The organism is Deltaproteobacteria bacterium (assembly GCA_016875225.1).
Taxonomy (GTDB): Bacteria; Myxococcota_A; UBA9160; order SZUA-336; family SZUA-336; genus VGRW01.
The window spans coordinates 1-56428 of sequence record VGRW01000011.1 but is presented as its reverse complement, the minus strand read 5'-3'; the positions used below and the strand labels follow the sequence as shown (position 1 = coordinate 56428).

The following is a 56428-nucleotide window of genomic DNA, read 5'->3' as shown; positions in this document are numbered from 1 at the left end:
CCGACCAGGAACAGGTCGCCCTCGGCGTCGAACCAGCCCTGATCGCCGGTGCGGAAGCCGTCGGGCTCGAGCACGAGGCGCGCGGGCGTCCACGGATCGAGATACGCGTCGAAGCAGCCGGGCCCGCGGATGCAGATCTCGCCGGTTTTGTCGGGCGAAGTGGGCGGTGAGACCGGAAGCCCGTCCTCGCCGCGCAGCCAGACCTCGTAGTCGGGAAGGGGCCGGCCGAGCGAGCCGGGCTTGTGGGCCGCGCTCGCGGCGTTCAGAACCGGCAGGCCGACCTCGATGATGCCGAGCGCCTGCGCGACCGGCCTTCCGAAACGCGACGCGAAGGCGCGCGCGATCTCGGGGCGCAGGCCTTCCGCGGTCGAGATCGCGAGCCGCACGTCCGCGAGCTGCAGCTCGGAGGCATCCTTCGCGAGCAGGTTCATGTGGTACGGAGAGGCGTAGAGAATCGTCGCGCGCTCGCGCGAGGCGAGCTCGAGGATCGGCCGGGCGAGCGAAGCCGCGGGAAGCAGGATCGACGCTCCGTAGCGCAGGTAGAGCAGGATCGACACCACGAAGTGATGCGCCATCGGCAGCAGCCAGAGGATCCGGTCGCCCGGTCCGACGCCGAGCCCGCGATTGGCCGCGGCGAGTCGCGCGAGGATCGCCGCGTGACCGAGGATCACGCCCTTGCGCCGGCTGGTGGTGCCGGACGTGAAGCGCAGGTACGCGGGATCGAGCGCGGCGAAGTCGCGATCCGCGTTTGCGTCGACGGCGCGCGCCTGCGGGCGGACGACGAGCTCGAAGCCCGGCGCGCTCTCGCGCTCGATCGCGATCGCGTGCAGCTGTGCGCGCTCCGCGAAGGCCTCGAGCACCGCGCCCTTGTGGTCGTCGGCGATCGGCACCAGGCACGCGCGGCAGGAGAGGATCGCGAGCGCCAGCTCGATGAAGCCGCGACCCTGGCGCGCGACCAGGCCGACGCGCTGCGCGCTTCCGACTCCCGCCGAGCGCAGCTCCGCCTCGAGCGCGTCGACGCGCGACACGAGCTCTCGGTACGAGACGCGCTCGGGCGCGGCGCCCGCGCCGCCCGACACGACCAGCGCTGCCCTCTCGGGCGCGCGCAGCGCGTGCGCGCGGATCAGGTCGACGACGGTCTCGCTCACGTCGCGCGAGTTTGCTCGCGGACCCGCGCCGGCGCAATCGCGCCGAGCGCGACGCCCGCGTCCACCGCGAGCGCGGCCGCGCGACCGATCGCCTCGCCGGTCGCGAGCGACGTGCCGATCACTCGCAGCGCGCCGAGCGCCTCGTGCGTGGCCGACACGCAGCGCCCGGCCACGCCGAGCCGGGGATGCGTGCGCGAGACCAGCGCGCCGAGCGGAACCGAGCACGCGCCACGCGGGTATTCCAGGCTGGCGCGCGCGTGCGATTGCCACAGCTCGGGGGGCCAGGTCGAGACGGCGACCTCGTCGTCGCGCCGGACGCCATCGAGCACGTCGTCGGCCCCGAGCACGACCGGGCCGAGCGCGCGGCGCGTCTCGCGGATGCCGAGCCGCAGCGGGTGCTCGGCGATCCGACTCGCCGCGAAGCCGGGGCGCGAATCGCGCAGGAAAACCGCGATCGCCTCTGCGCCGGCACGCGCGCTCGCCTCGAGCGCGGCCACGCAGTCGGGGTCCAGCGGTCGCCACGCCTCGCCCTCGGGCCGCGCCAGGTTCAGCGTCACGAAGACCTGCCCCGGCTCGCCGCAGCTGCGCAGCACCACCGACTCCGCGAGCTGCGGAAGCGCGCCCGCGCGCGTGGCCGCCGCGAGCGCTGCGGTGAGGCGCACGCGCTCGAAGCCGGAGGTCGCTCCGGCCGCGACGCCCTCGATCCGGAAGACGTACGACGGGCACTGCAGCCGCGCCGGAGGCTCGATCTCCCAGTCGGCATGGCCGAGGAAGGCCACTGCCGCGTCGCCGCTGGCGTCGATCACCGCGCGTGCGCCAAGCTCGATCTCCCCGTCGGGACCGCGGAGCCGCAGCGCGCTCTCGCGCCGCGCGTCGGTCGCGAGCTCGACCGCGACCAGCTCCGCGTGCAGGCGCAGCGCGAGCGCGGGCTCCGCCCGACACCGATCGCCGTAGAGCGCGGAGAGCGCGGCGGGCGGCGCCGGCAGGACCCAGACCTTCCCCGCGCGCTCGGCCACGCCGCCGAGCGCGAGCGCGATCTCGCGCGGGACGCCGCCGTTGGCGAGGACCGGCTCGCCCGCATCCGCGGGCAGGTACAGGCCGCAGATCGTGTGGACCAGCGCGTGCGCGGCGTTTCCCCCGAGCCTCGCCTCGCGCTCGACCAGAAGCGTGCGCGCGCCGCAGCGCGAAGCAGCGAGCGCCGCCGCGACCCCGGCGCTTCCGCCGCCGATCACGGCCACGTCGAAGCGCGAGGCGTTCGCGGCCACCTTCACCCGCCGAGCAGGTCGGCGCGCAGCGCGCGCCGGAACAGCGCCGCCTCCGCGTCGGAGAACACGCCCTGCTGGCGCACGTGCGTGGTGTTCAGCCGCCCCGCGCGCAGCGAGAAGACCACGCCGCTTCCGGGCGAGGGCGGGACCGACGGCGCGTGGAAGGCGTTGCGGATCTCGCAGTCCAGGAAGCGCGTCATTCCGGGCAGGAACTCGTCGGTGTAGGCGAAGAAGAACGAGCAGAGCTCGCCCGCGAACGTGTGCCGCGCCATTCCGGTGTAGAAGCGGCGCGGCAGCCAGCGCGCGAAGTCCATCGCCGCGCTGCCGGCCTCGACGAGCTCCTCCTTGATCGCCGCGAGCCGCTGCGCCTTCAGCTGCGCGATCAGGCCCTCGAGGCTCTCGGCCTGCTCGGGAAACACCTGGAACCAGATCAGCGAGATGCGCGTGCCGAAGATCTCGCCCTGCCCGCCCTTCGCGCGCAGGTTCACCGGCAGCGGCACCACGAAGCTTCCCGGGTCGACGCCGCGCGCGCGAAACACCGCGTGGTGAGCGCGCACGCCCGCGGCCAGGTAGAAGAGCATCGGCGTGAGGAAACCCGCGCTCTGCTTCGCGCGCGCGACGATCCGCGCGGTCTCGTCGGGGGCGAAGCTCTCGACGTCGTAGCCGAGGTTCTGCGCGCGGCGCGCGAGCGGCCCCGCGAGCGACCTCGGCGCCCTCGCGGCGAACGAGCGCATCCGCGCCTGCCAGCGCAGCGCGTCGTCGCCGCGCGCCTTCGCGGTCTGCGCGGCCCGGGCCGTTCGCGCCTCGGCCTCCTCGGGCAGCTGGTCGGCCCGCCGCGCGCCGCGTCCGACCTCGTCGAGCCAGCGCACGAAGCGCTCGCTGCCGGAGCCGTCGAGCAGCATGTGCAGCCAGGTGAAGGCCACGTCGCTTCCGGCCGCGCCGCTGTTCCAGCGCACGACGTCGCAGCGCAGCAGATCGCCGCTCCGGCCGTCGAGGCGATCGTTCAGGCGCATCTGGATCGGCTCCGGAACCGCGCAATCCGGGCCGTCGGGGCCGGCTTCGCGCTCGTGCACCTCGATCCGCGGCGGGGTCGCGCGCGCCGCGAGATCCGTGCGGTACACCGGCGGCAGCAGGCCGAACGGCCGGCGGATCGGCGCGCGAAGCAGCGGCTGCGCGCGCGCGACCTCGGCCAGCAGCGCGCGCAGGCGCTGGAGATCGAGACCCGGCCCGAGTCGCAGCACCAGCTGCGACAGGTGGCTCGAGCCCGCGGTCCGGCGCACCTCGGCGTCGAAGGCGCGCAGGAAGCAGTCCGCGCCGGTGAGCGGAACCGGGCTAGCGGCCAGGGAGCTGGTCATGCACGCAGGCCGCCAGGGTCTCCGCGCTCGCGAGCGTCTTCTCGGTGAGCAGGCTCTCGTCGACCCAGACGCCCGTGCTCTCCTCGATCGCGAGCAGGAGCTGCGTCACCGCCAGCGAGTCGAGCCCCGCCGCGACGAGGTCGGACTGGGGCGTGAACTCGTCCCCCACCGAAAGCAGCTCGTCGCGGAGGATCTGGTGGATTCGGGTCGTCAGCGCTTCGCGGCTCCAGCTCATCGCGCCACCGTGTTTCGCACCGCGCCGCTCGGCTTGTCAAGGCGCGTTGAAACGCCGGATGCGCTCGTCTAGATTGCGGCGAGAATGCGACGCTTCGATTGGCGGCCGGCTCGCGATCCGGTGCAGCGGGCGCGATGAGGTTCCGCCGCGAGGCGCGACGCGACCGCTACGACGCGATCGTCGTGGGCAGCGGGCTGGGGGGCCTGAGCTGCGCAGCTCTGCTCGCGCGCGCCGGCCGGTCGGTGCTCGTGGTCGAGCGCCACGATCGCCCCGGCGGCTACGCGCACTCGTTCCGCCGCAACGGCTGCGTCTTCGACTCGGCGGTGCATCTGGTCGGCGGCTGCGAGCCGACGCCGTTCGAGGGCGGCGGGCTGCTGCACCGCGTGCTCGAGGCGGTCGGCGCCCGCGCGGAGCTGCGCTTCGAGCGGATCGATCCGCTCTACACCGCGGTCTACCCGGGCCTGGAGCTGCGGCCCAGGCTCGGCCTCGACGAGTTCGAGCGCTCGCACGCGCAGGTATTCCCCGCCGAGCGCAAGGGGCTTCACGACCTGCTCCAGGAGTGCCTTTCCATCCAGAGCGAGGCGCGGCGCGCGGCGGAGCTCGCCTCGCCGTTCGAGGTCATGCAGCGACCGGGGCGCTTTCCGACGCTGCTGCGCTACCGGCGCGCGACGCTTTCGCGAGTCATGGACGAGCATCTGGACGACGCGCGCGCGAAGGCGGCGTTCGCGACTTTCTGGCCGTATCTCGGCCTGCCGCCGCAGCGCGTCTCGTTCCTCTACTTCGCGACCATGCTGCTCTCGTACGTCGCCGAGGGCGCGTACTACTGCCGGGGCAGCTTCCAGCGGCTCGCGCGCGCTCTCGCGCGATCGGTCGAGCGCGACGGCGGCGAGGTGCTGCTGCGCAGCTCGGTGCGGCGCATCAGCGTCGAGGGCGGCCGGGCGACCGGCATCGTGCTCGAGAACGGGCAGCGCGTCGCGGCGCCCGTGGTGGTCTCGAACGCCGATCTGCGCCAGACGGTCTTCGAGCTCGTGGGGCCCGAGCACTTCTCCGCGCGCTTCCGACGGCCGCTGGCGCGGCTCACGCCGTCGATCTCGGCGTTCGTCACCTATCTCGCGACCGATCTCGACCTGGCCCGGCTCGGCGCGTCGCACGAGACGTTCGTGTACCCGGACTTCGACCACGAGGCCGCCTTCGGAGCGACGCTCGCGGGCCGGCCGGGCTGGTGGACCGCGACCGTGCCGACGCTCGCGGATCCTACGCTCGCGCCCGAGGGCACGCACCTGATGACGCTCACGACGCTGCTTCCCTACGGGGCGCAGCGCGACTGGCGCGCAGAGAAATCGGCGCGCGTGGACGCGATGATCCAGGTCGCGGATTCGCGCTTTCCCGGCCTGGCCGGATCGGTCCGCTTCGCCGAGGGCGGCACGCCGCGCACGCTGGAGCGCTATACACGGAACAGCGACGGAGCGATGTACGGCTGGGCGCTCTCCCCGGACCAGATCGGGCCGGGCCGGCCCGGGAACGAGACGCCGCTTCCCGGGCTCTGGCTCGCGGGTCACTGGGCGCAGCCGGGCGGCGGCGTCTACGGCGTGGTGACGTCGGGCGTGAACGCGGCGCGCGGGATCCTGGGGGTCTCGAGCGACGCCGAGCTCTTCGCAGCGCTCGCTGCGCGGGAGTGACGCGCGGCTACGAGATCGCGCCCCCGGCTCGCGAGAGCTCGCTGATCACCTGCGCGAGCGCGACGTCGCGTTCGGTGATTCCGCCGGACTCGTGCGTGACCAGGTCGATCGAGACGCGGCTCCAGACGTTGGACCACTCCGGGTGGTGATCGCGCTTCTCGGCCTCGAGCGCGACCCGCGTCATGAACCCGAACGCCGCGCTGAAGTCGGCGAAGCGCAGCTCCCGGTGCAGCTTGCCAGCGCGGATCGACCAGCCCGGCAGCGCCCGCAGGGCGCTCTCGATCTGCTTCTCGCCGAGCTTCGTGGGTGCGGCCATCCGCGGAGCCTCCCACCGGTTCGGGCGGGCGTCAAACCACGGACGAGTTCGCTAGCGTAGCCGCGTGGCGAAGAGTCGACGCAAGCTCGAACGGACGGAGGCTCGTCCCGGCGCGCTGTGGCTGGCGGCACTGCTCGGCGCGGCGTCGGCCGGCTGGGCCGCGTTCCAGTGGTGGCAGCTCGTGGTCGGACGGCGTGGCGGCGAGATCTTCTGCTCGCCGGTCGGCGGCGGTCACTGCGCCGAGGTCTGGGACTCCCCGTTCGCGGCCGCCGTGCACGCGTGGACGGGGCTGCCGGTCGCGGGCTGGGGCGTCGCCTGGGGTCTGGTCGCGTTCGCGCTTCCGCTCGTCGCGCGCGCGCGGCTCTCGCGCCGGCGAGCGGCCGAGATCTGGATCGCCGCGACGCTCTGCACCGGCGTCGCGGGCGCGCTCGGCGTGGCGGCGCTGATCGGCATCTCGCTGCGCTTCGGCGCGCTCTGCACCACCTGCGGGCTCACCTACCTGCTCATGCTCGGCTACGCGGCGCTGTGCTTCTACGGCGTGAGCAAGACGCTGCGCGCCGATCTGGCACACGGAGCGGGGCTGGCCGCCGGTGCGCTGGTCGTCGCGTTCGCGGTCCTGCTCGTGCCCGGACTGGGCACGCCGCAGAACCCGATGGGTGCGGGGGCGCGAGCCGTCTCCGAGGTCGCGCGGCTTCCCGCGGGGGGCAGCGACGACGCGGAGCTCGCTCGCTTCATCCGCGAGGCGTCCCCGGAGCTGCGCCAGATGCTTTCCGACACGCTGGCCGACTACGCGGCGAGCCCGGTCCTGACGCCGCCGCCCACGCGAACCGTGATCGGCCCGCCGAACGCGCGCCTGGCCCTGACCGAGTGGTCCGACACACTCTGCAGTCACTGCGCCCAGCTGCACCAGACACTCGAGCAGCTCCGGCAGCGCTTCGGCCACGACGCCTTCTCGCTCGCTCCCCACTACTACCCGCTCGATCCGGCCTGCAACGCGAGCGTCCAGCGCGAAAAGAGCAACCCCGTGCCCTGCACGAGCGCGCGCGCGCAGATCTGCGCCGAGGGCCGGCCCGGGGCGTTCGAGATGAGCGGCGAGCTGTTCCGGCGCCAGCGCGAGCTCTCCGAGCCGATCGTGCTCGAGATCGCCTCGCGGGTGTTGCCGCGCGCGGAGCTCGACGCCTGTCTGCGCGCGCCCGAGACCGAGCGCAAGCTCCAGGACGACATCGCCTGGGCGGTCGCGAACGACATCCACGGCACGCCCATGCTTCTGGTCGGAGGGCGCAAGACGCTGCCCTTCCCGCCGCTGCTCTACGCGCTCGCGCTCACGCGCGGCTCGCCCACGCACCCGGAGTTCGCCGCGCTCCCGCCGCCCAAGCCGCTGCCGAAGCACGAGCACTAGGCGCGGGAGCTCAGCCCCTCGGCCCGGTCGCGGGCGTCGGGTCGCGCTCCTCGAGGATGTTCTCCACGCGGTGGCGGATCATCGACTTCCACTGCGGGTGGGTGAGGATCCAGAAGCGCTCGGCGCGAATCGCCTCGAGCACCAGATCGCCGACGCGGCGCGGGTCGAGGCCGCTGGCGAGCATCGACTCGACCATCTTTCGGCGAATCTCGCCCTCGGGGCTGGTGCGGTCCTGCGGCAGGTGGTGGCGCACGGCCTCGGGCTGGTTGCGCTCGGACGACTCGAGGATCTTGGTGTTGATCCAGCCCGGGCAGAGCACCGACACGCGCACGCCCGGCTTCCCCTGCGCGGCGAGCTCGTTGAAGAGCGCCTCCGAGAGCGCGACGACCGCGTGCTTGGTCACGCCGTAGAGCGCGTTACCCGCGCCGCTGATCAGCCCGGCCATCGACGCGGTGTTCACGATCTGGCCCTCGCCCTGCTCGAGCAGGATCGGCGTGAACGTGCGCACGCCGTGGACCACGCCCATCAGGTTCACTCCGACGATCCATTCCCAGTCGTGGAGCGTGCTCTCCCAGGTCGGCACGCCGCCGTGTGCGACGCCCGCGTTGTTGCAGACCACGTGTACGGCGCCGAACGCGTCGAGCGCGCGCCGCGCGAGCGCGTCGACCTCGTCCTGACGCGAGACGTCGGTCGCGACCGGCAGCACCTCGGCGCCGGTCTCTTCGAGCTCGCGGGCGACGGAGCGCAGCCGATCCGCGTCGACGTCGGCCAGGACCAGCTTCATTCCCGCGAAGGCGAAGCTCTCCGCCATGCCGCGGCCGATTCCGCTCGCGGCGCCGGTGATCACGGCGACCTTGCCCAGGACTTCCTTCATCGCGCCCTCCCCTCGGTTTCGATCAGCGAAGCGTCGGAGTCAGCGCGTGCCGTGCCGGTGACAGTGCAGGCACGCGCCCGAGACTTCTCTCGTCAGGGTGTAGCTCGGCGGCTCCGCGGATACGCCGCGCCGCGCGGCTGCGAGGTCCGCGCGGAACTGATCGCGGTGCTCGTCGACCAGCGGGTGGTTCGTGCGGATGCCTTCGCGACCGAGCCGCCCGGTCGCGTCCTCCATGATCACGAGCAGGCGCGCGATCTCGTCGCGCTGCGCCGGGCCGACGCCCGCCGGATCGTTCACCAGCGCGTCGATGCGATTCACGTCGCGCGCCAGCTGCCACATCACCGACTTCAGCTGCTCCTTGGTGATGTAGTCGAAGTTCGGCCCGTAGGTCAGCGGCCGCATGAAGCTGCCGATCTTCGCGCAGCCGAGCATTCCCGCGCCGAGCGCGAGAGCCGTGACCAGGCCGAGAACCCTGCGCCGCATCCGTCCCCCTTTCCCGCGGACAGTACAATGCCGCGATGTCTTTCGTCGCTCGGCTTGGCTGGGTCGCTGTGGCGCTCGCGGGCGCCGGTTCGCTCGGGGTCGTCGCGCTCTCCCGCGGAGAGACGATCTCGAGCACCTGGTTCCTGGTCGCGGCGCTGTGCACGTACGCGCTGGGCTACCGCTTCTACTCGGCGTTCCTGGCCGCGCGCGCGCTCGCGCTCGACGACGCGCGAATCACGCCCGCGCACCGGCTCGCCGACGGCAAGGACTTCGTGCCGACCAACCGCTGGGTGGTCTTCGGCCACCACTTCGCGGCGATCGCCGGTCCGGGGCCGCTGGTCGGGCCGATCCTCGCGGCGCAGTTCGGCTACCTGCCCGGCACGCTCTACATCCTGATCGGGGTCGTGCTCGGCGGCGCGGTGCAGGACTTCACGATCCTGGTCGGCTCGCTGCGCCGCAACGGCAAGAGCCTGGGGCAGATGGTCCGCGAGGAGATCGGACCCGTCGGCGGCACCGCGGCCCTGCTCGGCGTGCTCGCGATCATGGTCATCCTGATCGGCGTGCTGGGGCTCGTGGTCGTGAACGCGATGTTCGGCAGCCCCTGGGCGACCTCGACCGTCGCGGCGACGATCCCGATCGCGCTGTTCATGGGCGTGTACATGGTCCGGATCCGCCCCGGGCAGGTGCTCGAGGCCAGCCTGATCGGCGTCGCGCTCGTGCTCCTGGCCGTGGTCGGCGGGCGCTGGATCGACGAGCACCAGGCGCTGCGCGCGTACTTCGACCTCGACAAGAGGTCGCTTGCGATCGCGATCATCGGCTACGGCTTCGTGGCGAGCGTACTTCCGGTCTGGCTCCTGCTCGCGCCGCGCGACTACCTGTCGGCGTTCGTGAAGATCGGCACGGTCGCGCTGCTCGCGGCTGGCCTGCTCTGGGTGCGCCCGGACGTGCAGCTCCCCGCGCTCACGAAGTTCATCGACGGGACGGGCCCGGTCTTCGCCGGAAAGGTCTTCCCGTTCTGCTTCATCACGATCGCCTGCGGCGCGATCTCGGGCTTCCACGCGCTGATCTCGAGCGGCACCACGCCCAAGCTTCTCGACCGCGAGAGCGACGCGCGCTTCATCGGCTACGGCGCGATGCTGATGGAGAGCTTCGTCGCGATCATGGCGCTGCTCTCCGCGGGCGTGATGCACCCGGGCGTGTACTTCGCGATCAACTCGCCGCCGTCGCTGATCGGGACCGACGTCGCGAGCGCCGCGCAGGTGATCAGCGGCTGGGGCTTCGCTCTCGACCCGGTCGCGTTCGAGGCGCTCACCCGAAGCGTGGGCGAGACCACGCTGCTCTCGCGCACCGGCGGCGCGCCGAGCCTGGCGGTGGGAATGGCCGAGATCTTCTCGCGCGCGCTCGGCGGCGATGCCATGAAGGCGCTCTGGTACCACTTCGCGATCATGTTCGAGGCGCTCTTCATCCTGACCACGCTCGACGCCGGAACGCGCGTCGGGCGCTTCATGATCCAGGACATGCTCGGCAATCTCTGGGCTCCGCTCGGGCGCACGTCGTCGCTTCCGGCCAACCTGCTCGCGTCGGGCCTGATCGTCGCGGGCTGGGGCTATTTCCTGTACCAGGGCGTGATCGATCCGCTGGGCGGGATCAACTCGCTCTGGCCGCTCTTCGGCATTGCCAATCAGCTGCTCGCGGCCACGGCGCTCGCGCTCGCGACGACGGTCTTCGTGAAATCGGCGCGGCCGCGCTTCGCGTTCGCGACCGGGATTCCGCTGGCCTGGCTGCTCTCGGTGACGATGACGGCGGGCTGGCAGAAGATCGTCGATCCCGACCGAAGGCTCGGCTTCCTCGCGCAGGCCGAGTACCTGTCGGGCCAGCTCGCGCAGGGCCTGGTCGCGCCCGAGAAGGTGCTCCAGACGCAGACCCTGATCTTCAATGCGCGACTCGACGCGGTGATCACGGGCCTGTTCATGCTCCTGGTCGCGATCGTGGTGCTGGACGCCGCGCGGGTGTGGTGGACGACCCTTCGGGGTGCGTCGTGAGCCGACTGCGACGCGCGCTCGCGGCCGTTCGCGACTTCCTGCGCGGCTACGTCGGGGCGACCGAGCTCGGCGCCGATCCGCGCCGCGCGCTCTGCGAGCACGGAGAGAAGCGCGGTCGCTGCTGCTAGCGACCCGGGTTCGCCTGGCGCACTTCCGCCCAGGCCCAGTCGAGCCAGGGCAGCAGCTCCTCGACGTCGTCGCGCTCGATCGTGGCGCCGCACCAGATGCGCAGGCCCGCCGGCGCGTCTCGGTAGCTCGCGATGTCGAGCGCCACGCCCTCCTTCTCGAGCAGCGCGACCAGCTTCTTCACCACGTCGGCGCGCGCGGCCTCGGCCTGCGCCTCGAACCAGGGGTCGACGATCTTCAGGCAGACGGAGGTGCAGGAGCGGGTCGTGCGCTCGCTAGCTAAGAACTCGATCCAGGGCGTGCGCGCGACCCAGGCCGCCACCACCGCGAGGTTGCCCTCGCTGCGCACGACCAGCGCGTCGAGCCCGCCGACGCGCTCGGCCCAGGCGAGGCCGTCGAGCGCGTCCTCGACGCAGAGCATGGACGGCGTGTTGATGGTCGCGCCGGAGAAGAGCTCGGAGTCGAGCTTGCCCTTCTTCGTCAGCCGGAAGATCTTCGGGAGCGGCCGCGGCGGGGTGTAGCTCTCCAGGCGCGCGACCGCGCGCGGCGAAAGCGCGAGCATGCCGTGCGCGGCCTCGCCGCCGAGCACCTTCTGCCAGCTCCAGGTCACCACGTCGAGCTTGCGCCAGGGAAGCTTCATCGCGAACACGGCCGAGGTCGCGTCGCAGAGCACGAGCCCGGAGTGCGTCTCCGGGATCCAGCCGTCGTCGGGCACGCGCACGCCCGAGGTCGTGCCGTTCCAGGGGAAGACCACGTCGCGGTCGAAGTCGACCTGCGACAGGTCGGGAAGCTCTCCGTACGGCGCCGAGAGCACGCGCGCGTCGAGCCGGAGCTGCTTCGTCAGGTCCGTGACCCACTCCTGGCCGAAGCTCTCCCAGGCGAGCACGTCGACCGGGCGCTCGCCGAGCAGTGACCACATCGCCATCTCGAACGCGCCGGTGTCGGAGGCCGGCACGATCGCGAGCTTGTAGTCGGCGGGCATGCCGAGCAGGCGGTGACTGCGCTCGATCACCGCCGCGAGCCGCTCCTTGGGCTGCTTCGCGCGGTGCGAGCGACCGACCAGGGCGTCCTTCAGCGCGTCGAGGCTCCAGCCCGGGCGCTTCGCGCAGGGGCCGGAGGAGAATTCGGGGCGACTCGGGCGATCGTTCGGCTTGGTGGGGCGCATCGTGGCCGCAGGCTACTGATTCGACCGGGGGCGCGCATCTGTGCTACTAGACGGCCGCCCGCAACCGGGAAGAGGGAGCCCGTCCGATGCACAAGTTCGTCCCGCGCTTCGTTTGGTCCGGCGCCGCCGCGGCGCTCCTTTCGATCCTCGCCGCCGCCTCGGCGCACGCGAGCGAGGCGTCGCTCGTGCTGCCGAGCTTCGCGGACCCCGCCTTCTTCGGCGGCTCGACCAGCGGCGCCAGCATCCTCATGTGGGGCCTGCTGGTCTGCGCCCTCGGGATGGGCTTCGGACTGTTCCAGTACATGCAGCTCCGGAACATGTCGGTCCACAAATCGATGCTCGAGATATCCGAGCTCATCTACGCGACCTGCAAGCAGTATCTCGTCACGCAGGGCAAGTTCATCGCGATCCTCTGGCTCTTCATCGGCGCGGTCATCGTGCTCTACTTCGGGTTCCTGATCCAAGACGCCGAGATGACTCCGTTCCGGGTCGCCATGATCCTCGGCTTCAGCCTGATCGGAATCGCCGGCAGCTACGGGGTCGCCTGGTTCGGCATCCGCGTGAACACCTTCGCGAACTCGCGCACCGCGTTCGCGAGCCTGCGCGGCAAGCCCTTCCCCACCTATTCCATTCCGCTCCAGGCGGGAATGTCGATCGGCATGGTGCTGATCTCGGTCGAGCTGCTGATCATGCTGGCGATCCTGCTCTTCGTGCCCGGCAGCTTCGCCGGCCCCTGCTTCATCGGCTTCGCGATCGGCGAATCGCTCGGCGCGGCCGCGCTGCGCATCGCCGGCGGCATCTTCACCAAGATCGCGGACATCGGCTCCGACCTGATGAAGATCGTCTTCAAGATCAAGGAGGACGACGCGCGAAACCCGGGCGTGATCGCGGACTGCACCGGCGACAACGCGGGCGACTCGGTCGGCCCCTCGGCGGACGGCTTCGAGACCTACGGCGTGACGGGCGTGGCGCTGATCACCTTCATCCTGCTGGCGTCCCACGACCCCCAGGTCCAGGTGCAGCTTCTGGTCTGGATCTTCGCGATGCGCATCATGATGGTGATCGCGAGCCTGGCCGCCTACTTGATCAACGACGCGATCGCCCGCGGGCGCTACGCGAACTCCGACCACATGGACTTCGAGCAGCCGCTCACGTTCCTGGTCTGGCTGACCTCGATCGTCTCGGTGGTGCTCACGTACATCGTCTCGTACGCGCTGATCGCCGACCTCGGTGACGGGACGCTCTGGTGGAAGCTATCCACGATCATCACCTGCGGCACGCTCGCGGGCGCGATCATCCCCGAGCTCGTGAAGGTCTTCACGTCGGTGAACTCTCGCCACGTGCGCGAGGTCGTGACGAGCTCCCGCGAGGGCGGCGCGTCGCTGAACATCATCTCCGGCCTGGTCGCGGGCAACTTCAGCGCCTACTGGATGGGCATGGTGATCGTCGCGCTGATGGGCATCGCCTGGGGCGTCTCGACGATGGGGCTGCAGGCGCTGTTCCCGATCGCCGGCTCGATGATCGACGCCTCGCCGGTCTTCGCCTTCGGCCTGGTCGCATTCGGCTTCCTGGGCATGGGCCCGGTCACGATCGCGGTCGACAGCTACGGGCCGGTCACCGACAACGCGCAGTCCGTCTACGAGCTCTCGCTGATCGAGGCGATCCCGAACGTGAAGTCCGAGGTGAAGCGGGACTTCGGCTTCGAGCCGAGCTTCGAGCGCGCCAAGGAGTTCCTCGAGGAGAACGACGGCGCCGGCAACACGTTCAAGGCCACCGCGAAGCCGGTGCTGATCGGCACCGCGGTCGTGGGCTCCACGACGATGGTCTTCTCGATCATCCTCTCGCTCACCAACGGCATGACCACGGATCTCGAGAACCTCTCGCTGATCCACGCGCCCTTCCTGCTCGGCCTGATCACGGGCGGCGCGATGATCTACTGGTTCTCGGGCGCGTCGATGCAGGCGGTCTCGACCGGCGCCTACCGCGCGGTCGAGTTCATCAAGCAGAACATCCGGCTCGAGGGCGTCGAGAAGGCGTCGGTCGAGGACAGCAAGAAGGTGGTCGAGATCTGCACGATCTACGCGCAGCGCGGCATGTTCAACATCTTCCTGGCGATCTTCTTCGGCACGCTGGCCTTCGCCTGCGTAGAGCCATTCTTCTTCATCGGCTACCTGATCTCGATCGCGATCTTCGGCCTGTACCAGGCGATCTTCATGGCCAACGCGGGCGGCGCCTGGGACAACGCCAAGAAGATCGTCGAGACGGAGCTGAAGGCGAAGGGCACGCCGCTCCACGACGCCTGCGTGGTGGGCGACACGGTCGGCGACCCGTTCAAGGACACCTCGTCGGTGGCGCTGAACCCGGTGATCAAGTTCACCACGCTGTTCGGGCTGCTCGCGGTCGAGCTCGCCGTCGAGCTGGGGCACAGCAACCCGGCACTCACGCACGTGCTCGCGGCGGGCTTCTTCGTCGTCTCCGCGTACTTCGTCTACCGCTCCTTCTACGGCATGCGGATCGAGGGCGCCTCGGCCTAGCGCGAAGCCGCTGCGGTGTAGACTCGCGCCGTGCCGGAAACGCTCGACGCGGGTCTGATCGCCGAGATCACGCTGCGCACGCTCGCGGTCTGCGGGGCCGCGCTCGCGTTTGCGGTCGCGGTCGGAGTTCCGATCGGGGTCTGGCTCGGCGCGCGGCGCTTCCCCGGCCGCGCGGCGATCGTGGCGCTGGTGAACTCCGGCATGGGCGCGCCGCCGGTCGTGGTGGGCCTGCTCGTGGCGCTCTTGCTCTGGCGAAGCGGGCCGCTCGGCGCGCTCGGGCTCATGTACTCGCAGCCGGCGATGGTCTTCGCGCAGGTCCTGATCGCGCTGCCGCTGGTGGTCGGGATCACGCTCGCGGCGGTCGGCGCGCTCGACGAGGACTGGGCGCTCCAGGTGCGGACGCTGGGCATCCCGCGCCGCTACCGCGCCTGGCTTCTGCTGCGCGAGATCCGCATGGGGCTGCTCGCGGCCGTGATCGTCGCGCTCGGCGGCATCCTCTCCGAGGTCGGCGCGGTGATGATGGTCGGCGGCAACCTCGAGGGCGAGACGCGCGTGCTCACGACCGCGATCCTGATGCACACGCAGATGGGCCGCTTCGAGACCGCACTCGCGCTCGCGGGCGTGCTGCTTCTGCTGATGCTCGCGCTCGCCGGGCTGCTCACCTGGATCCAGCAGGCGGACCGGCGGTGAGCGGGCGCGTGATCGTGCGGGCGCGCGAGCTGGTCGTGCGGCGGCGCTCGCGCGCGGCGCGCTTCGAGCTCCGCGTGCCCGACCTCGAGCTGCGCGCGGGCGAGGTGCTCTGCGTGCTCGGGCCCAACGGCGCCGGAAAGAGCACGCTGCTGCGCGCGCTCGCGGGCCTCTCGCCGCCGATCGCCGGCTCGATCGAGCGCGGGGCGGACCGGGTGACGATGGTCTTCCAGCGGCCGGTCGCACTTGCGGGAACGGTCGGGCACAACCTGCACGCCGCGCTCTACGGATCGGGGCTCTCGCGCGCCGAACGCGACGCGCGCCGTGCGCGCGCGCTCGCGCGCTTCGGCATCACACACCTCACGACGCGGCGCGCCGCCGCGCTCTCGGGCGGCGAGCTGCGCAGGCTCGCGCTGGCGCGCGCGTTCGCGCTCGAGCCCGCGGCGCTTCTGCTCGACGAGCCCTTCGAGGATCTCGACGCCGCCGCGCAGGAGTCGCTCTCGCTCGACCTGCGCGCGGCGCTGGCCGAGACCGGCGTCGCAGTCGCTCTGGTGACCCACGACCTGCGCCGCGCGGTCTCGATCTCGGATCGACTCGCGGTGCTGCACGGCGGGTGCGTACGGCAGGTCGGCGCGACGGCCGAGGTGCTCGAGCGCCCTGCGACCGCGACGATCGCGCGGCTGGTCGGAATGTCGAACCTGGTGCCGGGCGTCGTGGCGGAGGACGGCCGCAGCATCGCGATCGACGCCGAGCACCGGCTCGCGGCGGCCTGCGCATTCCCGCCCGGGACTCCGGTGCTCGCCGGGCTTCGGCCCGAGCGGCTCAAGCTCGACGTCGGCCGCGGCGAGACCGAGCGGCTCAAGCTCGACGTCGGCCGCGGCGAGACCGAGCCGATCGGAAAGGGAATCGTCCGGCGCGTGGTTTCCGACGGACTTCTGTGTACGGTCGCGATCGCCTGGGCCGGCCACGAGCTGCGCACGCATCTGGTCGCGGGCCGCGGCCTCGCGAAGACGCTCGCCCCCGGCGACGCGGTGCTGCTCTCGGCGCAGGCGGGCGACGTGCACGTCCTCGCGCGCGACTCGGGCGCGGATCAGGACGCCGCGTCGAGCTCCGGCGCGGCATCTGCGAGCGCCTCCAGGAACAGATCGACCGTGAGGATCTCCGGCAGCACGACCGGCCGATCCGGGGCGCCGGGCGAGTAGACCAGATACAGCGGCACGCCCGCCTTGCCGAAGCGCGCGAGCTCGAGTCGGATCGCCTCGTCGCGGCGCGTCCAGTCGCCGGCGAAGACCTCGAAGCCGAGCCGCGCAAGCGCCTCGCGCACGCGCGCGTCCGCAAAGACGATGTGCTCGTTCACCTTGCAGGTCAGGCACCAGTCCGCGGTGAAGTAGACGAAGACGGGCTTGCCACTCGCCAGCGCCTCGCCGATCTGCTGCGGCGCGAACGCGCGCGCGCTCGCGACGCCCGCCTCGGGCTGCGCGGGCAGATCGCTCCGGGCTCCGGCGACCGGAAGCGCGCCGAGGCCGAGGGCTGCGAACCCGATCAGCGAGATCAGGGCCAGACGCGCGACGCCCGGACGCTCCGCGCGCTGCAGCGTCCCGAAGAGCCAGGCTCCGGCGGCGACGACGAGCAGGTACGCGAGCAGCGCCGTCTGCGCGCCCGCTCCCGCCGAGCGCCCCATGATCCAGAGCAGCCAGACGACCGTGCCGAGGAGCGCGAAGCCGAGCCCCGCGCGCAGGTGCAGCATCCAGCGTCCGCTGCGCGGGATGAAACGCGCCCAGCCCGGCACCAGCGTCACGAGCACGAACGGAAGCGCGAGACCGACGCCGATCGCGAGGAAGATCGCGACGATCAGCGGCCAGGGGCTCGCGAACGCGAAGCCCACGGCCGTGCCCAGGAACGGCGCCGAGCAGGGCGTCGCCACGACCACCGCGAGCAGCCCCTCGAAGAAGCTGCGCCGCGCGCCGACCGCGCTCTCGCCCGCGGCGGCCAGGCGCGTCACGTCGAAGCCGATCTCGTAGACGCCGAACAGGTTCAGCGCGAAGACGACCAGCACCGCCGCCACCGCCGCGACGAAGAGCGGCTCCTGGAACTGGAAGCCCCAGCCGACGGAGGTTCCCGCGGCGCGCAGGGCGCCGACGACCCCCGCGAGCGCGAGCATGGTCACCAGCACGCCGGCGAGATAGGCGACACCGTATTGGATCACCACGCCGCGATGCTTGTGCGCGAGCTCCGCGATGCCGAAGACCTTGATCGCCAGCACCGGCAGCACGCACGGCATCAGGTTCAGGATCAGCCCCCCCGCGAGCGCGAGCAGGAGCGCGCGCCAGAGCGGGACCGCGAGCGCGGGGCTCGCCAGCTCCGCGGGCTCGAGCCACGGGCTGTCCAGCGCGAGTACGTTCGCGCCCGCCTCCGCGCGCGGAAGCGGCAGATCGACCTCGACGTACGCGGGCCGACCGTCGCGGTCGAGCGCGAGTGCGCCGCGCAGCCGTTCACCCGCGTCGTGCGGAGAATCCGCGGCCGCGCGGCCCGAGAGCGTGAGCAGGAATCCGCCCGCCAGGAAGTCGGGGCGGCGTCCTCCCGTGACCTCGAGCTCGACGCCGTCGATCCGGTCCGGAACGAACGCGCTCGTAGCATTGCGCGTTCCCGGCGCGAGCGTCGGGCAGTCCGCCGGATCCGCGCCCGGCGCGGAGCAGCCGCGCACGGCGAGCGCCGCGCGGAACTCGTCGCCGGGCCGGATCGCCGAGCGCGAGTAGACCGCCTCGAGCTCGAGTCCGAGCTGCGCCGGGTCGCGCGGGACCCGCGCGCTCCACGCCTCGAAGAACGCGTGCGTCTCCGGATCGGGAAGCGCCGGCTCGGGATCGACGCGGACCGTGCGGCGCAGCCGCGCCTCGCCGGGGATGCACTGCACCTCGCAGGCGAGGAACTCCACGTGGACCTGGATCTCGACCTCGCCGCGCGTCTCCGGCGCGAAGACCGCCTCGGAGATCAGCATCACCTCGCGCGAGTAGCCGTAGGTCGTGACGAAGCCGTCGGCCTCGCGGAAGACCTCGGGGAACGGCCACGCGATCGGGGCGACCTGCGCGCCGTCGATCGTCCAGGTGAGCTTGGTCGGCAGCCCCGACTGACCGGAGTTTCGCCAGTAGACGTGCCAGCGGCGGTCGAGGTTGAAGTGCACCCCGAGCCGCAGCGGCTCTCCGGGGGCGACCGACTCGCTCTCCACGTACAGGCGGGCCTCGACCCGCGCGTCGTCGCCGTCCGCAGCTCCGACCCCGACCGCGGACTCGGGCAGCTCGGGAAGCGCCCGGGCGGAGCCCGCCGCGAGCAGGCCGAGCAGCAGGATCGGAATCGCCAGGCGCATCGTCCGCCAGAATCTACAGGAGCCCGACCGCGCCGGCTCCGGCCTTGACACCACCGGGTCGGGCTCGATCGTCTCAGTCGACGGCGACGGTCCGCCGACCGCCGCACGGAGGTATCGAATCGAATGAAACGCGTGGTCCTGTTCATCGTCACCAACCTGGCCGTTCTCGTGGTTCTCGGGATCGTCGCGCGGCTGCTCGGGGTGGACCGGGCCGTGCCGGGTCAGTACGGCGCCCTGCTCGCGTTCGCGGCGATCTTCGGCATGGGCGGCTCGTTCATCTCGCTTGCGATCTCGAAGTGGAGCGCGAAGCGGATGATGGGCGTGAAGGTGATCGCGGAGCCGCGCGGCGACGCGGAGCAGTGGCTCGTGAACGCCGTGGCGCGCCACGCGCAGGCGGCGGGAATCGGCATGCCCGAGGTCGGCATCTTCGACGCGCCGCAGCCCAACGCGTTCGCGACCGGCGCGCGGCGCGACTCGGCGCTGGTCGCGGTCTCGACGGGGCTGCTCCACTCGATGAACCGAGAGCAGGTGGACGCGGTCCTCGGCCACGAGATCTCTCACGTCGCCAACGGCGACATGGTCACGCTCACGCTGATCCAGGGCGTGCTCAACACCTTCGTGATGTTCCTGTCGCGCGTGATCGGGGGAATCGTCGACAAGGCGGTGTTCCGCTCCGAGCGCGAGCACGGCCCCGGCTACTTCCTGTCGGTGATGGCGCTGCAGATCCTCTTCGGGCTGCTCGCGAGCGTGGTCGTGTTCTGGTTCTCGCGCCAGCGCGAGTTCCGCGCGGACGCCGGCGGCGCGCGCCTTGCGGGCCGGCCGAACATGATCTCGGCGCTCGAGCGCCTGAAGGCCGCGCACGAGCAGCCGCTCCCCGATCAGCTCGGCGCGTTCGGGATCTCGGGCGGTGGCAAGGCGATCTCGCGCCTGTTCATGACCCACCCGCCGCTCGACGAGCGGATCGCCGCGCTGCGCGCGATGCAGGGCTAGTCGGCCTTCGCCGGCCCTCCAGCCCGGATCGCAGCGGCGACCTCGCGCGCGATCTCCTGGCGGACGGTGGCGGCGTCGTCCGGCGTGCGGTCGTAGCTCGCGGACCAGATCTCGGAGGCGTCCGCCGCGCGGATCAGGCGGGCGGTGATCCGGACCTGATCTCCCGAGCGGCGCACGCTGCCGGAGACGACCGATCCGATCCCGTCCTTTCGGGCGATCTCCGCGGACGGGCGCGTGACCACGCGGAGCGCGTCGACTCCCGAGAGCGTCTGGATCAGCTCCTCGGCGATGCCATCCGCGAGCCGCGCAGGGTCCGCGTCGGGTCCGACGTTCTCGAAGGGAAGCACGGCGACCGAGGCGAGCGGAGCGACGGAGGGCCCCGGAGCGCGCCAGATCGTCGTCAGGTAGGCGACTCCGGCGAGCCCGATCATGCCCGGGGCGACCAGCGCCCCGAGGACCAGGAGCACCAAACGTCGGAATTCGGGCTGTCTCGCGGCGGGCGCGGCGCTGCGAACGAGATAGGCGCGTAGGGGCGCAGGCGCCTGCTCCAGCGTCTGCTCGCCCAGATCCTGAAAGCGAAGCTCGAGCTTCCTGTCGAGCTGTGCGCGAACCGCCTCGGAAATGCAGATCGCCCCCGGCGCCGCCAGATCCCGCAGCCTCGAGGCGACGCTCGCCGGCCGCTCGCCGCTGTGCACGCCGATCCTGGACTCGGCGCCCGCGATCGACGAGATCTCGCGCGCGCAGGCCACCGCCGCCGCCGCCGTCGCGAACTCCGCCATGAACTCGCCGTCGCCGCTCTCGAGCACCCGACCCTGGTGCTCGCGGAAGATCGGCCCGAGTTCTTCGCGCCAGGCCATGCTCGGGTCGGCGCCGCACACGTTGCCGCTCAGGATCGCCGGGGGTCTTCGCTGCTCTGCACTCGAGGTCATGCCTCCTCCTACTACCGCGGCGAGCCGCGCTTGCCACCCTCGCGCGCGGCGCGGCGGTAGCCCGGACGTGTGGCGCGCTCGGCGGCGTCCTGCGCCTCCTGCCGGCGCGCTTCGATCGCCTCGCGCGGCGGGCGCGAGGGGATCAGGCAGTCGGGTCCGTCCCCGATCAGATCCGCGCGTCCGGCCTGCTCGAGCGCCTGGTGCACCGTGAAGTAATTCTCGGGCGCGAAGAACTGCAGCAGCGCGCGCTGCACCTTCCGGTCGTGCAGCTTGCGCGCGGTCTCGACCGGCTTCATCGAGAACGGATCGAGCCCCGTCCAGTACATGCAGGTCGCCAGGTCCATCGGCGCGGGGATGAAGTCCTGCACCTGCCGCGGCCGGTAGCCGCGCTGCTTCAGGAAGATCGCGAGCTCGATCATGTCCTCCACCGTCGAGCCCGGATGGCTCGCGATGAAGTACGGCACCAGGAACTGCTCCTTGCCGGCGCGGCGCGACGCCGCCTCGAAGCGCTCCGCGAACTCCTCGAAGGCCTCGATCCCGGGCTTCTTCATGCGCGCGAGCACTCGCTCCGAGACGTGCTCCGGAGCGACCTTGAGATGGCCGCCGACGTGGTGGGCGGCGAGCTCGTCGAGGTACTCCGGGTCCTTCCGCGCCAGGTCCATGCGGATGCCCGAGGCGACGTGCACCTTCACCACGCCCGGCACGGCGCGCGCCTCGCGCATCAGCGCCTTGGTGGGCTCGTGGCTGGTGCCGAGCAGCTTGCACACCGTCGGGTGTACGCAGGACAGGCGCCGGCAGACCGCCTCGGCCTCGGGCTTCGTGCAGCGCATCCGGTACATGTTCGCGGTCGGCCCGCCGAGGTCGCTCACGTGCCCGGAGAAGCCGGGGGTCTGCGCGAGCGCGCGGACCTCGCCGAGGATCGACTCGGGGCTGCGGCTCTGGATCGCTCGGCCCTGGTGCATCGTGATCGAGCAGAACGAGCAGCCGCCGAAGCACCCGCGCATGATCTGGATCGAGTCCTTGATGATCTGCCAGGCCGGGATCTCCTCCGTGTAGCGAGGATGGGGCCGACGCGTGTACGGCAGGTCGTAGAGCGCGTCCATCTGCGCCTCGGAGAGCGCGAGCGTCGGGGGATTCACGACCAGCATCCGGTCGCCGTGCTTCTGCAGCAGGCGGCGGGCGTTGCGCGGGTTCGTCTCGCGGTGCATGTCGTGGGTCATCACGGCGAAGGCGGATTTGTCGGCGACGACGCTCTCGAAGCTCGGCAGGACCACGTCCCGGTCCGATCCGCTCGCGCCGCCGAAGTGGTGCGTCGGAACGGCCTCGGACTTCCCGAGCAGGTACGCGAGCCCGCGCAGGTCGCGGAGCCCCTCGACGCCGAGACCCGCGTCGAGTCGCCGCGCGATCTCGAGAATCGCCACCTCGCCCATCCCGTACACCAGCGCGTGTGCCTTCGACGTGACCAGGCTGCTCGGCCAGACCTTGTCGGACCAGTAGTCGTAGTGCGCGATGCGGCGCAGCGAGCCCTCGACGCCGCCCGCGATCACGGGCACGCCCGGGAACGCCTCGCGGCAGCGCTGCGCGTACACGGCGAGCGCGCGGTCGGGGCGCAGGCCGGTGCGCCCCCCGGGCGAGTACGCGTCGGCGTTGCGGCGCTTCCGGTTCGCCGTGTAGTGGTTGATCAGCGAGTCCATGTTGCCCGCGCTCACGCCGAAGAAGAGCCGCGGCTGGCCGAGCGACCGAAACGCTTCGGCGCTTCGCCAGTCGGGCTGGGGCAGGATCGCGACGCGGTAGCCGTTCGCCTCGAGCCAGCGGCCGAGGATCGCCGCCGCGAACGACGGGTGGTCGATGTACGCGTCGCCCGAGACCAGCACGACGTCGGGCTGCGTCCAGCCGCGCGCGCGGATCTCGTCCGCGCTGGTGGGCAGGAACTCGTCGCTGGAGGCGGGCTTCGTGCGGCGCATGGGGGCCGCGGAGTATAGCCTCCGCCGCGTGAGCGAAGAGATCCCTCCCTGCCCGCACCGCCCGCCCTGCCCCGGCTGCCCGAATTACGGCGAGCCGGGGATCGCGCGCGGAGCGGCGCTGCGGCTCGCCGAGCTCGCGTCTCGCGCGGGCCTGCCCGGGCCGGAAGTCCACGTCGGCGCGGCGCTGGGATTTCGCACCCGCGCCAGGCTCGCGGTTCGCGGCCGCGCGCGCGCGCCGAAGCTCGGGATCTTCGCGGAGGGAACGCACCGGGTCACCGACATTCCCCGGTGTCGGATCCACCACCCGCTCGTGAACGAAGTCGCCGCCGCACTGCGCCGCGCGATCCGCGCCAGCGGCGTGGCGCCGTATGGCGAGGACTCGAAGCTCGGCCAGCTCCGCTATGCGCAGATCGCGGTCGAGCGCGCCACGTCGCGCGCGCAGGTCGTTCTGGTCGGAAACGACGCGACCCCGGATCCGCTGCGCTCCACCTTCACGGCGCTCGAGCGCGAGCTCGGGCCGCGGCTCTCGGGGCTGTTCTGGAACGGAAATCCCGGCGGCGCGAACGCGATCCTCGGGCCGCTCTGGGAGCGCGTCTCGGGCGAAGAGGCGCTGCGCGAGACGATCGCGGGCGTCGACGTGTTCCAGCCGCCCGGGGCGTTCGGCCAGAGCCACGCCGGGCTCTTCGAGGTTCTCGCGAGCCGGGCGCGAGCGGCGGTTCCCGACGGCGCGCGCGTGCTCGAGCTCTTCGCGGGCACGGGCGCGATCGGGCTCGGCCTGCTCGGACGCGCGCGGAGCGTGGCGCTGAACGAGATCTCGGCGCACGGGCTGCGCGGGCTGGAGCTCGGAATCGCCGCCCGGCCCGCGGACGAGCGGTCGCGCGCAGAGATCCTGCCCGGCGACGCGGCCGACTTCGCCGATCGTCTCGGATCGGCGGACTCGGCGATCGTAGATCCCCCGCGGCGCGGCCTCGGGCCCGCGCTCGTCGACGCGATCCGGGCGCATCCCCCCGCGCAGCTCGTGTACGCGAGCTGCGGCCTCGACGCGTTCCTGCGCGAGGCCTCGCGCTGGCTCGACGCGGGCGTGCTCGAGCTGCGGCGGCTGGAGTGCTTCGCCCTGTTCCCGTACACCGAGCACGTCGAGACGCTGGGGGTGTTCGCCCGCCCGTAGCCGGCGGCGCACTGCCGGCCGAGTCGAGGGCTGATAGGATGCCCGCGCAGCGCGAAGGAGGAACGAGATGAAGGTCGATGCAGGATTGCTGGGCGGTCTCGAAGAGGTGCCGAGGCGCATTCGCGAGCTCGAGGCCGCAGGCTACGACGGCGCGATCACGGCCGAGACGTCGCACGACCCGTTCTTTCCGCTGCTCCTTGCGGCCGAGCACAGCACGCGGATCGAGCTCATGACCTCGATCGCGGTGGCGTTCGCGCGCAACCCGATGATCCTGGCGAACCTTGCGCACGACCTGAACGCGTTCTCGAAGGGGCGCTTCATCCTCGGGCTCGGCTCGCAGATCCAGCCGCACATCACCAAGCGCTTCAGCCAGCCGTGGTCGCACCCGGCCGCGCGGATGCGCGAGCTGATCCTGGCCATGCGCGCGATCTGGGCCTGCTGGTACGAGGGCAAGAAGCTCGAGTTCCGCGGCGAGTTCTACACCCACACGCTGATGACGCCGATGTTCACGCCCACCGACACGCAGCACGGCGTGCCGCGCGTGTTCCTGGCCGCGGTCGGGCCGCTGATGACCGAGGTCGCGGGCGAGACCGCGGACGGAATGATCGCGCACGCCTTCACCACCGAGCGCTACCTGCGCGAGGTGACGCTTCCCGCGCTCTCGCGCGGGCTCGCGAAGTCCGGCCGCGCGCGCAAGGACTTCCAGATCGCCTTCCCCGCGTTCGTGGTCACCGGCGCCGACGAGAAGTCGTGGATGGCGCAGCGAACCGCCGTCTGCAAGCAGATCGCGTTCTACGGCTCGACGCCGGCCTATCGCCCGGTGCTCGAGCTGCACGGCTGGGGCGGGCTGCAGGGCGAGCTCAATGGCTTGAGCAAGCAGGGCAAGTGGGACGAGATGGGCGAGCGCATCGACGACCGCATCCTCGAGGCGTTCGCGATCGTCGGCACGCCCGACGAGATCGTGCCCAAGCTCGCGTCGCGCTACGGCGACGTGGTCGACCGCGTCACGCTCACGTTCGGAGGCGGCGGGAAGCAGAGCCCGCGCGAGCTGATCGCGAAGCTTCACGGCTAGGTCCCGCCGCATGGGCTGCATGGTCGACGCGATCTGCCCGTGCGGGTACGAAGCCCGCGACCTGCTCGAGGGCGGCGGGATGTCGGGGCCGGAAAGCGAGCGGCGTCTCGCTCGCTGCGATCGCTGCCGCGAGATCGTGTCGGTTCGCGCTGCGAGCTTCGCGCGCGGCTGTCCGAGGTGCGGAGGGGAGCTGGCGCCCCCGGTCGAGTGCCCGCGCTGCCGCAGCGCCGCGCTCGAGCTCGTCCCGACCGGAGAGTGGGACTAGGAGCGCGCCGCTTCACGTGTACAATCCCGCGGCGCGAAACGGGGGTGGACGGGATGGACGCATCGCAGTGGCTGGCGCTGGGCATCTTCGCCGTCACGATCGCGGCCGTCGTCAGCAACCGGATCGACAGCACGCTCTCCGCGCTGCTCGGCGTGAGCGCGATGATCTGGCTCGGCGTGATGACGGAGGTCGACGCGTTCGGCTACGTCGACTGGAACGTGATGTCGATCCTGGTCAGCGTCTGGCTGATCGCGGGCTACTTCGGGCACAGCGGCGTGCCGAGCTGGCTCTCGCTGCAGGCGCTGCGGCTCTCCGGCGGGCGGCCGGGGCTGCTGGTGATGATCCTCGCTTTCCTGGCCGGGATCATCTCGATGTTCGTCGACAACGTCGTGACCATCCTGATGATGACGCCGGTCGCGCTGCCGCTGGCGCGCGCGATGAAGCTCGCCGCCGCGCCGGTGATCCTGATGATCGGCTTCGGCGCGAACTTCATGGGCACCGCGCTGATCATCGGCGACCTGCCGCCGCAGATGCTGCACGGCGTGGCCGGCGCGGAGTTCTTCGACTTCATCTGGCAGTTCGGCCGGCCGTCGTCGTTTCCGATCCTGCTCGTCACGTTCCTGATCACGCTGGCCGCGATGTACGCCTACGGCTTCCGCGGCCGCGAGCGCGTGCGCGACATCGCGGCGCTCGGCATCGACGCGCGCATCCCCAATCCCCTGTTCGCCTCGGTCGTGGTGCTCTGGTTCGTGGGCACCGTGGTGGCGATGTCGTTCCGCGAGGCGCTCGACGTGAAGCTCGGCTTCATCGCGCTCACCGGCGCGGTCACGCTCGTGCTGGCGCTCACCCTGCTCGGCAGCCGCGCGAAGGCGCCGAGCATCGAGGCGATGGTCGGCGAGCTCGACTGGCGCGCGATCTTCTTCTACATCGCGCTCTTCGCGCTGGTCGGCGGGCTCGAGAAGAGCCACATCCTCGAGCTGCTCGCCGGCGGGATCAAGCCGCTCTTCGCGCAGAGCTACCCGCTCGGCGCGACGGTGCTGTACTGGATCACGATCCCGATCGTCGGGCTGGTCGAGCACGACGCGTACATCCTCACGTTCCTGTACACGATCCGGGACCTGGGCCACGCCGGGATCGAGCCCTGGCCGCTGTACTGGATGCTGCTCTGGTCGGGGACGCTCGGCAGCAACCTCAGCATCGCGGGCGCGCCCGCGCTCTACGTCGCGCTGAGCCTGGCCGAGAAGGAAGAGGGTCGGAAGATCTCGCTGCGCGAGTTCCTGGCCTGGAGCGTGCCGTTCACGCTGGTCTGCTCCATCGTCTGCTACGCGCTGGGCATGCTGATCTGGGTGCTACCGTACGCGAACTAGCCGGAGGTCGAGTCGATGTACACGCACATCCTGGTTCCGACCGACGGCTCGCCGCTCTCGCGAGCCGCCGTCCGCGACGCGATCGCGCTGGCCCGCGCTCTGGGCGCGCGAATCACGGGGCTCTTCGCGGCGCCGGCCGCGACGCCGATCCTGTTCCGCAATCGCCTGCCCGCCGGCTACTCGACCACGCGCAAGAACGAGGAGCTGATCGAGAAGGCCGCGGCGACGCACCTGGGCCAGATCGAGAAGGCCGCGAAGGCGGCCGGGGTGCCCTGCAGCAGCGTCTGCGTGAAGAGCGATTTTCCCGCCGACGCGATCCTGGCCGAGGCGAAGCGGCGCAAGTGCGACCTGATCGTGATGGCCTCGCACGGCCGGCGCGGAATCCGCGGCCTGCTGCTCGGCAGCGAGACGCAGAAGGTGCTCGCGCAGGCGAAGGTCCCCGTTCTGGTGCACCGCCCGTCGCGCTGAACGCCCCGGCACCGCGCGGACTGTGAAGGAATTCACAGTGTCGCGGCGACGCCGAGGCGTAGCCTGCAGCTCAACCATCGCGAGGGCGCGCGGCGAATGGAGCAGCTCTTTCTCTTCATCGTCGCGCACGCGGTCTGCGACGGGGTGCTGCAGGGCGAGGCGATGGGGAGCGGGAAGAGCCGCCGGCGCGACATGGCGGCGGCCCGCGGGCCCGGCTTTCCGCCCTGGTACTACTGGCTCGGCGCACACGGGATCACCCACGGTGGCGCGGTCTACCTGATCTCGGGCCTGTGGCCGCTCGGCGCGCTCGAGGCGGCGATCCACGTCGCGATCGACTTCATGAAGTGCGAGGGCCGCCTCTCCTTCAACCAGGACCAGGGGCTGCACCTGGTCTGCAAGCTGGTCTACGTCGCGATCCTGGCGTAGCGAGCTACGCGCCGTGCGCTCGCAGCCAGGCCAGCATCCGCGCCCAGCCGTCGCGCGCGGGCTCGGGCCGGTAGCTGGAGCGGTAGTCGGCGTGGAAGGCGTGCGGGGCGCCCTCGTAGACCACGAACGTCGAGCCCGAATCGGAGGCGTCGAGCGCGGTCTTCATCCGCTCGACGGTCTCGAGCGGGATGCCGGTGTCTTCGGAGCCGTACAGGCCGAGCACGGGCACGCGCAGCTCGGGGGCGACGTCGAGCGGCTGGCGGGGGTGACGCGGGTCGGTGTCGCCCACCAGCCGCCCGTACCAGGCGATGCCGGCGCGCAGCCGCGCCTCGTGCGCGGCGTAGAGCCAGACGATCCGCCCGCCCCAGCAGAAGCCGGTGACGCCGATCCGTGTCGGGTCGCCCGAGCACTCGCGCACGGCGAACTCCGCGCTCGCGTCCAGATCGCCGAGCACGCGCACATCGGGCGCGTTGCGGACGATCTCGAGCACGGCTTCGAGCGTCTCGCACTCGCCGGGCCGGGCCTCGCGGGCGTAGAGCTCGGGCGCGATCGCGACGTAGCCCGCGTGCGCCGCGCGCCGACAGATGTCCTTCAGGTACTCGTCGACGCCGAAGATCTCCTGGACGACGAGCAGGATCGGGTGCGGCCCCGCGCCGGCGGGCATCGCCCGGTACCCTGGCAGCTCGCCGTCTTCGACCGGCACCCAGACCGCTCCCTCGACCAGCCCGTCCGCGGGTGTGCGCAGCGCCGTCGGCGTCGGCGGCAGGATTCGCGGGTATCCGGTCGAGAGCGCTCCGAGCTTGCGCGGCTGGGCCATGGAATCCTCCCTCGCGAGCGATCGATTATGCTCGATTCCCGGGAGGCGAGGTGAGCGAGATGACCTTGCGAGTCGCGACCGCGGCGGATCTTCCCGCCCTGCGCGAGCTGATCCCCGACTCGGTGCGCGCGCTCGGCCGCGGCCACTACACGCCCGAGCAGATCGAGAGCGCGATCCGACACGTCTTCGGCGTGGACACGCAGCTCGTCGCCGACGGCACCTACTTCGTCGCGCTTGTTGGCGACGCGATCGCGGGCTGCGGCGGCTGGAGCCGGCGCCGAACGCTCTTCGGCGGCGACCAGATGAAGAGCGGCCCCGATCCGCTGCTCGATCCCGCACGCGAGCCAGCGCGGATCCGCGCGTTCTTCGTGCGGCCCGAGCACGCGCGCCGCGGCGTGGGCTCGCGGCTCATGGAGGCGTGCATCCGGGCGGCGCGCGCCGACGGCTTCCGCGCGCTCGCGCTCGCCGCGACGCTTCCCGGCGAGCCGCTCTACCGCGCCTTCGGCTTCGAGCCGAGCGAGCGGATCGACACGCGGCTTCCCGACGGAGTCACGGTCCCGTTCATCCTCATGTCGCGGTCGATCGAGCCGTGAAATCGGATCCGCGATCGTAACCGGATCACATCTGGGCTAGGCTCCGGCCCTACCCCGCGCCTCGTAGACCGAGTGCGCCCCCGTATCAGGAGTCGATTCACGTGCCTTTCACTTCGTTCGGGCTGCATCCCAGCCTTCTCAAGGGAATCAAGGAGCTGGGATTCACCCGGCCCACACCGATCCAGGAGCAGGCCATCCCGCCTGCGCTCTTGCACCGAGACGTGCTCGCGTGCGCGACCACCGGCAGCGGCAAGACCGCCGCGTTCCTGCTGCCCATCCTCCACCAGCTGATCGAGCGCAAGCGCGGCACGACCTACGCGCTGGTGCTCACGCCCACCCGCGAGCTCGCCGCGCAGATCCTCGAGGACCTGAACGACCTGGCCGTGCACACGCCGATCTCCGGCGCGGCCGTCTTCGGCGGCGTCGGAATGGGCGCGCAGGAGCACGCGTTCCGCAGCGGTGTAGGGGTGATCGTCGCCACGCCCGGCCGCCTGCTCGACCACTTCCGCGCGCCCTACGCGAAGCTGCGAGGACTCGAGTTCCTCGTGCTCGACGAAGCGGACCGGATGCTCGACATGGGCTTCCTGCCCGACATCAAGCGCGTGCTGAAGCACATCCCCGCGAAGCGGCAGACGCTGTTCTTCAGCGCCACCATGCCTCCGCCGATCGCGGAGCTGACGCGCGAGCTGCTCCACGATCCCGCCACGATCAACCTCGCACGCCAGGCGGCTCCCGCGATCGGCATCACGCAGGCGGTCTACCCGGTGAGCGGCGAGAAGAAGGGCCCGCTTCTGCTCACGCTGCTCGAGAGCGGGCTGATAAAGGACGCGCTCGTCTTCACGCGCACCAAGCACCGCGCCGATCGGCTCGCCGCGTTCCTGATCAAGGCCCGGATCAAGGCCGAGCGGATCCACGGCAACCGCTCGCAGTCGCAGCGCACCGCGGCGCTGGCCGGCTTCAAGAGCGGCAAGCACCGCGTGCTGGTCGCCACCGACATCGCGGCGCGTGGAATCGACGTCGAGGCGCTCGGCCACGTCGTGAACTTCGACGTGCCCAAGGTGCCCGAGGACTACATCCACCGCGTCGGCCGCACCGCGCGCGCCGAGGCGACCGGCGACGCCTTCACCTTCGTCTCGCACGAGGAGGAGGCCGATGTCGCGCGAATCGAGCGCGCGATCGGAAAGCGCCTGCCGCGCGTGACGGTGCCCGACTTCGACTACGGCCCGCAGGGCGTGCCGAGCATCGCGCCGCCGGCCTCGCGGTCGCCGCAGCACGGTCGACGCGGCTCCGGCGGAGGCGGCGGCGGATCCGGCTCCCGGTCGCGGAGCGGGAGCGGAGGCGGGAGAGGTCGCGGCCGCGGTCGCGGTCGGGCGCGCTAGCCGCGCCGCGCCTAGAGCTCTTCCTTCAGCCTCGGCTCCACGAACATCTCGGGGTGCTTCGCGGTCTTGTCGGCGTAGAACGCGCGGATCTGGTCCATGTCCTTGCGCACGTTCTCGGTCGCGCGCAGCGACGAGCCGAAGCCGCCGCGGCGGCGCGCGTAGTCGAGATAGCCGAGCACGATCGGCACGTCGGCGCTGCGCGCGATGTGGTAGAAGCCCGACTTCCAGTGCTCGACCGCGCCGCGCGTGCCCTCGGCCGGAACCACGAGCGCGAGCTCCTCTGACGCCGCGAAGCGCTGCGCGGCCTGCGCGACCAGATTGCCGCGCTGGTGGCGCACCACCGGAATTCCACCGAGCCGCCGCATCAGCCCGCCGAAGGGAGGCCGGAAGATCGTGTCCTTGCCCATCCACGAGATGCGCACGTCGAAGATCTCCGCGAGCGCGAGCAGGTACACCAGGTCCCAGTTGGAGGTATGCGGCGCGGCGATCAGCACGAAGCGCTTCTCCGCCGGCTTCTCGCCCTCCGGCCTCCAGCCCGTCGCCAACAGGACCAGCTTCGCGATCAGCTTCAGCACGTCGACTTCTCGCGCGCAGACTACCGCGTCCGGCGGCGGAAGCGGAACTCGGCACGGAGGGCTTTCGCGACCTTCGCGTCGCTGCCGTAGATGTCGGGCCGGAGCTGCAGCACTCCGTTGCGGTCGACCCAGGCGGTCCAGTACGCGAGCAGCACCGGGACCGGCCGCGCGAGCGTCACGGTCCGGGTCGCGCCGCTCTCGATCGCGCGCTCGATCGCGGCCCGGTCCCACCCGCTCTGTCCCTCGAGCAGGAGCGCCGCCAGCTCGAGCGGATTCTCGATCCGGATGCAGCCGGAGCTTGCCGCTCGCCTGCTCCGCTCGAAGAGATCGCGACTCGGCGTGTCGCGCAGGTACACGGAGTGCGCGTTCGGGAACATGAACTTCACCCGGCCCATGGCGTTCTCGGGTCCGGGCCGCTGGCGCAGCAGGTAGGGAAAGCTCCGCGCCGTGGCGCTCGACCAGTCGATCGCCGACGCCGGCACGGTCCGGCCGCTCGCATCGATCACCTCGAGCTGCTTCCTCGCCAGCGTCGATCGATCGCGTCGCTGTTCGGGCAGGATGTCGTGCTCGAGAATGCCGGGCGGTACCGTCCAGGTCGGATTGAAGACCAGGTACGTCATGGTCGAGCGGAAGATCGGCGTGGCGCGGTACTGCTGCCCGACGACGGCGCGCGCGGACCAGACCACTTCGCGGTCGCGCAGGTAGTAGACCTGGAACCCCGCGACGTTCACGACCACGAACGTCGGGTCGAGCTCGTGCAGCAGCCAGCGGCCGCGCTCGAGGTTCACCAGGATCTTCTCGATGCGCTCGCCGACCGGCGCGTTCAGCGCCTCGAGGGTTGCTCGCCCGACCCGTCCGTCGACGTCGAGTCCGTGGCGGGCCTGGAACGCCTCGACCGAGGCAACGAGGACCTCGTCGTAGACGAGCTCGTCGATCGGCGGGATCGCGGCCAGGTCGCCGGTCGCCGCGAGCCGCGACCGCAGCTCGCGGACGCGCGGATCGCTCGCTCCCGGCTCGAGCGTCGGGCCGGCGCTCACCGTCGGCCAGGCGCCAGCCTGCGCGAGCGCGCGGTGGCGCGCGAGCTCCGCCTTCAGGCCGCGGTACATGGCGTGCTGGGGCTTGGCGAGCTCGATGCGGGCGTACAGCTCGCCCGAGTCGATCAGCTGCTGCACCCGCGCCGCCGAATCGCTTTCGTGAATCCTGCGCGTGAAGTTCCAGCTCGGATCGAGGCTCTTCGGATCGACCTTGCCGAAGCTCACGTGGTAGAGCAGCCGGATCAGCGCTTCGGTGAGGAGCAGGTCGCAATCGATCTGCACCTGCGCCGACGCGGCCGGCGCCTGCGCGGCGCGCTGCGCGGTCACGAGCGCGCCGAGCAGGTAGTCCTCGGGGTCGAGCCCGTCGGCCGCGCTGTCGCGGATCGCGCGAAGCAGAGCGTCGCTCGAGCTCGGCGCGGTCCAGACCCGGGTGAAGCCACGCCGCGCATACAGGTCCGCGATCAGCCGCTTCGCCGCGAACTCCGCGCCCAGGATGCTGAACGACGGGTCGTCGCGGATCTGCTCGACGCGCGCACGCAGGATCTCGCTTTCCAACGCCGGATCTTCACCGCGAGCTGCGTGTCCGAGAAGCAGCGTGAGTGTGATGACGATCACCGGGAGCGATGCGCGGGGACGCGTCTCTCGCATCAGCGGTTCCGATCCGATGGAGTGTGGCGACACGTCGCTTGCCCGAGGCGGCGCCGCCACGTACACCTTCGACGGCAGTGATGAAAGCAACCCGAACCCCGAGCTTCGCACTCGCGATCGCGTTCGTCGCGGTCTTCGCGCTCGCCGCAAGCACGAATGCCCCACCGAGCCCGGCGACCGAGAGCCGGCTCTGGGAAGCCACGGACGTGCGGGCGCGCTTCGCGCTGCGCCGCGGGGGCGTCTCGAGCCGGCTGCGCATCGCGAGCACGGCGGTGCTTCCCGGCGCCACGCTCGAAATCGCCGCGCTCGATCGCGACGGAGCGCCGCTCGAGATCGAGGTCACCGGCGCGAAGGGTCTGACTCCGACGCGACGCGGTGTATGGGTGCTGAGTGCGCCGAAGCGCCCCGGACTGCGCGTGCTTCGCGTGTCGAGCGCGCAAGCCCGCGACGAGATCCGCTTGAACGTCTTCGTGATCGTGCCCCGCGCGAAGTCCGCGAAGCAGGCGCTGAACGGCTACGCGATCGGCCGCTACCCCGAGGCGGCGCTGGTCCAGGGCGCGAGGGTGGAGCCGCCGAGCGGCTTCATCGAGGTCACGCGCGAGAACATCGACACCCCGATCTCGCCGCGGCTCCGGCTCGGACAGTTCCTGTGCAAACAGGAGAGCGCGTTCCCGAAGTACGTCGTCCTCGACGAGCGGCTGCCCGGAAAGCTCGAGGCGCTGCTCGACGCGATCCGCGCCGCGGGAACCCCCGCGCAGACGCTCACCGTGATGAGCGGGTATCGCACGCCGGCCTACAACCGCGCGCTCGGAAACGCGACGAGCTTCAGCCGGCACCTCTGGGGCGCGGCGGCGGACGTCTTCGTGGACGAGTCTCCGCGCGACGGGCGCATGGACGACCTCGACGGCAACGGCGTGGTGGACGTGCGCGACTCCGAGCACCTCTTCGCTCTGGCCGACGCGCTCGACCGCGACCCGGGCGAGGACTGGTTCGTGGGCGGCGCCGGCTACTACCCGGCGACCGGGTCCCACGGCCCGTGGGTGCACGTCGACGTGCGGACCCACGCCGCGCGCTGGTGACCCGCCGCTAGGTCCGGGCCGCCGGCTTCCCGCTCTCGAGCGGATGACCGGCCTCCTTCCAGGCACGGATTCCCCCGTCGAGGGCGACGGCTCCGGTGAATCCCATCTGACGCAGCGTCGCAGCGGCGAGCGTCGAGATCCTTCCGATCTCGCAGCAGACGACCATCCGCGCTCGCGGATCGGGGAAGGCCGTGTCGGCGCGAAGCTCGAGCTGGCCGCGCGGCAGGTGGATCGCGCCGGGAATGTGCTCGAGCGCGAATGCGTCGGCCTCGCGCACGTCCACGACGGTGACGCCCGGCTTGCCGCTCGCGATGCGGTCGCGCAGCTCCTCCATGCCCATGAAGGCGATCCGGCTGGCCGCCTCGCGGATCAGCTGGTCGACGGACTTTCCGCCGGTGCTGTTCGTCCGCAGCGCCTCGGTCAGGTGATTGGGCAGTGACAGATTCAAGCTCGCCATCTGAGCGACGAAGGCGTCGCGATCGGACTTCTGCAGCCGGGGGTTGGTCTCGCGCTCGTGCGCGAGCGTCGCGGTCGGCGTGTTCTTGTAGTTGTGGCCCGGGCAGACGAGCAGCCGGTCGTCCAGACGCAGCAGCCGATGGAACAGACTGTCCCAGAGCGCGTCCGCGTCACCGGTGGGAAGATCCGAGCGCCCGGTCCCACCGAGCAGGAGCGTGTCGCCGGTGAGAACGCGATCGGGAAGCACGACGCAGATCGAGTCGGCGGTGTGCCCCGGCGTGTAGAGCACGCGCAGCCGCAGCTCGCCCACGATCAGCGTCTCGCCATCCGCGACGCGCACGTCGACGTACGGTGCCGGCGCTCGCGCGTGCATGACCGCCGGAGCCCCGAGCCGCGCGGCGAGCTCGCGCACGGCCGAGAAGTGGTCCGCGTGCGTGTGCGTGTCGATCAGGTACGCGATCCGGAACCCGCGCGACGCTGCGACCCCGAGATAGCGGTCGATCTCGTGCAGCTCCGGGTCCACGATCGCCGCCACGCGCGCCCGCTCGCAGCCGACCAAGTACGCGCAGCAGCCGCCATGTCGGATCTCCTCGAAGTACATCGCGGTGCTCGACATCGGCACGGACCTCCCCCTCGGTTCAGGCGCTCGCTTCTCCGCTGGCCACCGCGACCTCGGCGCGCCGCGCCAGGCGCTGGCTCAGGTTCGCGAAGACGAGATAGACCGCGGGAACGACGATGAAGGTGAGCGCGGTCGAGAACCCCACCCCCCCCACGACGGCGATCCCGAGCGGCGCGCGCGACTCGCCGCCCGCGCCGCTGCCGATCGCGATCGGCAGGATACCCGCCATCGTCGCGAGCGCCGTCATCAGGATCGGCCGGAAGCGGATCCGCGAGGATTCGAAAACGGCCTCGCGCGGCGCCATGCCCTGCTCGCGGAGCTGGTTCGCGAACTCGACGATCAGGATCGAGTTCTTCGTCACCAGACCCACCAGCATGACGAGGCCGATCTGGCTGAACAGGTTCAGCGTCGCGCCCACGGCCAGGAGCGTGACGAGCGCGCCGGTGAACGAGAGCGCGACCGCGACCAGGATCGTGATCGGGTGCAGGAAGCTCTCGAACTGGGCCGCGAGCACGAGGTACACCGCGACGACCGCGAGCAGGTACGCGAACAGCAGCGCGTTGCCCGAGGCGTAGAACTGCTCCGATTCGCCCGAGAACACCGTCTTGTAGCCCTTGCCCGTCGGGAGCACCTCCGCCGCGACTCGCTGCACCTGCTCGAGTACCGCGCCGAGCGCGGCGCCTTCGGCGAGGCTTCCGGTGATGGTTGCGGAGCGAACCCGATCGAAGTGCGGCAGCCCGCGCGGCGCGACCGATTCGCGCACGTCGACGAACGAGGCGAGCGGCATGAGCAGGCCCGAGGTGTTTCGCACGTAGGCGCGCAGGACCGAGCGCGGGTCGGTGCGGTCCTTCTGCTCCAGCTGGACCATCACCTTGTAGGTCTCGCCGCCGAGCTTGAAGGTCGAGAGCTCCTGGCCGCCGAGGAGCGTCTGCAGCGTCGAGGCGATGTCGCGCGCGGAGACGCCCAGGTCGCTGGCGCGGTTGCGGTCGATGTCGACCTCGAGCTGCGGCTTGTTGATCAGCAGGTCCGACTGCAGGTTCACCAGGCCCGGGATGCCCGCAGCCTCGTGCACGATCTGGTCCGCGTAGCGCGCGACCTCGTAGATGTCGGGCCCCTGCACGACGAGCGACACCGCCGCGGGGCGCAGATTCTGCCCGAGCGCGTCCGGGTTCACCGGGAACGCCTGGACGCCCGCGATCCTCCCGAAGGTCTCGCGCCACTCGTCGACGATCTGCTGCTGGGTGCGGTCGCGCTCTTCCCAGAGCTTTAGCGACGTGAACAGCACCCCCTCGTTCACCATTCCCGGGCCGCCCATTCCGAGCGAGACGATCGAGAAGCTTCGCGCGACCTCTGGCGTCGCGAGCACGAGCTTCTCGACCTCTTCCTGGTAACGCGCGGTGTAGTCGAGCGTGCTGCCCTCGGGAGCGCGGACGAAGGTGAGCACGGTGGCGCGATCGGCCGGCGGCACGAACTCGCGCGGGATCACCGCGAGCAGCAGGAACCCGAGCCCGACCCAGGCCGCGCCCGCGAGCACCACCAGGCCGGGCCGGGCGAGCACCGGCCCGAGCGTCGCCGCATAGGCGCTCGCGAGCCGGTCGAAGCCGCGCGCGAGCACGGCCTTCAAGCCGTGCTCGCCGACGTGCGCGCGCAGGACCCGCGCGCCCAGCGACGGCGTGAGCGTGATCGCCACGAAGCCCGAGATCGCGACCGCGGCCGCGACCGTGACTCCGAACTCGCGGAACAGCCGGCCCGTCGTGTCGGTCAGGAACGCCAGCGGCAGGAACACCGCGATCGTCGAGACCGTCGCCGCGATCACGGCGAACAGGATCTCGTTCATGCCGCGCCGCGCCGCCTCCATCCGCGGCGTTCCCTGCTCGATCCAGCGCGTGATGTTCTCGAGCACGACGATCGCGTCGTCGACCACCAGCCCGATCGCGAGCGTCACGCCCATCAGCGTCAGCGTGTTGATCGAGAAGTCGAGCGCGTACAGGACCGCGAACGTGCCGACGACCGAGACCGGAATTGCGACGGCCGGGAGCAGCGTGGCCCGCGCGCTGCGCAGGAACAGGTAGATCACGATCACGACCAGCAGGACGGCCTCGAAGATCGTCCGGGTCACGTCCTCGATCGAGCGCTCGACGAAGATCGAGGAGTCGAACGCGACCTCGGTCGAAACCCCGGGCGGAAGCTCGTCCGCGAGCGGCCCGAGCTCCGCCCGTACCGCCGCAGCCACGTCGAGCGTGTTCGCCTTCGACTGCTTGACGATGCCGAGCGCCACCGCCGGCACCCCGTTGAAGCGGACCAGCTTGCGGTCGTCCTCCGCGCCGATCTCCGCGCGGCCCACGTCGCGAAGCCGCACCGGTCCGGACGGGGTCTCGGCCAGGATCAGCGCTTCGTACTCCTCGGGCGTCTTCAGCTCGCCCGGGGTGCGCACGGTGAACTCGCGCTCGCTGCCCTCGATGCGGCCGGAGGGGATGTCGACGTTCTCGCGCCCGAGCGCCGATGCGATGTCGGCGATCGTGAGCGAGTGGCCGGTGAGGAGCGAGTTGTCGATCCAGATCCGCATCGCGAAACGGCGCTCGCCCGCGAGCATGACCTCGGCCACGCCGGGCAGCCGCGCCAGCCGGTCCTTCAGCTTCGTCTCCGCCAGCGTCGAGATCTCGATCTGCGACAGCCCCCCGCCCGAGAGCGAGATCCACTGGATCGGCCGCGCGTCCGCGCTGCGCTTGGCGATCACCGGCTCGTCGACGTCCTGGGGCAGGTCGCGTCGCGCGCGCGCGACGCGGTCGCGCACGTCCGCCGCGGCCGCGTCCACGTCTCGGTACAGCTCGAACTCGACACTGATCGACGACACCTGCTCGCGCGAGACCGACGTGACGTGCCGGATGCCCTCGATCCCGATCAGCTGGTCCTCGAGCACCTGCGTGACGGAGGTCTCGACGACCTCGGCCGCGGCGCCGCGAAACACCGTGCTCACCCCGACCACCGGCGGATCGACGTCCGGAAGCTCGCGGTTCGGCAGGCGCTGCAGCGCGATCGCGCCGATCAGCACGATCGCGAGCGACATCACGGTCGTCAGCACCGGTCGCTCGATGCAGACTTCCGGCAGCCTCATAGCGGGCGATCGGCCTCGGGCGCGGCCTTGCCGGCGATCGTGACCGCCTCGCCCTCGGTCACCTTCTGGGTTCCCGCCGAGACGATCCGGTCGCCGGCCGAAAGCCCCGACCTGATCTCGACGCGCGACGCCTTTCGCAGGCCCGTCTCGACCGCAACCCGAATCGCCTTGCCGTCGTCGCCGATCCGCCAGACGAACGCGCCGGCCTGATCGACCAGGATCGCCGAATCCGGGACGACCACCGCGTTCTCCCGCTCGGCGAGCTGCACCTCGAGGTTCGCGAACAGACCCGGCTGCAGCTTGCGGCCGGGGTTGGGCACCCAGGCCTTCAGCGTGAGCCGGCGCGTGGTCGCGTCGAGCGTGGGCGAGACGAAGAACACCTCCCCTTCGAACCGGACCTCGGGAAACGGTGTCACGGTGATCGTCACCGGCATACCGACGCGCACGAAGGGCACGCCGATCTCGGGCAGCGCGAAGACGAGCTGCAGCCGGTCGACGGCGTCGATGCGCACGATCTTCGTCATGCGGCGGACCCGCTCGCCGGGCGATACCAGCCGCGCGCCGACCACGCCGTCGAAGGGCGCGCGGACGCGCGTCTTCGCGTGCTCGACCTCGCGGAGCTGCACCTCCGCGCGCGCGACCTCGAGCTCGGCGCTGGCGCGGTCGTACTCGGCCTGCGCGGAGACCTCCTTCTTGGCGAGGGCGCTGATGCGCTCGAAGATCTCCGAGGCGAGCTTCGCGCGCGCCCTCGCCTCGCGCACGTGCGCGGCCTGCTCGGCGTCGCGAAGCGTGACCAGCACGTCGCCCTTCTTCACCGTCTGGCCCTCGGTGAACTCGATCGACTCGATGATCCCGTCGATCTCCGGCTGGATCGAAACCGAGGATTCCGAGTCCAGCTGCCCGACCAGGCCGATCGTGTCGCGGATCGTCTCGGCCTCGACCGTGAGCACCTCGACCACCGGCGCCGGCCGCGCGAAACCGGCCTGGTCCTCACCCGATCCGCAAGCTGCGAGCCAGACGGCCGCCAATGCTGTCGCGAAGGGGGATGCGAGACGGCGCATGCCCGGAGGCTATCAGGTCCGGGTCCCGGCTTCCCGTCGGGAGCCTGGCTCAGCGCGGTGCGAGCGAGATGCGCATTCCGTCCTCCGCGATCACGACCGGGCCCTCGTAGACGTCGGAGACGCCGGCGAGGAAGAGCCGGCGCGCCAGGACGTTGTTGGGCGCGGGCACCAGATGCGTGAGCACGAGCTTCGCCACGCCCGCATCGCGCGCGACCTCGGCGGCCTCGACCGGGGACGTGTGGTAGTCCGGGATGTCGCCCGCGAGCTTCGCCACGCGCTCGAGACCGAGCCGCGAGGCGATCGCGACACCTCGCCCGATCAGCTCCTTCTGCAGAGCCTCGTGGACCAGCACGTCCGCCGATCTCGCGTGCTCGACCAGGCTCGCGCTGCGAACCGTGTCGCCTGACACGACCACCGAGCGCCCGGCGAAGTCGAAGCGGTAGCCGACCGCCGGGTGCACCGGCTCGTGCCCGACGCGGAACATCGTGACCGTGAGGCCGCTCCGCTCGAAGACGACGGCGCTCGCGTTGGGCGCGTCGCCGAGCGCGATCTCGTGCGCCTGCGCGGGTGCCGCGGCGCGCGACATGTAGCCCTCGCCGTGGTGCGCAACCCGGTAGTCGACGTCGGCGGCGTACGCCGCGGCGAACCCATCGACGACGCGAGCCACGCCCTCGGGCCCGTACACCGGAAGCGGCTTCGCGCGGCCCGCGATCCAGCTCTGCGTGATCGCCTCGCCGAGCCCGCCGATGTGGTCGGAGTGGAAGTGCGTGAGGAGAACCGCGGAGACGCTCGCGACCGGCAGGTTCTCGAGATCGAGCACTTCCCAGGAGCCCGGCCCCGAGTCGACGAGCACGAACTCCCCGCCCGCGATCACCGCGGTGCAGGCCGCCGCGCGGCTCGCGTCGGGGAGCGGCGAGCCGCTGCCGCAGATCACGATCTGCAGCTCCGGAGACTCGAGCACGCTCGCGTCGACGCGCGTGAAGTTCCGCTCCATCTGCCGCTCGACCAGTCGTTCGCAGCCGGAGAGCGAGAGCGCGAGAAGAGCGAGCGCGGGCCAGCGATGCATCGAGCCTCCCCGATCAGATCTGTGAGTAGCCCGAGCCTCGCACATCGATTCCGAGTCCGCGCCCTTTTTCGATCCAGCCGAACTCCTGCAGGATCTGCTGGCTGTAGCTGACGCGGCCGCTCACCTTCTCGATCGGCTCGGTCGCGAGCAGCAGCGCCGCGCGCGCCATCATCTCGACCGGCTCGGCGTGCGGGGCGTCGGGGCGGTCGAGGAGCTTGTGGAACATCACGCCCGGCGTGGGCACGACCTGCGACGGGCTCACGCAGGCGACGCTGACGCCGTCGCCGTAGACCTCGGCCGCGAGCCCCTGCGTGAAGCGCTCCAGCGCCGCCTTCTCCGCGCCGTACAGCGTTCCGCCGCGCATCGGGGCGCTCTTGTACGGCCCCCGCCCGGGGCCGATCGCCGCGCCGCTCGAGATGTTCACGATCGCGCCCGATCCGCGCGCGATCATCTCTTCGAGAACCAGCCGGCTCATGAAGAACGGGCCGTGCAGGTTCACCGCGAACGACTTCAGCCACTTCTCGACCGGGAACTCCGCCACCGGGATGAAGTAGGTGAGCGCGGCGTTGTTCACGAGCACGTCGATCGGCCCCAGCGCCTCGCGCGCGCTGCGCACGATCCGCTCGCAGTCCGGAAACGACGAGACGTCGCCTGCGATCGCGATCGCCTCGCCGCCGGCGTCGGCGATCTCGGCGAGCGTCGCGTCGAGAGACCCGGCGAGCCGGTGCGCGCCCTCCTCGACGGTGCGCGCGGTGCACGCCACGCGCGCGCCCTCGGCCGCGAAGAGCTTCGCGATCTCCTTGCCGATCCCGCGGCTCGCGCCGGTGACGATCGCGACCTTTCCCTCGAGTCTGGCCATGCGTGTTCCTCCTAGAGATTTTCGTAGCGGGCGAGATCGTAGATCCCCGCCTCGCCGGGCTGGCGCCGGCGCAGATCCTCGCGCAGCCAGTCGGACGTCTCCCAGAAGCGCGGATCGCTGCGCCGGATGCCGTAGCGGGCGACGAAACGCTCCAGATCCGCGGCCGAGGCGACCGCGCGGAGCTCGTCGACGAACTCGCCCGCGCGCGCGTGCTCCACCTCGAAGAAGAAGTTCGGATAGCTGCCGAACTGGCCGCGCACGACCGTCACGGTGTCCTCGGCCGGCAGTCGCCGCGCGTCCTCGCCGAACATGAACGCGACGTTGGTGTGCGCGTCGTTGTGGATCAGGCCGTAGACCAGATCACTCGCGCCGCTCGCGTCGACGCGCACGCGCAAGAGCGAGACCTGGGGAAGCCACGCGACCCAGGCGCCGCGAACCGAGGCGAGCCGCTGCAGCTCCGCCTCGACCGCACGCTCCACCGGCGACGCATCCGGGCGCAGGCACGGCGGCGACGCGCAGCGGTTCAGCAGATCGGGCGGCCCCGAGACGGCCGGGCTCCGGGCGAGGATCTTGGCGATCAGCTCCGCCTTCGGATCTGTGCCGCGGAACTGGATCTGCGTCGAATGATCGACGCCCCGCATGCGATTGGCGAAGAAGTAGCGGAGCTGGTGCGTCGCGCCGACGTACCAGGAGGCGCGGATCGACTCGCGTTTCTCCTTGGGCAGAAAGCCCAGGAAGAGATTCTCGGACTGCATGCGCAGGTGATCCATGTACAGGCGCGTCGAAACCTGGTGCACGACGTTGCCGTAGACGTTGAACCCGGCGACCAGATCGTAGTAGAGCCGCTCGAAGAGCGGATAGTCGATGATCCAGGCCGTCTTCGGGATCTCGCCCACGAATCCGCGCACCACCGTCGCATTGTCGAAGTTCCGGAACACCGTGAGCAGCGCGTTGGTGTTCTCGCCGTCGCCGTCCCAGATCCAGTCGAGCGCGGGTCCGCGACGCTGCGGGTCGAGCACGTCGTAGGCGGCCTCGCGCGCATTCAGGTAGCGGTGCTGGTCGCGCGCGTAGGCGAGGAAGATCTCGCCGGGCAGGAGCCGGCCGCGATTCTCGGCGGGAAGCCGCAGCAGCGACTTCGTCCGCTCGAGGAAGGTCGGATCGGCGACGGAGAGATCGCGATCCGGATCGAGGAACGCGACGAAGAAGTGGTCGTCGACCACGTCGACCGCGACCTGCCCCCTGCACACCGGCCCGCGGATGAACGTCATCACGAAGTACTGCGCGTCGTCGAGCATGAACTGGTAGCGGCTGCGCGCGGGGATCTGATCGAAGGCGGCGAACGGATTCGACGCCTCCTCCGCGGTGTAACCGGGCAGGCGCGTGGCCTTCCAATCCACCGCGAAGAACAGCTTCTCGAGGCGCGCGAGGCGCCGGGGTCCGATCGAATAGACGATGTGCGTCTTGTGGACGATGCTCGCCTCGATCGGCAGCAGCCGGTACCAGAACTCGGGACCGGGATCGTCGTAGGGACGCACCGTCGCGATCTCGGAGACCGGCTGGCCCGGCGCCGTGCGCGAGCGAACGACGCGGAAGAACGGCCCCGCGGGACGGTCCTCGAAGTGCAGCTCCGCCAGGAACCAGTGCTCGTACAGGTACCGGCTCGTGATCCTCTGCTCGAGCGACGGCCGGTTGAGGAACGCCTCCCAGGCGTCGATCTGCGCGCGCAGCTCGGGCGGGAGTGCGGGCGTGGCCGAGCCCTGCGCGCCCTGCGCGACCCAAGCCACCAGCGTCGCGAGCTCGTCGCTGCGAAGCGGCGCGGTGCCGTAGGGCATGCCGCCGAGCGGCTGTTCGCGCGCGTAGGCCTCGAACTCGTCGCCCTGCGCGCAGCTGAGCTTGCGGTCGATGCCGAGGCCGACCGAGTCCGGAAGCCGCGCTCGCTCCGCGAACGGGTGCGCCCTTCCGAGCGCGAGCATGCGCAGCAGCAGCGCGTCGGACGTCTTCGGCGAGCCGGCCGCCGCGGGCGGGTCGACCACCGGGAAGAACTGCTTCGCGCGCCACGCGTCGACGCCGTGCGCGTCGACGAAGAGCCGCGTCGGATCCTTCGCGACCACCCGGGCGGAGTCGTAGACCTTCTCCTTGGTCGCCCCGCGCATCACCCCTTCGTGCGAGGACAGGAGGAGCTGACACGGAGCGTCGTTGCACGCGTGACAGACGACGCAGCGGTTCTCGAGCACCGGCACGACGTCGGTCGCGAAATCGACGGGACGGTCGAGCCCCTCCAGCAGTGGCAGGCCGACTGCGCCGGGAGTCGGGGATTCCTGCGCTTCGCGCGCGCAGCCTCCACCGACCAGAACGAGTGAGAAGACGCCGAGAGCCGCAGCCGCAGAGCGCAGATCCATCCAACCCTCCTGAATCGGATACTACCGCGCGCGCCGATCCAGTAGGATGAGGCGATGAACGGCTTCCTGATCCGGCTGGCGATCGGAATGCTCGGGCTCTGGATCGCGCAGGCGATCGTGCCGGGAATGACCATCACGGGGGTGGGAACGCTCGCGCTGGCGGCGTTCCTGCTCGGACTCGCGAACGCCGTCGTGCGGCCGCTGCTCGTGATCCTGACGCTGCCGATCACCCTGCTCACGTTGGGGCTGTTCCTGCTGGTCGTGAACGCGGCGATGCTGGGGCTGGTCGCCGGGCTGCTCGACTCGTTCGCGATTTCGGGCTTCTGGCCGGCGTTCTTCGGCGCGTGCGTGGTCAGCTTCGTCTCGTGGCTCGCCTCGGGATGGATCGGGCCGAGCGGACGATTCGAGCTGTTGATCGTGAGGAGACCCTCGTGACGCTGATGGACGAGAAGCTTCTGGCCGAGGCCCGCGAAGGTCTGCCGCGCGCGGTGGCGCTGCGGCGCCGCATCCACGCGAGCCCGGAGCTCGGGCTCGATCTGCCGGCGACGACGGCGGCGGTGCTGGAGTCCCTCGAGGGACTCGAGCTCGAGCTCACGCCGAGCCGCAAGACCAGCGGAGTCTTCGCGCGGCTTCGCGGCGCGCGCCGCGGCCCGACGCTGCTGCTTCGCGCGGACATGGACGCGCTGCCGATGCCCGAGGACACCGGGCTCGAGTTCGCATCGCGAAACGCGGGGAAGATGCACGCCTGCGGCCACGACGCGCACACCGCCATGCTGGTCGGCGCGGCTCACCTTCTCGATCGCCACCGCGACGCGCTCGCCGGCGACGTGCTGTTCATGTTCCAGCCCGGAGAAGAGGGCTTCGCGGGCGCACGGGTGATGCTCGACGAGGGTCTGATCGACCCCGCCTCCGTCTCGCGCGCGTTCGCGCTGCACATCGATCCGCGCATTCCGGTCGGCCGGGTCGCGTCGCGCGCCGGCGCGCTGCTCGCATCGGCCGACGGGTTCGCCATGACGCTCACCGGGCGCGGCGGCCATGCCTCGATGCCGCACGACACGATCGACCCGGTTCCGGTCGCCTGCGAGATCGTGACCGCGATCCAGACATTGGTGACTCGCCGGATCGACGTATTCGACCCCGTCGTGATCACGGTGACCCGGATCACCTCGGGCACGACCGGCAACGTGATCCCGGAATCCGCCGAGATGCTCGGCACGATCCGCGCGACCTCGCCGCGGGCGCGCGAGCGCGCGCATGCGGGGCTGCGGCGCGTGGTCGAGGGGATCGCGGCCGCGCACGAGGTCGAGGCGAAGCTCGACATCGTCGAGGGCTACCCGGTGACGGTGAACGACGCGAGCGCGACCGAGTTCGCGCGCGAGGTCGCGGACGAGCTCTTCGGCGCGAATGCGTTCATCCCGATGCCGCAGCCGGTCATGGGCGCAGAGGACTTCTCCTTCGTGCTCGAGCGCATTCCCGGCGCGATGATCATCCTGGGGGTCCGGCCCGATGGCGACGCTCCGCCCGCGCCCTGTCACTCCAATCGCATGCTCCTGAACGAGGAGGGAATGGCCGCCGGCATCGCGCTGCACGCCGCGCTCGCGCTTCGCGCGCTCTCGGGCTAGCGAGGCGGCCGATGGAGCTGCTCGTGATCCGCCACGACGAAGCCGAGCCGCGCGACCCGTCGCTCGGAGCCCGCGCGGAGGCGAAACAGAAGCTCAGCGCTGCGGGCCGCAAGCGCGCGCGCCGCGCCGCGATCGCGCTCGCGCGCCTGGTCGGAAAGGTGGACGTGCTGGCTTCGAGCGGCCTGCGCCGCGCGGACGAGACCGCGCAGGCGATCGCGGACGAGCTCGGCGGCGTCGCCGTCGAGACCGTGGACGCTCTGTCGCCGGGCGCGAAGCCAGAGCAGCTGGCCGCCTGGCTGCGCGGAATCGAGGGGAAGTCGACGGTCGCGATCGTCGGGCACGAGCCCGGTCTCTCGACGCTGGTCACCTGGCTCGTCTCGGGCCTGTCGCGGAGTCTTCTCGAGCTCGGAAAGGGCGGCGCGTGCCTGGTCGAGATCCCGGGTCGGATCGCTCCCGGCCAGGCGCGGCTCGTCTGGCTGCTGCGCCCCGGCCAGCTGCGCCGGCTGCGCTAGCGAGTCGCGATGGTGGAGCTCGAGCCCGAAGACGTTCGCCGACCCGCGGAGGCCGGCGCCAGGCTGGTGGCGCTGCGCCAGCTCGACGAGGTGCAAGCGTCGTGCGCGCGCGTCTCCGATCCGGACGACCTCGAGGCGATCCACGATCTGCGCGTCTCGCTGCGCCGTCTGCGCAGCACACTCGCGGCGTACCGCGGATTCCTCGACCCCGAGACGACCCGAAATGCGCTGGCCCGTCTGGGTCGCCTGGCGTCGCGGACGGGCGAGGCGCGCGACGCGCAGGTCGCGCTCGAGTGGCTCCGCCGCGAGCGCGCCGAGCTTCGACCCGCGCGGGGACGCTGGCTGGATCCGCTGATCGAGTCACTCGAGCTGCGCGTCTCGTCGCGGCACGGGCGCTCCGACGCCGGCCTCGCCGCGGACTTCGCGCGAATCGAAGCCGACCTGCGCGGCACACTCGAGACCTACCGAGCGCGCGTCTCGTCGGGCGGCGACGCGCGCTCGCCCAGCCTTGCCGCGGTCGCGGCCGGCGAGATTCGCGCGACGGCCGAGGAGCTCGACGCCGCGCTGGCGGGAGTGACCGGGCCAGAGGAGATCGCCTCGGAGCACCGCGCGCGAATCGTGGCCAAGCGGCTGCGCTATCTGCTCGAGCCGGTGCGCAGGCTCGGCGCCGATGGCCCGGCGCTGGTCGAGGACCTGAAGGGGCTGCAGGACCTGATCGGCGAGCGCCACGACCGCGACGTGCTGGCGGCGATCCTGGTCTCTGCCGCCGAACAGGCGGCGATCGCAAGCGCGAGCGCGCTTGCGCGTGCGATCCGATCGCGCGACGAGCAAGCCGAGCGCAGGCTGCGCGCGCGGCCGCTCGAGAACCTGCTCCTCGAGCTGATCCGGCGCGCTAGAGAGCAGGCCGACGCGCTCTTCGCCGAGCTCGCCTCGAGCTGGCTCGGCGAGAAGGGACAGGTCTTCTTCGATCGCGTCGCCGAGTTCTGCGCGGAGCTCGGCCGGCTCGACGGCTCGAGTCTGGAGATCGAGCGGAAGTACCTGCTTCGCAAGCTCCCCGAGCGCGTGCGCGGCGCGGAGTCGATCGAGATCGAGCAGGGCTATCTGCCGGGGTCGACGGTGCGCGAGCGCCTGCGCCGCGCGTCGGGTCCGCGCGGAACGCGCTTCACCCGCACCGTCAAGCTCGGAACCGGGGTCGTGCGAGCCGAGTTCGAGGAGGAGCTGCCCGAAGCGGAGTTCGCGCGCCTCTGGCCGCTCACCGAGGGCGCGCGGCTGCGCAAGCGCCGCTATCTGGTCCCGGCCGATGTGCTCGTCTGGGAGATCGACGAATTCCTCGACCGTCCGCTCGTGCTGGCCGAGATCGAGCTTCCCTCCGCTGAGTCGGAGATCGCGTTTCCAGAATGGCTCGCACCCGTGGTCGTGCGTGAAGTGACCGACGAGCCCGCGTTCAGTAACCTGCGCCTCGCATGCGAATCACCCACGTCCTCCTAGCGGCCGCCTTTTACGCTTGCCTCGCGTTCGACTCACTCGCCGCCGAGCGCGAGGTCCTGCTCGCCACCACCACGAGCGTGCAGGACTCCGGGCTGCTCGACGTCCTCCTGCCCCAACTCACCAAGGAGACAGGCGTCGCGGTGCGCGTGATCGCGGTCGGCTCGGGAGCCGCGCTGCGGATGGGAGCGGACGGCAACGCCGACGTCGTGCTCTCGCACGCGCCCGCGGCCGAGCTCGAGCTGATGAAGACGAACGTGTTCGCCGCCCGGACTCCGTTCATGGAGAACCACTTCCTGATCGCGGGGCCGGCCGAAGACCCGGCCGGCGCGCGCGAGGCGAGCGACGGAGCCGACGCATTCCGGCGTATCGCCACAGCTACGGCGGCCCTGGCGAGCCGCGGCGACGACTCCGGCACGCACAAGCGCGAGCAGGAGCTGTTGCTCGCGGCCGGGCTCGGTGCGCGGCCGGAGTGGCCCGGCGTCGTGCGCACGGGCGCGGGAATGGCCGCGACGCTGCTCGTGGCCGGCGAGAAGCGCGCGTACGTCCTGTCCGACCTCGCCACATTCCTCGCGTTCCAGAAGCGCACCGGGCTCGCGCGGCTCACGCGCACGCCGGACGACCTGCGCAACGTCTACTCGCTCCTGCCCGTGCGCCCGGAGGCGTTCCCCGGCCGGATCCACGCCGAGGACGCCTCGATCTTCGTCGAGTGGATGCTCCGCGCGAAGACCGCTCGGGCGATCGCCGAGTTCGGCCGCACGACGCACGGCGAGCCGCTGTTCCGGCCGCTCGAGCCCGCTCGCTAGACGCGCCGCGCCGCGCTGGTCTCCTTGCGCGTCTCCTCCGCGATCTGGTCGGGAGGCAGGCGCATCAGGCGCAGCGCCTCCGCCTCGGTCTGCAGGAAGTGCCCGGCGTCGGTCGTGACGCAGAACTCGACCATGATGCCGTTCGGATCCACGAGATAGAGCGATGTCGACCAGCCGTGGTCGAGCACGGTCATCTGCTCGACGCCGCGGTTTCGCAGGCGCTTCTTCATCAGCTCGAGCTCCTCCAGCGAATCGAGCGCGAAGGCCAGGTGGTTCACCCAGACCGGAAGGCCGTTGCCGACCGCGATCGCGGTGCGGTACCCGGGCTCCTCGCCGACGTTGCTGATCTCGAAGAAGGCCAGGCACTCGCCAGCGCCCATGTCGAAGAAGAAGTGCCGGAAGTAGCCCTCGCCCTGCCGGTGGTTCTCGGTGCGGAGCAGCTTCATGCCCAGCTTGTTGGCGTAGAAGTCGTAGGTCGCCTCGGAATCCCGGGTGGCGTACGCGACGTGGTGCAGGTGCTTGGAGCGGATCGTGGTCTCGTCGGTCATGGGTCCATTCCTCGTCGGCTCCGCGGCGCCGGATCCCGGAGGCTCCGGGAGTCCGGCGACGGGATGAATTGCGGCACTCGCCAGTGTAGAGCGCGGAGCGGGGTCATGGCGGCCCGCCCTCGCGCAGCGCGTCGCGCGCCTGCAGCACGTGCTCGATCATGAGCCGCGCGGCCCGGTCGCCGCGGCGCTCGCCGATCGCGCGCGCGATCATGCGGTGGAAGAGCGCGGAGCGGCCGAGCTCATGGCTGCTGAAGCTCCGGAACGAGCGCAGCGCGAGCGGGTTGTCGCGGATCGCCGTCAGCACCAGCGACAGGAACGCGTTTCCCGTCGCCTCGGCGATCTTCTGGTGGAACGCGTCGTTGCGCTCGCGAACCGCCTCGAGCCGCGCGTCGTCGTCGGAAATCCCGGTCGCGCGCTCGAAGTCCTCGGCCACCCGATCGAGCTCGCCGATCTGCGCCGGCTCGGCGCGCTCGGCGGCGAGCTCGCAGGCAAACGCCTCGAGCCGCGCGCGCACCTCGTACAGGTCCGAGAGCTCGCGCGGCGACATCGGCCGCACCGCGGCTCCGCGGCGCTCGCGGATCTCGACCACGCCTTCCCGTTCGAGCCGGCGCAGCGCCTGTCGGACCGGCGTTCGCGAGACGCCCTCGCGTTCCGCGATCGCCTCTTCGACCAGCCGCGCGCCGGGGGCGTAGCGGCCCGCGGCGATCCCGTCGCGAATCGCGTGGTACGCGCGCTCGGACTGATCCATGCCGCGGCCTCCAACCCCAATACGCCCAAGGTTCGTATACGATACCTGTGATGAATCTACCAGAACTAACAAATCAGCGATATCGGTGCCGTATTGTATACAGATCCTCTGCCGAGGAGCGAGCATTACGGAGCTTCGCGACCTGCTCGCCCCCCACTACGCGGTCGTGAAGGCGATCCACGTGATCGCGGCCGGGCTCTGGTCGTTCACGACCGCCGTCGCCTACGCCTACTACCTGAAGCCCGCGTTCCTGCGCGCGCAGCGCCATCCGGACGACGCGAGCGCGCGCGCGACGCGCGACTGGCTGATGGAGGGCTTCGATCGCGGCGTGGCGATCGAGCACGTGGCGCTCGCAGTCCTGGTCGCGACGGCGGGCCTGATGCTCTGGCTCGGCGGCTTCGATCTGACGCGGTGGAGCTTCGTCTCGGCGAAGCTCTGGATCGGGATCCTGGTGATCCTGCCGATGGAGGCGATCGACATCCACCTGTCACACCTCGGCGGCAACAAGGCGCGAATCCGAAGGCACGGCGAGCCCGGGCGCTACGAGCGCACGATGGCGCGCCACTGGCTCTTCTTCCGCGTCACCGAGCCGCTGGTGCAGGTGCTGATCCCGCTGATGTTCGTGCTCGCGATCGTGAAGCCCTTCTAGCCCGGATCGATGCAGAGCAGCTTGTCGCCGTGCTCGGTGGTGTTCACCGGGAAGTTGCTCTCGACCGAGCAGGCCCAGCCGTCCTTGGTGAACGAGATGTCGCGCGTGTAGGTGAAGCGCGAGGGCATCGGGTACACCACGAAGCGACGCTCCTTCGGCAGGAAGCGGAAGGCGCGATCGCTCGTGTTCGAGGTCACCCAGACGTCGCCGCTGCGCGGCTCGACCGCGACCGCGTAGGGCATCTCGACGTCCTCGGGCGACAGCTGCGGCAGCGGGAACGCGTCGTACTTCATCGTGCCGGGGTCGAGCCGCACCAATGTCCCGTCGCCGAACGCGGGGATCCAGAGCATTCCGTCGCGGCCGAAGCGCATGCGGCGCGGGCCGACCAGCGGCACGTCGAACTCGCGCACCTCGCGCGTCTTCGCGTCGATTCGGCCGATCCGATCCGCGTAGAGCTTCGAGTACCAGACGCTTCCGTCCTTGGGATTCACGTCGAGCCCGTACAGGACCGGTGGCTCCCAGGCGGCGCGCTTGCCCTCTTTCGGCAGATCGACGAGCTCGGTCTGCTTCGTCTTCGGATCGAGCCGCGCGACCTGGTTCGAGAACGCGAGCGTGTACCAGAGCACGCCGTCGGCGTCGAAGCGGCCGGTGTGCGGGTAGAGTCCGCCGCCGCCGGTCGGGAAGAACTCGAACGCGCCCGTGCGCGGGTCGTACGCGGCGACCTCGCAGGCCGCGGCCGACAACAGGTAGAGGCGCCCGTCGGGGCCCGGAAGAATTCCGTGCGGACCGTGGAAGCTCGTGGTGATCGACGGCACGAGCGGCAGACCGAGCCGCGCGAACTTGCCGCCCGCGTTGTGGCCCTCCTGCGGCATCGCAACCGCCTTCGTGGTGGCTTTCGCGAGATCGGTCACGAAGATCGTGTCGCTGCCCTGGTCGATCGTGTAGGCGAGCCCGTCGGGCGCGACGAGGGCGTCGTGCGGGACCAGAACCGCTGCGCCGAGCGGGTACTGGATCACCCGCGCGCGAAGCGCCTCGGGACTCGGCGTCTGCGCCGGCCGCGAGCGCACGGGCTTGCCGTCGTTGCCCTCGGTGAGCGCGCGGACGTAGATCTCTTCGAGCTCCGGGTTGTTCGCGCCGATGTACTGGCGCTGCATGCGCTGCACGACGACGCGCCAGGCCTCGGCGTCGCGCGGCCCGCGGTTGTACGGCGCGCCCTGCATGTGACAGGTCACGCAGTGCACCGAGAAGCGCTTGCGCGTATCGGCGTCGGGTAGCTTCGCGAGGAGCTTCGCGACGTGCGCGCTCGCGGGCTGGCTCTCCGATTCGGCCTCGGGCGTCGCGAAGCTCCCGAGCGAGATCGAGACGCGTTCGCTCGATTCGGGCGCGAGCGAGAGCCCGCGCGTCTGGTCGGCGTGCCCGGCCGCCCGGACGCGCAGCGTGGCCGCGCCTTCGACCCGGGTGCGAAGCCGGAACGCCCCCTGCCCTCCCGCGTACACCGTCTCGGCGTAGCCGGTCGCGTTCTCGTAGAGCGTGACGAGCGCGCCCGGAACGGGCTTTCCCGAAGCGTCGCGGACGTCGCCCTCGATCACCGCCGCGAAGCCCAGGCCCGGCACGAGAAGAAGCAGGCAGAACCAGCGCATCGCCACCCCTCCAAGCGCGGGCCCCACCGCCCGCACGCCTTTGCATCGTACAATGCGGCGCACAAGGGAGGAACGATGGCCGAGACGACGGGCGGTGCGGTTCTGGCGCGGATGCTGGCGGCGGAGGGTGTCGAGAAGTTCTTCGGAATCGTCGACGGCACCTACACGCAGCTGTTCGCGTGGTGCGTCGAGCACGGGATCGAGCTGGTCTCGCCGCGGCACGAGTCGATCGCGCTGCACATGGCCGGCGCGTACGCGCGACTCACCGGCGGGCTCGGGGTTGCGATCGCGAGCAACGGCCCGGGCGTCGCGAACGCGCTTCCGGGCGTGGCCGTCGAGAACGCCGAGGGCAATCGCGTGCTGCTCATCACCAGCTCCCGGCGCACGGGGATCACCTACCCCGACCGCGGCGGCAGCTACCAGTGCTTCGACCAGGTCGGCGTGATCCGCCCGATGGCGAAGTTCTCCGAGAGCGCGGCTTCCGCCGAGCGCATCCCCGAGCTGTTCCGCGCGGCGCTTCGCGCGGCGTGGAGCGGCCGGCCCGGCGTGGTCCACCTGGACGTGCCCGAGAATCTGATCAACGGGCCGTGCGCCGAGCCGATCCTGCGCCCGCCCGCGCAGTACCGACGCAGCGAGCCGCAGCGACCCGATCCCGCGCTGGTCGAGCGCGCGGCGCGGATGCTGGTCGAGGCGCGCCTGCCGGTGCTGCACGCCGGAAGCGGCGTGATCTGGTCCGGCGCGTTCGCGGAGCTGGCGCGCGTGGCCGAGCTTCTGCACGCGCCGGTCACCACCTCGTGGAGCGCGCGCGGCGTGCTGCCCGAGACCAGCCCGCTCGCCTGGCCGATGGTGCACATCGAGGCCTGCAACCAGCTGCGAAACGAGGCGGACTGCGCGCTCGTCGTCGGCGCGCAGCTCGGCGAGACCGACTGGTGGGGGAAGGCGCCGTACTGGGCGACGCCCGCGCGGCAGCGGCTGATCCAGGTCGACGCGGACGAGGCGCGGCTGGGCCGCAACCGGCCCGCCGATCTCGCCGTGCTCTCCGACGCGCGCGGCTTCCTGGCCGCGCTCGCGCTCGCGCTCGAGCCGCTGGCCGGCCGGATCCCGCTCGCGGACCGGCGCGCCGCGGTGGCGAAGCTGGCCGAGCACAAGAGCCGGCACCGCGCGGAGCTCGACGCCCTGCTCGCGCACCAGCGCGTTCCGATGGTGACCGCGCACGTCGGCGCGACGCTGCGCCGCGTGCTCGACGACGACGCGGTGATCGTCTTCGACGGCGGCAACACCGCCGTCTGGGGCCACAGCTTCTTCGAGCTGCGCGCGCCCAACACGATGCTGCAGACCGCGCACATGGGGCACCTCGGCGCGGGCGTCGGCCAGGCGCTCGGCGCGGCGGTCGCGCGCCCGGGCAAGCAAGTCGTGTGCATGATCGGCGACGGCGCGATGGGCTTCCAGATGCAGGAGGTCGAGACGGCGGTGCGCCACGGGCTGCCGGTGGTCTTCGTGGTCTGCTGCGACCGCCAGTGGGGCATGGTCAAGATCAACCAGAAGTTCGCGCTCGGTCCGACCAAGGAGCGCTTCGCGCGCGCGCTCGGCCCGGACCACGAGGGCACGATCAACACGGACCTTGGCGAGATCGCCTGGGACGAGCTCGCGCGCGCGATGGGCGCGTCCGGCGAGCGCGTCTCCGACGCGGCGAAGCTCGAGCCGGTGCTGCGCGCGGCGCTGGCCTCGCGTCGCTGCACCGTGATCCACGTCGACGTGGACGCGGGCGCGCACCTGTTCGCGCCCGGGCTCGCGCACTTCAAGGACATGCACCAGGAGCCGGCGGGCGAATGACCGCCGACGGCGAGTTCCGCCGCGTGCTCGTGACCGGCGCGGCCGGCTATCTCGGGCGCCAGCTCGTGACGGCGCTGGCGGCGGAGCCTGGCGGCGTCGAGACGATCGTCGCGAGCGACCTGCGACCGCTGCCGCCGCACGACACCCCGGCCGGCGTGGTCGCCGACGCGCTCGACGTGCGCGACGGCGCGGCGGTGCGCGCGAGCTTCCGCCGCCACCGCCCCGACGTCGTGGTGCACCTGGCCGCGATCGTCACGCCGGGGCGCGGCTCCAACCGTGAGCTCGAGTGGCAGGTCGACGTCGGCGGCACGAAGAACGTGCTCGAGGCCTGCCTCGAGGCCGGCGTACGCAAGCTGGTGTACACCTCGAGCGGAGCGGCCTACGGCTACCACGCCGACAACCCCGAGTGGCTCGACGAGTCACACCCGCTGCGCGGCAACCGCGAGTTCGCCTACTCCGACCACAAACGCCAGGTCGAGGAGATGCTCGCCGACTGGCGCGCGAAGCACCCCGAGCTGCTGCAGCTGGTGCTCCGGCCCGGCACGATCCTGGGCGCCACCACTCGAAACCAGATCACGGACCTCTTCGACGGCCGGATCGTGCTCGGTGTCGGCGGCTCCGCGAGCCCCTTCGTGTTCATCTGGGATCAGGACGTGGTCGGCGCGATCCTGCTCGGCGTGCGGCGCGGCGGCACGGGCTGCTACAACCTGGCCGGCGACGGCGCGCTCACCGTCCGCGAGATCGCGAAGCGCCTGGGCAAGCCCTACGTCGAGATCCCGCCCGCGCTGCTCGCGGCGGGGCTCTGGGCGCTCTCGAAGCTCCGCCTCACCCAGTACGGCCCCGAGCAGGTCGGCTTCCTGCGCTACCGCCCGGTGCTCTCGAACCGCAGGCTCGTGCAGGAGTTCGGCTACCGGCCGCGCAAGACCACGCTCGAGACCTTCGAGTACTTCGTCGCGTCGCGCGCCGCGTCCCGGCGCTAAGCCGAGCGCCAGCGTGTGTGGTGCTCGCGCACGATCGCGATGGCCTGCTCGGCGTCGTCGACGCAGTGGGGAATCCGCAGGTCCGCGGGGCTTGCGAGCTCGAAGCCCGGGCGCAGCATCGCCCCGCTCGCCCAATCGACCAGCCCCCTCCACATCCGTCCGGTGAAGACGAGCGGCACGTCGTCCAGGTGCCGCACCTGCAGGAGCTGCCAGATCATCATCGCCTCGAGCACCGTGCCGATGCCGCCCGGGGCGACGATGAAGGCATCCGACATCAACACGAACTGGTGCAGCCGGGTGAAGAAGGTCTCGTGCTCGAAGGCCTGATCGACGAAGGGATTCACGTCTTGCTCGAAGGGCAGCTCGACGCGAATGCCGATGCTCTGCACCCGTTCACCCGCCCCGGCCTCGATTGCGCCCTCGTTGGCGGCCTGCATCAGGCCGGGGCCGCCGCCGGTGACGATGTCGCAGCCGAGCGCGGAGAGCGCCGCGGCCATGCTCTTGACCTCGCCGTAGACCCAGTGCCCCGGTGCGGTGCGCGCCGAGCCGAAGATGCTCACGCGATAGCGCTCGCGCTTCGTCGGTCGCAGGCGCGACAGAGTGTTCACGGTCGCCCAGAGGCCGAACATGGCATCGACGAGGACGCGCTTCACGCCCTCTTCGTCGGCGAGGCTCACGGTGGGCGCGCTGCGATCGTCGGTCGTGTCGTCGTCCATCGAGAAGAGCTCGATGGCTTGCCGCGCGCGCGGGCGCTAGCTCGCGATCCAGGTCGCGATCGCGAAGTAGATCAGCAGGCTCAGCACGTCCTGGATCACGGTCGCGACTGGCCCGCTGCCGAAGGCGGGGTCGCGGCCGGCGCTCTGGAGCAGCCAGGGCAGGAGCAGGCCGATCGTGGTCGCGACCGTGCCCGCGACCACGATCGCGGCCGCGACCGCGAATCCGAGCCTCAGGTCGCCGACGCCGAGCGCGACGAGCGGCAGCGCGATCGCCGCGAGCGCGAGCCCGATCAGCAGCCCGGTCCGGAGCTCCCCCGCGAGCAGCTCGCGCAGCGACAAGCGGGAGAGCGACAGACCGCGCACCGCGATCGCCTCGGTCTGCGTGCCGATCGCGTCCGCCAGATACACGATCGCCGGAACGAAGTACGCGATCGCGAGCTTGTCCTCGAGCAGGTGCTCGAAGCGCGCGACCACCAACGCCGCGAGCATGCTTCCCGCGAGCCCGAAGAGCAGCCACGGCAAGCGGTGGCGCGCGCGCCGCGCCGGCGGAGCCTCGAGCGCGCTGCGATTGCGAGATCGCTCGCGCGTGATTCCGGCGAGCCGGTGCAGATCCTCGACGTGCTCGCGCCGCAGGATCTCGAGCAGCGAGAGCGACCCGACCACCCCGATCAGGCGCTGCTCGTCGTCGACCACCGCCACCGAGCTCGCGCGCGCGCGCAGCGCCTCGGCCGCGACGCGCTCCTGGTCGAAGTGCGACCCGACGCGCGGGTAGCCGCGGTCCACGAGCTCTCCGATCGTCTGCTCGCGCGCGGCGCGGTGCAGGTCTGGAAGTCGCACCGCTCCGAGCAGACGGCCGCCGCCGTCCAGCACGTAGATCGCCTCGAGCGCGTCGTACGCCTGGCGCGCGAGCTGCTCCAGCACCCCGGCGACGGACTGCTCCGGCCGAGCGAGAGGCACGGTGGTGACGAGGTGCCCGGCCGCGCTCTCCGGGTGATGCGGACCTGCGAGCTCGGGCAGGTCCCGCTCGACTCGAACGACGGGTTGGTCGGTCACAGCGGCACCTCCGATCGCACGCTCTTCGCGAGTCGGCCGAAGGCTACAGCACTCTGCGGATCGGTTAACCTCCGACCACCTGCGCAGAGGAGTCCGAGATGCCCCACCCCGAGTTCTTCGACCAGGTGCCGCGGATCGCGCTTCGCGATCCGCTCGCCGCATTCCTGGGCAGCTTCGCCGACGGCGTGGTGGACTACGGCTACCTGGACGCGGTGCGGCTCGCCGGGCACTCGTGCCCGACCGTGGCCGGCGCGTACCTGATGACCGCGAGGGCGCTCGCGACACTCTACGGTGACGCGCTGCCCGAGCGCGGCGCGATCCGCGTCGAATTCAGGGCCAACGCCACGCAGGGCGTGACGGGCGTGATCGCCGGCGTCGTCTCGCTGATCACGGGCGCGCGGCAGGCGGACGGATTCAAGGGGCTGGCCGGGCGCTTCGACCGCCGCGACCTGCTGCGCTTCGACGTGCCCGGACCGGGGGAGATCCGCTTCACGCGCCTCGACACCGGCGCGGCCGTCGACGTGGCATACAGCGCAGCAACCGTCCCGCCCGATTCCTCCATGCAGGCGCTGCTGCCGCGCGCGCTCGCGTCCGATGGGGAAGGAGGCGCGGACGCGGCCGGGTTCGCGCGCGTCTGGCAGGATCGGGTTCGCCGGATCCTGGTCGAGCACCGCGATGATCCGCAGCTGGTGCAGATCCGACCGGTGGCCCGGGGCTAGCCCGCATTTCTCACCACGGTGATCCGTAGGTGGTCGCGGTGCGCTGCGAGGGCGTCGGCGGTGGTGGCTCGGCGGCCGAGGGCCAGCGGCGGCCTTCGA

The 56428-nt window shown here is 71.3% G+C and carries 49 protein-coding genes (1 of these 49 cut by a window edge); 25 read left to right on the top strand and 24 right to left on the bottom strand.

The genetic code is table 11. The features are described 5' to 3' along the window. The 3 genes in view from FJ108_04920 to FJ108_04910 are tightly spaced (at most 24 nt apart) and all read right to left on the bottom strand, a layout consistent with a single transcriptional unit that may run on beyond the window. Window positions 1-1148, bottom strand: partial view of an acyl--CoA ligase gene (locus FJ108_04920; protein ID MBM4335243.1) — the 5' portion only. Its footprint begins 307 nt before the window's first position; 1148 of the gene's 1455 nt are visible here — the first part of the coding sequence; it begins with the start codon at window positions 1146-1148; its stop codon lies off the left edge, out of view. Further along, window positions 1145-3721 carry an FAD-dependent oxidoreductase gene (locus tag FJ108_04915; protein ID MBM4335242.1) on the bottom strand — a complete coding sequence of 859 codons (2577 nt, stop codon included), beginning with the start codon at window positions 3719-3721 and terminating at the stop codon, window positions 1145-1147. Before FJ108_04915 ends, FJ108_04920 begins: the two co-directional genes overlap by 4 nt. A gap of 24 nt (window positions 3722-3745) precedes the next feature. Beyond that, window positions 3746-4003, bottom strand: a complete 258-nt coding sequence (locus FJ108_04910; GenBank protein ID MBM4335241.1) for a hypothetical protein — start codon at window positions 4001-4003, stop codon at window positions 3746-3748. Between the two features lie 134 nt (window positions 4004-4137). Between FJ108_04910 and FJ108_04905 the strand changes: the two genes are divergently transcribed. Beyond that, window positions 4138-5682, top strand: coding sequence for an NAD(P)/FAD-dependent oxidoreductase (locus FJ108_04905; GenBank protein ID MBM4335240.1), 1545 nt, complete (start codon window positions 4138-4140; stop codon window positions 5680-5682). A gap of 7 nt (window positions 5683-5689) precedes the next feature. Here FJ108_04905 and FJ108_04900 read toward each other — a convergent pair whose 3' ends face one another. Beyond that, window positions 5690-5998 carry a 4a-hydroxytetrahydrobiopterin dehydratase gene (locus FJ108_04900; protein ID MBM4335239.1) on the bottom strand — a complete coding sequence of 103 codons (309 nt, stop codon included), beginning with the start codon at window positions 5996-5998 and terminating at the stop codon, window positions 5690-5692. Between the two features lie 64 nt (window positions 5999-6062). On the opposite strand from FJ108_04900, the gene FJ108_04895 reads away from it, so the two are divergent. Then, window positions 6063-7397 carry a hypothetical protein gene (locus FJ108_04895; protein ID MBM4335238.1) on the top strand — a complete coding sequence of 445 codons (1335 nt, stop codon included), beginning with the start codon at window positions 6063-6065 and terminating at the stop codon, window positions 7395-7397. 10 nt (window positions 7398-7407) lie between these two features. On the opposite strand, the gene FJ108_04890 is transcribed toward FJ108_04895, so the two are convergent. Both FJ108_04890 and FJ108_04885 read right to left on the bottom strand, forming a co-directional pair. Beyond that, on the bottom strand, window positions 7408-8271 hold the full coding sequence (locus FJ108_04890) for an SDR family NAD(P)-dependent oxidoreductase (protein ID MBM4335237.1): 864 nt from the start codon (window positions 8269-8271) through the stop codon (window positions 7408-7410). Between the two features lie 39 nt (window positions 8272-8310). After that, complete coding sequence (locus tag FJ108_04885; GenBank protein MBM4335236.1) at window positions 8311-8754, bottom strand: hypothetical protein; 444 nt, start codon at window positions 8752-8754, stop codon at window positions 8311-8313. Window positions 8755-8789: 35 nt separating this feature from the next. Between FJ108_04885 and FJ108_04880 the strand changes: the two genes are divergently transcribed. Then, window positions 8790-10796 carry a carbon starvation protein A gene (locus FJ108_04880; GenBank protein ID MBM4335235.1) on the top strand — a complete coding sequence of 669 codons (2007 nt, stop codon included), beginning with the start codon at window positions 8790-8792 and terminating at the stop codon, window positions 10794-10796. Window positions 10797-10920: 124 nt separating this feature from the next. Here FJ108_04880 and FJ108_04875 read toward each other — a convergent pair whose 3' ends face one another. Then, entirely contained in the window at window positions 10921-12087 is a 1167-nt protein-coding gene (locus tag FJ108_04875) for a phosphoserine transaminase (protein ID MBM4335234.1), read from the bottom strand. Window positions 12088-12173: 86 nt separating this feature from the next. Between FJ108_04875 and FJ108_04870 the strand changes: the two genes are divergently transcribed. The 3 genes from FJ108_04870 to FJ108_04860 are packed head-to-tail and all read left to right on the top strand — an operon-like array spanning window position 12174 to window position 16510. Further along, the gene (locus FJ108_04870) at window positions 12174-14621 is read left to right on the top strand and encodes a sodium-translocating pyrophosphatase (GenBank protein ID MBM4335233.1); all 2448 of its coding nucleotides are present in this window, start codon (window positions 12174-12176) and stop codon (window positions 14619-14621) included. Window positions 14622-14651: 30 nt separating this feature from the next. Beyond that, window positions 14652-15311: an ABC transporter permease subunit gene (locus FJ108_04865; GenBank protein MBM4335232.1), complete on the top strand. Its 660-nt coding sequence runs from the start codon at window positions 14652-14654 to the stop codon at window positions 15309-15311. Further along, window positions 15284-16510 (top strand): ABC transporter ATP-binding protein, encoded by a 1227-nt coding sequence (locus FJ108_04860; protein MBM4335231.1) that lies wholly within the window; start codon window positions 15284-15286, stop codon window positions 16508-16510. The genes FJ108_04865 and FJ108_04860 overlap by 28 nt, the downstream gene beginning before the upstream one ends. Here FJ108_04860 and FJ108_04855 read toward each other — a convergent pair. Continuing rightward, on the bottom strand, window positions 16399-18669 hold the full coding sequence (locus tag FJ108_04855) for a thiol:disulfide interchange protein (protein MBM4335230.1): 2271 nt from the start codon (window positions 18667-18669) through the stop codon (window positions 16399-16401). The two genes, FJ108_04860 and FJ108_04855, sit on opposite strands and share 112 nt — an antisense overlap. Window positions 18670-18792: 123 nt before the next feature. On the opposite strand from FJ108_04855, the gene htpX reads away from it, so the two are divergent. Continuing rightward, window positions 18793-19659, top strand: a complete 867-nt coding sequence (gene htpX, locus FJ108_04850; GenBank protein MBM4335229.1) for a protease HtpX — start codon at window positions 18793-18795, stop codon at window positions 19657-19659. Here htpX and FJ108_04845 read toward each other — a convergent pair. After that, window positions 19656-20588, bottom strand: coding sequence for a hypothetical protein (locus tag FJ108_04845; protein MBM4335228.1), 933 nt, complete (start codon window positions 20586-20588; stop codon window positions 19656-19658). The genes htpX and FJ108_04845 overlap by 4 nt on opposite strands. Window positions 20589-20599: 11 nt before the next feature. Beyond that, window positions 20600-22552 (bottom strand): YgiQ family radical SAM protein, encoded by a 1953-nt coding sequence (locus tag FJ108_04840; protein ID MBM4335227.1) that lies wholly within the window; start codon window positions 22550-22552, stop codon window positions 20600-20602. Between FJ108_04840 and FJ108_04835 the strand changes: the two genes are divergently transcribed. The 6 genes from FJ108_04835 to FJ108_04810 all read left to right on the top strand — a co-directional run bounded on the left by FJ108_04835 (window position 22437) and on the right by FJ108_04810 (window position 27318). Then, window positions 22437-23720 (top strand): class I SAM-dependent RNA methyltransferase, encoded by a 1284-nt coding sequence (locus FJ108_04835; GenBank protein MBM4335226.1) that lies wholly within the window; start codon window positions 22437-22439, stop codon window positions 23718-23720. The two genes, FJ108_04840 and FJ108_04835, sit on opposite strands and share 116 nt — an antisense overlap. Before the next feature lie 67 nt (window positions 23721-23787). Continuing rightward, complete coding sequence (locus FJ108_04830; protein ID MBM4335225.1) at window positions 23788-24792, top strand: LLM class F420-dependent oxidoreductase; 1005 nt, start codon at window positions 23788-23790, stop codon at window positions 24790-24792. A 10-nt stretch (window positions 24793-24802) separates the two neighbouring features. Then, entirely contained in the window at window positions 24803-25057 is a 255-nt protein-coding gene (locus tag FJ108_04825) for a hypothetical protein (protein ID MBM4335224.1), read from the top strand. A gap of 53 nt (window positions 25058-25110) precedes the next feature. Continuing rightward, window positions 25111-26424, top strand: a complete 1314-nt coding sequence (locus tag FJ108_04820; protein MBM4335223.1) for a TRAP transporter large permease subunit — start codon at window positions 25111-25113, stop codon at window positions 26422-26424. A 15-nt stretch (window positions 26425-26439) separates the two neighbouring features. Further along, window positions 26440-26892, top strand: coding sequence for a universal stress protein (locus tag FJ108_04815; GenBank protein MBM4335222.1), 453 nt, complete (start codon window positions 26440-26442; stop codon window positions 26890-26892). A 96-nt stretch (window positions 26893-26988) separates the two neighbouring features. Next, window positions 26989-27318: a DUF3307 domain-containing protein gene (locus tag FJ108_04810; protein MBM4335221.1), complete on the top strand. Its 330-nt coding sequence runs from the start codon at window positions 26989-26991 to the stop codon at window positions 27316-27318. 4 nt (window positions 27319-27322) lie between these two features. Here FJ108_04810 and FJ108_04805 read toward each other — a convergent pair whose 3' ends face one another. Continuing rightward, complete coding sequence (locus FJ108_04805) at window positions 27323-28135, bottom strand: dienelactone hydrolase family protein (GenBank protein ID MBM4335220.1); 813 nt, start codon at window positions 28133-28135, stop codon at window positions 27323-27325. Between the two features lie 59 nt (window positions 28136-28194). Here FJ108_04805 and FJ108_04800 point away from each other — a divergent pair, with 59 nt between their 5' ends. Both FJ108_04800 and FJ108_04795 read left to right on the top strand, forming a co-directional pair. After that, window positions 28195-28728, top strand: a complete 534-nt coding sequence (locus tag FJ108_04800) for a GNAT family N-acetyltransferase (protein MBM4335219.1) — start codon at window positions 28195-28197, stop codon at window positions 28726-28728. A gap of 95 nt (window positions 28729-28823) precedes the next feature. Continuing rightward, entirely contained in the window at window positions 28824-30107 is a 1284-nt protein-coding gene (locus tag FJ108_04795) for a DEAD/DEAH box helicase (GenBank protein MBM4335218.1), read from the top strand. 11 nt (window positions 30108-30118) lie between these two features. On the opposite strand, the gene FJ108_04790 is transcribed toward FJ108_04795, so the two are convergent. Beyond that, window positions 30119-30682: an acyltransferase gene (locus FJ108_04790; GenBank protein ID MBM4335217.1), complete on the bottom strand. Its 564-nt coding sequence runs from the start codon at window positions 30680-30682 to the stop codon at window positions 30119-30121. Between the two features lie 20 nt (window positions 30683-30702). Continuing rightward, the gene (locus tag FJ108_04785; GenBank protein MBM4335216.1) at window positions 30703-32364 is read right to left on the bottom strand and encodes a hypothetical protein; all 1662 of its coding nucleotides are present in this window, start codon (window positions 32362-32364) and stop codon (window positions 30703-30705) included. Between FJ108_04785 and FJ108_04780 the strand changes: the two genes are divergently transcribed. Then, window positions 32340-33443, top strand: a complete 1104-nt coding sequence (locus tag FJ108_04780; protein MBM4335215.1) for a hypothetical protein — start codon at window positions 32340-32342, stop codon at window positions 33441-33443. The genes FJ108_04785 and FJ108_04780 overlap by 25 nt on opposite strands. 7 nt (window positions 33444-33450) lie before the next feature. Here FJ108_04780 and FJ108_04775 read toward each other — a convergent pair whose 3' ends face one another. The 6 genes from FJ108_04775 to FJ108_04750 are packed head-to-tail and all read right to left on the bottom strand — an operon-like array spanning window position 33451 to window position 43018. Next, window positions 33451-34500 carry an MBL fold metallo-hydrolase gene (locus FJ108_04775; protein ID MBM4335214.1) on the bottom strand — a complete coding sequence of 350 codons (1050 nt, stop codon included), beginning with the start codon at window positions 34498-34500 and terminating at the stop codon, window positions 33451-33453. 37 nt (window positions 34501-34537) lie between these two features. Continuing rightward, a complete protein-coding gene (locus FJ108_04770; GenBank protein ID MBM4335213.1) occupies window positions 34538-37633 on the bottom strand; it encodes an efflux RND transporter permease subunit in 3096 nt (1031 codons plus the stop codon). After that, entirely contained in the window at window positions 37630-38694 is a 1065-nt protein-coding gene (locus tag FJ108_04765; protein MBM4335212.1) for an efflux RND transporter periplasmic adaptor subunit, read from the bottom strand. Before FJ108_04765 ends, FJ108_04770 begins: the two co-directional genes overlap by 4 nt. Window positions 38695-38743: 49 nt before the next feature. Further along, window positions 38744-39805, bottom strand: coding sequence for an MBL fold metallo-hydrolase (locus tag FJ108_04760; protein MBM4335211.1), 1062 nt, complete (start codon window positions 39803-39805; stop codon window positions 38744-38746). After that, window positions 39774-40619: an SDR family NAD(P)-dependent oxidoreductase gene (locus tag FJ108_04755; GenBank protein MBM4335210.1), complete on the bottom strand. Its 846-nt coding sequence runs from the start codon at window positions 40617-40619 to the stop codon at window positions 39774-39776. The genes FJ108_04760 and FJ108_04755 overlap by 32 nt, the downstream gene beginning before the upstream one ends. 11 nt (window positions 40620-40630) lie before the next feature. After that, a complete protein-coding gene (locus tag FJ108_04750; protein ID MBM4335209.1) occupies window positions 40631-43018 on the bottom strand; it encodes a fatty acid cis/trans isomerase in 2388 nt (795 codons plus the stop codon). A gap of 54 nt (window positions 43019-43072) precedes the next feature. Here FJ108_04750 and FJ108_04745 point away from each other — a divergent pair, with 54 nt between their 5' ends. The 5 genes from FJ108_04745 to FJ108_04725 are packed head-to-tail and all read left to right on the top strand — an operon-like array spanning window position 43073 to window position 47443. Next, entirely contained in the window at window positions 43073-43453 is a 381-nt protein-coding gene (locus FJ108_04745; GenBank protein ID MBM4335208.1) for a phage holin family protein, read from the top strand. A 5-nt stretch (window positions 43454-43458) separates the two neighbouring features. Further along, window positions 43459-44640, top strand: a complete 1182-nt coding sequence (locus FJ108_04740; GenBank protein ID MBM4335207.1) for an amidohydrolase — start codon at window positions 43459-43461, stop codon at window positions 44638-44640. Between the two features lie 11 nt (window positions 44641-44651). After that, complete coding sequence (locus tag FJ108_04735) at window positions 44652-45152, top strand: hypothetical protein (GenBank protein MBM4335206.1); 501 nt, start codon at window positions 44652-44654, stop codon at window positions 45150-45152. Window positions 45153-45161: 9 nt separating this feature from the next. Further along, window positions 45162-46640, top strand: a complete 1479-nt coding sequence (locus FJ108_04730; protein ID MBM4335205.1) for a CHAD domain-containing protein — start codon at window positions 45162-45164, stop codon at window positions 46638-46640. After that, complete coding sequence (locus FJ108_04725; GenBank protein ID MBM4335204.1) at window positions 46616-47443, top strand: tungsten ABC transporter substrate-binding protein; 828 nt, start codon at window positions 46616-46618, stop codon at window positions 47441-47443. The genes FJ108_04730 and FJ108_04725 overlap by 25 nt, the downstream gene beginning before the upstream one ends. Here FJ108_04725 and FJ108_04720 read toward each other — a convergent pair. Together FJ108_04720 and FJ108_04715 are read right to left on the bottom strand one after the other, a co-directional pair. Further along, window positions 47440-47991, bottom strand: a complete 552-nt coding sequence (locus FJ108_04720) for a VOC family protein (GenBank protein ID MBM4335203.1) — start codon at window positions 47989-47991, stop codon at window positions 47440-47442. The genes FJ108_04725 and FJ108_04720 overlap by 4 nt on opposite strands. 103 nt (window positions 47992-48094) lie before the next feature. Then, on the bottom strand, window positions 48095-48865 hold the full coding sequence (locus tag FJ108_04715) for a GntR family transcriptional regulator (protein MBM4335202.1): 771 nt from the start codon (window positions 48863-48865) through the stop codon (window positions 48095-48097). Between the two features lie 40 nt (window positions 48866-48905). On the opposite strand from FJ108_04715, the gene FJ108_04710 reads away from it, so the two are divergent. Next, window positions 48906-49388, top strand: coding sequence for a hypothetical protein (locus tag FJ108_04710; protein MBM4335201.1), 483 nt, complete (start codon window positions 48906-48908; stop codon window positions 49386-49388). On the opposite strand, the gene FJ108_04705 is transcribed toward FJ108_04710, so the two are convergent. Beyond that, window positions 49385-51028 (bottom strand): hypothetical protein, encoded by a 1644-nt coding sequence (locus tag FJ108_04705; protein ID MBM4335200.1) that lies wholly within the window; start codon window positions 51026-51028, stop codon window positions 49385-49387. The genes FJ108_04710 and FJ108_04705 overlap by 4 nt on opposite strands. Window positions 51029-51103: 75 nt before the next feature. On the opposite strand from FJ108_04705, the gene FJ108_04700 reads away from it, so the two are divergent. Beyond that, window positions 51104-52861, top strand: coding sequence for a thiamine pyrophosphate-binding protein (locus FJ108_04700; GenBank protein MBM4335199.1), 1758 nt, complete (start codon window positions 51104-51106; stop codon window positions 52859-52861). Further along, entirely contained in the window at window positions 52858-53841 is a 984-nt protein-coding gene (locus FJ108_04695) for an SDR family oxidoreductase (protein MBM4335198.1), read from the top strand. The genes FJ108_04700 and FJ108_04695 overlap by 4 nt, the downstream gene beginning before the upstream one ends. On the opposite strand, the gene FJ108_04690 is transcribed toward FJ108_04695, so the two are convergent. Then, window positions 53838-54557 carry an LOG family protein gene (locus tag FJ108_04690; protein ID MBM4335197.1) on the bottom strand — a complete coding sequence of 240 codons (720 nt, stop codon included), beginning with the start codon at window positions 54555-54557 and terminating at the stop codon, window positions 53838-53840. The two genes, FJ108_04695 and FJ108_04690, sit on opposite strands and share 4 nt — an antisense overlap. A gap of 36 nt (window positions 54558-54593) precedes the next feature. Further along, window positions 54594-55772 (bottom strand): magnesium transporter, encoded by a 1179-nt coding sequence (locus FJ108_04685; protein ID MBM4335196.1) that lies wholly within the window; start codon window positions 55770-55772, stop codon window positions 54594-54596. Here FJ108_04685 and FJ108_04680 point away from each other — a divergent pair. Then, window positions 55709-56329, top strand: coding sequence for a hypothetical protein (locus tag FJ108_04680; protein ID MBM4335195.1), 621 nt, complete (start codon window positions 55709-55711; stop codon window positions 56327-56329). The two genes, FJ108_04685 and FJ108_04680, sit on opposite strands and share 64 nt — an antisense overlap. The last annotated feature ends 99 nt before the right edge of the window (window positions 56330-56428 follow it).

Excerpts from the sequence above, each read along its gene's own strand:
- FJ108_04910 (MBM4335241.1), bottom strand. The coding sequence starts at position 4,003 with ATGAGCTGGAGCCGCGAAGCGCTGACGACCCGAATCCACCAGATCCTC.
- FJ108_04905 (MBM4335240.1), top strand. The coding sequence starts at position 4,138 with ATGAGGTTCCGCCGCGAGGCGCGACGCGACCGCTACGACGCGATCGTC.
- FJ108_04900 (MBM4335239.1), bottom strand. The coding sequence starts at position 5,998 with ATGGCCGCACCCACGAAGCTCGGCGAGAAGCAGATCGAGAGCGCCCTG.
- FJ108_04890 (MBM4335237.1), bottom strand. The coding sequence starts at position 8,271 with ATGAAGGAAGTCCTGGGCAAGGTCGCCGTGATCACCGGCGCCGCGAGC.
- FJ108_04885 (MBM4335236.1), bottom strand. The coding sequence starts at position 8,754 with ATGCGGCGCAGGGTTCTCGGCCTGGTCACGGCTCTCGCGCTCGGCGCG.
- FJ108_04880 (MBM4335235.1), top strand. The coding sequence starts at position 8,790 with ATGTCTTTCGTCGCTCGGCTTGGCTGGGTCGCTGTGGCGCTCGCGGGC.
- FJ108_04875 (MBM4335234.1), bottom strand. The coding sequence starts at position 12,087 with ATGCGCCCCACCAAGCCGAACGATCGCCCGAGTCGCCCCGAATTCTCC.
- FJ108_04870 (MBM4335233.1), top strand. The coding sequence starts at position 12,174 with ATGCACAAGTTCGTCCCGCGCTTCGTTTGGTCCGGCGCCGCCGCGGCG.
- FJ108_04855 (MBM4335230.1), bottom strand. The coding sequence starts at position 18,669 with ATGCGCCTGGCGATTCCGATCCTGCTGCTCGGCCTGCTCGCGGCGGGC.
- htpX (MBM4335229.1), top strand. The coding sequence starts at position 18,793 with ATGAAACGCGTGGTCCTGTTCATCGTCACCAACCTGGCCGTTCTCGTG.
- FJ108_04845 (MBM4335228.1), bottom strand. The coding sequence starts at position 20,588 with ATGACCTCGAGTGCAGAGCAGCGAAGACCCCCGGCGATCCTGAGCGGC.
- FJ108_04835 (MBM4335226.1), top strand. The coding sequence starts at position 22,437 with ATGTACGCGTCGCCCGAGACCAGCACGACGTCGGGCTGCGTCCAGCCG.
- FJ108_04840 (MBM4335227.1), bottom strand. The coding sequence starts at position 22,552 with ATGCGCCGCACGAAGCCCGCCTCCAGCGACGAGTTCCTGCCCACCAGC.
- FJ108_04830 (MBM4335225.1), top strand. The coding sequence starts at position 23,788 with ATGAAGGTCGATGCAGGATTGCTGGGCGGTCTCGAAGAGGTGCCGAGG.
- FJ108_04825 (MBM4335224.1), top strand. The coding sequence starts at position 24,803 with ATGGGCTGCATGGTCGACGCGATCTGCCCGTGCGGGTACGAAGCCCGC.
- FJ108_04820 (MBM4335223.1), top strand. The coding sequence starts at position 25,111 with ATGGACGCATCGCAGTGGCTGGCGCTGGGCATCTTCGCCGTCACGATC.
- FJ108_04815 (MBM4335222.1), top strand. The coding sequence starts at position 26,440 with ATGTACACGCACATCCTGGTTCCGACCGACGGCTCGCCGCTCTCGCGA.
- FJ108_04810 (MBM4335221.1), top strand. The coding sequence starts at position 26,989 with ATGGAGCAGCTCTTTCTCTTCATCGTCGCGCACGCGGTCTGCGACGGG.
- FJ108_04805 (MBM4335220.1), bottom strand. The coding sequence starts at position 28,135 with ATGGCCCAGCCGCGCAAGCTCGGAGCGCTCTCGACCGGATACCCGCGA.
- FJ108_04800 (MBM4335219.1), top strand. The coding sequence starts at position 28,195 with ATGACCTTGCGAGTCGCGACCGCGGCGGATCTTCCCGCCCTGCGCGAG.
- FJ108_04780 (MBM4335215.1), top strand. The coding sequence starts at position 32,340 with ATGCGCGGGGACGCGTCTCTCGCATCAGCGGTTCCGATCCGATGGAGT.
- FJ108_04785 (MBM4335216.1), bottom strand. The coding sequence starts at position 32,364 with ATGCGAGAGACGCGTCCCCGCGCATCGCTCCCGGTGATCGTCATCACA.
- FJ108_04775 (MBM4335214.1), bottom strand. The coding sequence starts at position 34,500 with ATGTACTTCGAGGAGATCCGACATGGCGGCTGCTGCGCGTACTTGGTC.
- FJ108_04770 (MBM4335213.1), bottom strand. The coding sequence starts at position 37,633 with ATGAGGCTGCCGGAAGTCTGCATCGAGCGACCGGTGCTGACGACCGTG.
- FJ108_04765 (MBM4335212.1), bottom strand. The coding sequence starts at position 38,694 with ATGCGCCGTCTCGCATCCCCCTTCGCGACAGCATTGGCGGCCGTCTGG.
- FJ108_04760 (MBM4335211.1), bottom strand. The coding sequence starts at position 39,805 with ATGTGCGAGGCTCGGGCTACTCACAGATCTGATCGGGGAGGCTCGATG.
- FJ108_04755 (MBM4335210.1), bottom strand. The coding sequence starts at position 40,619 with ATGGCCAGACTCGAGGGAAAGGTCGCGATCGTCACCGGCGCGAGCCGC.
- FJ108_04750 (MBM4335209.1), bottom strand. The coding sequence starts at position 43,018 with ATGGATCTGCGCTCTGCGGCTGCGGCTCTCGGCGTCTTCTCACTCGTT.
- FJ108_04745 (MBM4335208.1), top strand. The coding sequence starts at position 43,073 with ATGAACGGCTTCCTGATCCGGCTGGCGATCGGAATGCTCGGGCTCTGG.
- FJ108_04740 (MBM4335207.1), top strand. The coding sequence starts at position 43,459 with ATGGACGAGAAGCTTCTGGCCGAGGCCCGCGAAGGTCTGCCGCGCGCG.
- FJ108_04735 (MBM4335206.1), top strand. The coding sequence starts at position 44,652 with ATGGAGCTGCTCGTGATCCGCCACGACGAAGCCGAGCCGCGCGACCCG.
- FJ108_04730 (MBM4335205.1), top strand. The coding sequence starts at position 45,162 with ATGGTGGAGCTCGAGCCCGAAGACGTTCGCCGACCCGCGGAGGCCGGC.
- FJ108_04725 (MBM4335204.1), top strand. The coding sequence starts at position 46,616 with ATGCGAATCACCCACGTCCTCCTAGCGGCCGCCTTTTACGCTTGCCTC.
- FJ108_04720 (MBM4335203.1), bottom strand. The coding sequence starts at position 47,991 with ATGACCGACGAGACCACGATCCGCTCCAAGCACCTGCACCACGTCGCG.
- FJ108_04715 (MBM4335202.1), bottom strand. The coding sequence starts at position 48,865 with ATGCTCGCTCCTCGGCAGAGGATCTGTATACAATACGGCACCGATATC.
- FJ108_04705 (MBM4335200.1), bottom strand. The coding sequence starts at position 51,028 with ATGCGCTGGTTCTGCCTGCTTCTTCTCGTGCCGGGCCTGGGCTTCGCG.
- FJ108_04700 (MBM4335199.1), top strand. The coding sequence starts at position 51,104 with ATGGCCGAGACGACGGGCGGTGCGGTTCTGGCGCGGATGCTGGCGGCG.
- FJ108_04695 (MBM4335198.1), top strand. The coding sequence starts at position 52,858 with ATGACCGCCGACGGCGAGTTCCGCCGCGTGCTCGTGACCGGCGCGGCC.
- FJ108_04690 (MBM4335197.1), bottom strand. The coding sequence starts at position 54,557 with ATGGACGACGACACGACCGACGATCGCAGCGCGCCCACCGTGAGCCTC.
- FJ108_04680 (MBM4335195.1), top strand. The coding sequence starts at position 55,709 with ATGCCCCACCCCGAGTTCTTCGACCAGGTGCCGCGGATCGCGCTTCGC.
- FJ108_04685 (MBM4335196.1), bottom strand. The coding sequence starts at position 55,772 with ATGCGGCGAGCGGATCGCGAAGCGCGATCCGCGGCACCTGGTCGAAGA.